The sequence below is a fragment of the Bacillus sp. FJAT-42376 genome (genome assembly GCF_003816055.1).
Taxonomy (GTDB): domain Bacteria; phylum Bacillota; class Bacilli; order Bacillales; family Bacillaceae; genus Metabacillus_B.
Map to the genome: position 1 here is coordinate 3036088 of NZ_CP033906.1, position 57671 is coordinate 3093758.

At 43.0% G+C, this 57671-nt stretch carries 60 protein-coding genes (2 of these 60 only partly in view); 10 read left to right on the forward strand and 50 right to left on the reverse strand.

All coding sequences use genetic code 11. The features are described from left to right. The 6 genes from CEF21_RS15300 to CEF21_RS15325 all read right to left on the reverse strand — a co-directional run. Positions 1 to 111, reverse strand: partial view of a DUF92 domain-containing protein gene (locus CEF21_RS15300; protein ID WP_123917824.1) — the 5' end (the start) only. It extends 681 nt beyond the left edge of the window; the window shows 111 of its 792 coding nt (coding positions 1-111); the start codon lies at positions 109 to 111; its stop codon lies beyond the left edge, outside the window. Next, a complete protein-coding gene (locus CEF21_RS15305) occupies positions 104 to 670 on the reverse strand; it encodes a 5-formyltetrahydrofolate cyclo-ligase (RefSeq protein WP_123917826.1) in 567 nt (188 codons plus the stop codon). Before CEF21_RS15305 ends, CEF21_RS15300 begins: the two co-directional genes overlap by 8 nt. Before the next feature lie 104 nt (positions 671 to 774). Continuing rightward, complete coding sequence (rpmG, locus tag CEF21_RS15310; RefSeq protein ID WP_035403921.1) at positions 775 to 924, reverse strand: 50S ribosomal protein L33; 150 nt, start codon at positions 922 to 924, stop codon at positions 775 to 777. An 86-nt stretch (positions 925 to 1010) separates the two neighbouring features. Further along, positions 1011 to 3221, reverse strand: a complete 2211-nt coding sequence (locus CEF21_RS15315) for a nucleotidyltransferase family protein (protein WP_123917829.1) — start codon at positions 3219 to 3221, stop codon at positions 1011 to 1013. Between the two features lie 13 nt (positions 3222 to 3234). Then, positions 3235 to 4389: a glycosyltransferase family 4 protein gene (locus CEF21_RS15320; protein WP_164462209.1), complete on the reverse strand. Its 1155-nt coding sequence runs from the start codon at positions 4387 to 4389 to the stop codon at positions 3235 to 3237. Between the two features lie 11 nt (positions 4390 to 4400). Continuing rightward, positions 4401 to 4820, reverse strand: coding sequence for a hypothetical protein (locus CEF21_RS15325; protein WP_123917833.1), 420 nt, complete (start codon positions 4818 to 4820; stop codon positions 4401 to 4403). A 183-nt stretch (positions 4821 to 5003) separates the two neighbouring features. Between CEF21_RS15325 and CEF21_RS15330 the strand changes: the two genes are divergently transcribed. Both CEF21_RS15330 and CEF21_RS15335 read left to right on the forward strand, forming a co-directional pair. Further along, on the forward strand, positions 5004 to 5354 hold the full coding sequence (locus tag CEF21_RS15330; protein ID WP_123917835.1) for a helix-turn-helix domain containing protein: 351 nt from the start codon (positions 5004 to 5006) through the stop codon (positions 5352 to 5354). Continuing rightward, entirely contained in the window at positions 5351 to 5827 is a 477-nt protein-coding gene (locus CEF21_RS15335; RefSeq protein WP_123917837.1) for a hypothetical protein, read from the forward strand. The genes CEF21_RS15330 and CEF21_RS15335 overlap by 4 nt, the downstream gene beginning before the upstream one ends. Before the next feature lie 30 nt (positions 5828 to 5857). Here the strand turns inward: CEF21_RS15335 and phoU are convergent, their stop codons facing one another. The 13 genes from phoU to CEF21_RS15400 all read right to left on the reverse strand — a co-directional run bounded on the left by phoU (position 5858) and on the right by CEF21_RS15400 (position 21577). After that, on the reverse strand, positions 5858 to 6517 hold the full coding sequence (gene phoU, locus CEF21_RS15340) for a phosphate signaling complex protein PhoU (RefSeq protein WP_123917839.1): 660 nt from the start codon (positions 6515 to 6517) through the stop codon (positions 5858 to 5860). A gap of 247 nt (positions 6518 to 6764) precedes the next feature. Next, positions 6765 to 7586: a phosphate ABC transporter ATP-binding protein PstB gene (gene pstB, locus CEF21_RS15345; RefSeq protein ID WP_123917841.1), complete on the reverse strand. Its 822-nt coding sequence runs from the start codon at positions 7584 to 7586 to the stop codon at positions 6765 to 6767. Between the two features lie 140 nt (positions 7587 to 7726). Continuing rightward, positions 7727 to 9589 carry a methyl-accepting chemotaxis protein gene (locus CEF21_RS15350; protein ID WP_123917843.1) on the reverse strand — a complete coding sequence of 621 codons (1863 nt, stop codon included), beginning with the start codon at positions 9587 to 9589 and terminating at the stop codon, positions 7727 to 7729. Positions 9590 to 10020: 431 nt separating this feature from the next. Next, the gene (pstB, locus tag CEF21_RS15355; RefSeq protein WP_123917845.1) at positions 10021 to 10800 is read right to left on the reverse strand and encodes a phosphate ABC transporter ATP-binding protein PstB; all 780 of its coding nucleotides are present in this window, start codon (positions 10798 to 10800) and stop codon (positions 10021 to 10023) included. A 5-nt stretch (positions 10801 to 10805) separates the two neighbouring features. Further along, positions 10806 to 11618 carry a phosphate ABC transporter ATP-binding protein PstB gene (gene pstB, locus CEF21_RS15360; RefSeq protein ID WP_123920297.1) on the reverse strand — a complete coding sequence of 271 codons (813 nt, stop codon included), beginning with the start codon at positions 11616 to 11618 and terminating at the stop codon, positions 10806 to 10808. A 30-nt stretch (positions 11619 to 11648) separates the two neighbouring features. Next, a complete protein-coding gene (gene pstA, locus CEF21_RS15365) occupies positions 11649 to 12536 on the reverse strand; it encodes a phosphate ABC transporter permease PstA (protein WP_123917847.1) in 888 nt (295 codons plus the stop codon). Next, entirely contained in the window at positions 12536 to 13456 is a 921-nt protein-coding gene (gene pstC / locus CEF21_RS15370; protein WP_123917849.1) for a phosphate ABC transporter permease subunit PstC, read from the reverse strand. Before pstC ends, pstA begins: the two co-directional genes overlap by 1 nt. A gap of 86 nt (positions 13457 to 13542) precedes the next feature. Then, positions 13543 to 14460, reverse strand: a complete 918-nt coding sequence (locus CEF21_RS15375; RefSeq protein ID WP_123917852.1) for a phosphate ABC transporter substrate-binding protein — start codon at positions 14458 to 14460, stop codon at positions 13543 to 13545. 207 nt (positions 14461 to 14667) lie between these two features. Beyond that, positions 14668 to 16803, reverse strand: coding sequence for a peptidoglycan D,D-transpeptidase FtsI family protein (locus CEF21_RS15380; protein ID WP_123917854.1), 2136 nt, complete (start codon positions 16801 to 16803; stop codon positions 14668 to 14670). A 365-nt stretch (positions 16804 to 17168) separates the two neighbouring features. Then, the gene (locus CEF21_RS15385) at positions 17169 to 18461 is read right to left on the reverse strand and encodes an MFS transporter (protein WP_123917856.1); all 1293 of its coding nucleotides are present in this window, start codon (positions 18459 to 18461) and stop codon (positions 17169 to 17171) included. 157 nt (positions 18462 to 18618) lie between these two features. Beyond that, a complete protein-coding gene (locus CEF21_RS15390; RefSeq protein ID WP_123917858.1) occupies positions 18619 to 19227 on the reverse strand; it encodes a superoxide dismutase in 609 nt (202 codons plus the stop codon). 154 nt (positions 19228 to 19381) lie between these two features. Continuing rightward, on the reverse strand, positions 19382 to 19864 hold the full coding sequence (locus tag CEF21_RS15395) for a DUF456 domain-containing protein (protein WP_123917860.1): 483 nt from the start codon (positions 19862 to 19864) through the stop codon (positions 19382 to 19384). Between the two features lie 81 nt (positions 19865 to 19945). Continuing rightward, positions 19946 to 21577 carry a Na/Pi cotransporter family protein gene (locus CEF21_RS15400; protein WP_123917862.1) on the reverse strand — a complete coding sequence of 544 codons (1632 nt, stop codon included), beginning with the start codon at positions 21575 to 21577 and terminating at the stop codon, positions 19946 to 19948. Positions 21578 to 21778: 201 nt separating this feature from the next. Here CEF21_RS15400 and CEF21_RS15405 point away from each other — a divergent pair, with 201 nt between their 5' ends. The 4 genes from CEF21_RS15405 to ispG all read left to right on the forward strand — a co-directional run bounded on the left by CEF21_RS15405 (position 21779) and on the right by ispG (position 25343). Continuing rightward, entirely contained in the window at positions 21779 to 22561 is a 783-nt protein-coding gene (locus CEF21_RS15405) for a DUF1189 domain-containing protein (protein WP_123917864.1), read from the forward strand. A gap of 133 nt (positions 22562 to 22694) precedes the next feature. Next, positions 22695 to 23387: a phosphatase PAP2 family protein gene (locus CEF21_RS15410; RefSeq protein WP_123917866.1), complete on the forward strand. Its 693-nt coding sequence runs from the start codon at positions 22695 to 22697 to the stop codon at positions 23385 to 23387. A 421-nt stretch (positions 23388 to 23808) separates the two neighbouring features. After that, a complete protein-coding gene (locus CEF21_RS15415) occupies positions 23809 to 24123 on the forward strand; it encodes a hypothetical protein (protein ID WP_123917868.1) in 315 nt (104 codons plus the stop codon). Between the two features lie 107 nt (positions 24124 to 24230). Next, a complete protein-coding gene (gene ispG / locus CEF21_RS15420) occupies positions 24231 to 25343 on the forward strand; it encodes a flavodoxin-dependent (E)-4-hydroxy-3-methylbut-2-enyl-diphosphate synthase (RefSeq protein WP_123917870.1) in 1113 nt (370 codons plus the stop codon). A 42-nt stretch (positions 25344 to 25385) separates the two neighbouring features. Here the strand turns inward: ispG and CEF21_RS15425 are convergent, their stop codons facing one another. Next, the gene (locus CEF21_RS15425; protein WP_241156879.1) at positions 25386 to 25706 is read right to left on the reverse strand and encodes a DUF308 domain-containing protein; all 321 of its coding nucleotides are present in this window, start codon (positions 25704 to 25706) and stop codon (positions 25386 to 25388) included. 218 nt (positions 25707 to 25924) lie between these two features. Between CEF21_RS15425 and CEF21_RS15430 the strand changes: the two genes are divergently transcribed. Next, a complete protein-coding gene (locus CEF21_RS15430; protein ID WP_123917874.1) occupies positions 25925 to 26494 on the forward strand; it encodes a hypothetical protein in 570 nt (189 codons plus the stop codon). A gap of 353 nt (positions 26495 to 26847) precedes the next feature. Here CEF21_RS15430 and zur read toward each other — a convergent pair whose 3' ends face one another. From zur to CEF21_RS15450, 4 genes are all read right to left on the reverse strand, one after another. After that, complete coding sequence (zur, locus tag CEF21_RS15435; protein WP_123917876.1) at positions 26848 to 27261, reverse strand: zinc uptake transcriptional repressor Zur; 414 nt, start codon at positions 27259 to 27261, stop codon at positions 26848 to 26850. Then, entirely contained in the window at positions 27258 to 28100 is an 843-nt protein-coding gene (locus CEF21_RS15440; protein WP_123917878.1) for a metal ABC transporter permease, read from the reverse strand. Before CEF21_RS15440 ends, zur begins: the two co-directional genes overlap by 4 nt. Further along, on the reverse strand, positions 28093 to 28872 hold the full coding sequence (locus tag CEF21_RS15445) for a metal ABC transporter ATP-binding protein (RefSeq protein WP_123917880.1): 780 nt from the start codon (positions 28870 to 28872) through the stop codon (positions 28093 to 28095). Before CEF21_RS15445 ends, CEF21_RS15440 begins: the two co-directional genes overlap by 8 nt. A 231-nt stretch (positions 28873 to 29103) precedes the next feature. Next, positions 29104 to 29985, reverse strand: coding sequence for a YitT family protein (locus tag CEF21_RS15450; RefSeq protein WP_123917882.1), 882 nt, complete (start codon positions 29983 to 29985; stop codon positions 29104 to 29106). Positions 29986 to 30286: 301 nt separating this feature from the next. On the opposite strand from CEF21_RS15450, the gene CEF21_RS15455 reads away from it, so the two are divergent. After that, the gene (locus tag CEF21_RS15455; RefSeq protein ID WP_123917884.1) at positions 30287 to 30541 is read left to right on the forward strand and encodes a DUF2624 domain-containing protein; all 255 of its coding nucleotides are present in this window, start codon (positions 30287 to 30289) and stop codon (positions 30539 to 30541) included. Positions 30542 to 30628: 87 nt separating this feature from the next. Here the strand turns inward: CEF21_RS15455 and CEF21_RS15460 are convergent, their stop codons facing one another. Further along, positions 30629 to 31522, reverse strand: a complete 894-nt coding sequence (locus tag CEF21_RS15460) for a deoxyribonuclease IV (protein ID WP_123917886.1) — start codon at positions 31520 to 31522, stop codon at positions 30629 to 30631. Between the two features lie 11 nt (positions 31523 to 31533). Next, on the reverse strand, positions 31534 to 32838 hold the full coding sequence (locus CEF21_RS15465) for a DEAD/DEAH box helicase (protein ID WP_123917888.1): 1305 nt from the start codon (positions 32836 to 32838) through the stop codon (positions 31534 to 31536). A gap of 199 nt (positions 32839 to 33037) precedes the next feature. Here CEF21_RS15465 and CEF21_RS15470 point away from each other — a divergent pair, with 199 nt between their 5' ends. Then, positions 33038 to 33721: a YqfQ family protein gene (locus tag CEF21_RS15470; protein ID WP_241156688.1), complete on the forward strand. Its 684-nt coding sequence runs from the start codon at positions 33038 to 33040 to the stop codon at positions 33719 to 33721. A 112-nt stretch (positions 33722 to 33833) separates the two neighbouring features. Beyond that, positions 33834 to 34778: a 4-hydroxy-3-methylbut-2-enyl diphosphate reductase gene (locus tag CEF21_RS15475; RefSeq protein WP_123917890.1), complete on the forward strand. Its 945-nt coding sequence runs from the start codon at positions 33834 to 33836 to the stop codon at positions 34776 to 34778. A gap of 184 nt (positions 34779 to 34962) precedes the next feature. Here the strand turns inward: CEF21_RS15475 and CEF21_RS15480 are convergent, their stop codons facing one another. The 24 genes from CEF21_RS15480 to floA form a co-directional block, all read right to left on the reverse strand. After that, positions 34963 to 36084, reverse strand: coding sequence for a Nif3-like dinuclear metal center hexameric protein (locus tag CEF21_RS15480; RefSeq protein ID WP_123917892.1), 1122 nt, complete (start codon positions 36082 to 36084; stop codon positions 34963 to 34965). Next, positions 36081 to 36791, reverse strand: a complete 711-nt coding sequence (locus CEF21_RS15485; protein WP_123917894.1) for a tRNA (adenine(22)-N(1))-methyltransferase — start codon at positions 36789 to 36791, stop codon at positions 36081 to 36083. Before CEF21_RS15485 ends, CEF21_RS15480 begins: the two co-directional genes overlap by 4 nt. A gap of 105 nt (positions 36792 to 36896) precedes the next feature. Next, entirely contained in the window at positions 36897 to 37256 is a 360-nt protein-coding gene (cccA, locus tag CEF21_RS15490; RefSeq protein WP_123917896.1) for a cytochrome c550, read from the reverse strand. Between the two features lie 126 nt (positions 37257 to 37382). After that, positions 37383 to 38522, reverse strand: a complete 1140-nt coding sequence (locus CEF21_RS15495) for an acyl-CoA dehydrogenase family protein (RefSeq protein WP_123917898.1) — start codon at positions 38520 to 38522, stop codon at positions 37383 to 37385. 119 nt (positions 38523 to 38641) lie between these two features. Further along, the gene (locus CEF21_RS15500; protein ID WP_123917900.1) at positions 38642 to 39160 is read right to left on the reverse strand and encodes a hypothetical protein; all 519 of its coding nucleotides are present in this window, start codon (positions 39158 to 39160) and stop codon (positions 38642 to 38644) included. 189 nt (positions 39161 to 39349) lie between these two features. Further along, positions 39350 to 40462 (reverse strand): RNA polymerase sigma factor RpoD, encoded by a 1113-nt coding sequence (gene rpoD, locus CEF21_RS15505; protein WP_123917902.1) that lies wholly within the window; start codon positions 40460 to 40462, stop codon positions 39350 to 39352. A 125-nt stretch (positions 40463 to 40587) separates the two neighbouring features. Continuing rightward, on the reverse strand, positions 40588 to 42414 hold the full coding sequence (gene dnaG, locus CEF21_RS15510) for a DNA primase (protein ID WP_123917904.1): 1827 nt from the start codon (positions 42412 to 42414) through the stop codon (positions 40588 to 40590). 32 nt (positions 42415 to 42446) lie between these two features. Further along, on the reverse strand, positions 42447 to 42899 hold the full coding sequence (locus CEF21_RS15515; protein ID WP_241156689.1) for a YaiI/YqxD family protein: 453 nt from the start codon (positions 42897 to 42899) through the stop codon (positions 42447 to 42449). A gap of 422 nt (positions 42900 to 43321) precedes the next feature. Beyond that, positions 43322 to 44128 (reverse strand): pyruvate, water dikinase regulatory protein, encoded by an 807-nt coding sequence (locus CEF21_RS15520; protein WP_123917908.1) that lies wholly within the window; start codon positions 44126 to 44128, stop codon positions 43322 to 43324. A gap of 22 nt (positions 44129 to 44150) precedes the next feature. Further along, entirely contained in the window at positions 44151 to 44789 is a 639-nt protein-coding gene (gene ccpN / locus CEF21_RS15525; protein ID WP_123920301.1) for a transcriptional regulator CcpN, read from the reverse strand. Positions 44790 to 44957: 168 nt separating this feature from the next. After that, entirely contained in the window at positions 44958 to 47027 is a 2070-nt protein-coding gene (glyS, locus tag CEF21_RS15530; protein WP_123917910.1) for a glycine--tRNA ligase subunit beta, read from the reverse strand. After that, positions 47020 to 47910 carry a glycine--tRNA ligase subunit alpha gene (gene glyQ, locus CEF21_RS15535; protein ID WP_123917912.1) on the reverse strand — a complete coding sequence of 297 codons (891 nt, stop codon included), beginning with the start codon at positions 47908 to 47910 and terminating at the stop codon, positions 47020 to 47022. Before glyQ ends, glyS begins: the two co-directional genes overlap by 8 nt. Before the next feature lie 312 nt (positions 47911 to 48222). Next, positions 48223 to 48975: a DNA repair protein RecO gene (gene recO / locus CEF21_RS15540; RefSeq protein ID WP_123917914.1), complete on the reverse strand. Its 753-nt coding sequence runs from the start codon at positions 48973 to 48975 to the stop codon at positions 48223 to 48225. A 31-nt stretch (positions 48976 to 49006) separates the two neighbouring features. Then, positions 49007 to 49150, reverse strand: coding sequence for a YqzL family protein (locus CEF21_RS15545; protein WP_123917916.1), 144 nt, complete (start codon positions 49148 to 49150; stop codon positions 49007 to 49009). Between the two features lie 235 nt (positions 49151 to 49385). After that, the gene (gene era, locus CEF21_RS15550) at positions 49386 to 50294 is read right to left on the reverse strand and encodes a GTPase Era (RefSeq protein WP_123917918.1); all 909 of its coding nucleotides are present in this window, start codon (positions 50292 to 50294) and stop codon (positions 49386 to 49388) included. Next, the gene (locus tag CEF21_RS15555) at positions 50287 to 50721 is read right to left on the reverse strand and encodes a cytidine deaminase (protein WP_277423908.1); all 435 of its coding nucleotides are present in this window, start codon (positions 50719 to 50721) and stop codon (positions 50287 to 50289) included. The genes era and CEF21_RS15555 overlap by 8 nt, the downstream gene beginning before the upstream one ends. Before the next feature lie 80 nt (positions 50722 to 50801). Continuing rightward, positions 50802 to 51188: a diacylglycerol kinase family protein gene (locus CEF21_RS15560; protein WP_123917922.1), complete on the reverse strand. Its 387-nt coding sequence runs from the start codon at positions 51186 to 51188 to the stop codon at positions 50802 to 50804. Further along, the gene (ybeY, locus tag CEF21_RS15565) at positions 51160 to 51648 is read right to left on the reverse strand and encodes an rRNA maturation RNase YbeY (RefSeq protein ID WP_123917924.1); all 489 of its coding nucleotides are present in this window, start codon (positions 51646 to 51648) and stop codon (positions 51160 to 51162) included. Before ybeY ends, CEF21_RS15560 begins: the two co-directional genes overlap by 29 nt. Beyond that, positions 51645 to 53828, reverse strand: coding sequence for an HD family phosphohydrolase (locus tag CEF21_RS15570; RefSeq protein WP_123917926.1), 2184 nt, complete (start codon positions 53826 to 53828; stop codon positions 51645 to 51647). The genes ybeY and CEF21_RS15570 overlap by 4 nt, the downstream gene beginning before the upstream one ends. 82 nt (positions 53829 to 53910) lie before the next feature. Next, positions 53911 to 54873, reverse strand: coding sequence for a PhoH family protein (locus tag CEF21_RS15575; RefSeq protein WP_123917928.1), 963 nt, complete (start codon positions 54871 to 54873; stop codon positions 53911 to 53913). Positions 54874 to 54876: 3 nt separating this feature from the next. Continuing rightward, a complete protein-coding gene (gene yqfD / locus CEF21_RS15580; RefSeq protein ID WP_123917930.1) occupies positions 54877 to 56052 on the reverse strand; it encodes a sporulation protein YqfD in 1176 nt (391 codons plus the stop codon). A 19-nt stretch (positions 56053 to 56071) separates the two neighbouring features. Continuing rightward, the gene (yqfC, locus tag CEF21_RS15585) at positions 56072 to 56356 is read right to left on the reverse strand and encodes a sporulation protein YqfC (RefSeq protein WP_123917932.1); all 285 of its coding nucleotides are present in this window, start codon (positions 56354 to 56356) and stop codon (positions 56072 to 56074) included. Positions 56357 to 56416: 60 nt separating this feature from the next. Next, positions 56417 to 56824 carry a hypothetical protein gene (locus tag CEF21_RS15590; RefSeq protein ID WP_123917934.1) on the reverse strand — a complete coding sequence of 136 codons (408 nt, stop codon included), beginning with the start codon at positions 56822 to 56824 and terminating at the stop codon, positions 56417 to 56419. 17 nt (positions 56825 to 56841) lie between these two features. Then, positions 56842 to 57671: the 3' portion of a flotillin-like protein FloA gene (gene floA, locus CEF21_RS15595; protein WP_123917936.1), read on the reverse strand. It continues 151 nt past the right edge of the window; only the last 830 of its 981 coding nucleotides appear in the window; its start codon lies off the right edge, out of view — the gene reads right to left on this strand; it ends in the stop codon at positions 56842 to 56844.

Sequence of the window (57671 nt, forward strand, 5' to 3'; positions counted from 1 at the left end):
TGTTATAAAAGCAGCAGCCGCACCGCTCCCAGTCAAAGATCGTATTCTCCACCCTGCAATTGATATACATGCGATGATTAGCAGTCCTAAAATATGTATGGGATTACTCACGGCAATGAAGCACCTCTTTTTCAGTTAGAATTCTTTGAACAGGCACATCAAAGATTTCAGAAGGAATAAAAGGAAGTACTTGAAAGGAAAAAGCTAAAGACACGGTTTTGCCCGGGTAATCTTTTAAATACCGATCATAGTATCCTCCCCCATACCCTATTCTGTATCCTCTGGGATCAAAACCAATGCCAGGGACAGCCATTACGTCTATTTCATTTTTTTCCACTCGTTCCGTCTGATTTGGAATCGGCTCCTTCAGTCCGTAATAAACGGTTTCGAGCTGCTCAAAAGAAGTAATGATTCTGAATTCCATCTCTTTTCGGTCAGGAAAACATTTGGGTACCGCCATCCGCTTCCCTTTCTCCCAGCCTTTCTCGATGATGTTCCTTGTATCTGCTTCCCTGTTTTGAGAGATCGTTAACCCGATTGTGTGCGAATTTTTCCATAGTGAGGACTGAAAAAACTTTTCTTCAATGGCTGCCGAATACTCCGTATATTGCTTCCGGCTCATTTGATTGAGGAGAATTTTCATGTTCTCCCTGATCATGGTTTTATTCATTTTAATCACCGCTTTTATCTGTACTATTTCCATTATATAGGCAAGCCTTTTAATTCTCAGTAAAAATGCATAAAAAAAAACAGCGGGAATGAATTCCCTGCTGCTTACTTCGTTTCGCGGTGCACTGTCATTTTTTTCTCTCTGGAGCAATATTTTTTAAGCTCCATACGATCCGGGTTATTACGTTTATTCTTTTTAGAGATATAGTTACGCTCACCACAGTCAGTGCAAGCAAGTGTAATATTCACACGCATGATTATCCCTCCAAACTATTCAATCATTAAATCTAATCAGACTTTAACATCATACCATTGATGCATGGAAAATTCCACTCTATTTTTCATTTTTGAAAGTGTTTTATTTTATTGGTATATACTTCGTTTGTCTTTAATGCTTCTTCTGGCCTTGAATTCATCGTAATGACTGTTAATCCTGCATCATTCTGGACAGCCGTTATCCGTGTCCAGCTGTCTTCTCCATGAAGAATATTGACGCCATCTGACAAACGGACCCGCTCTAAATCCTCCTCCGATATCAAGCGGCTCAGCACCTGGTTTTCCTGACCCGTCTTACACGAGACATGTTGGCATGCAGCTTTTGAATATAAATCAAGCTTGGTTTTAACGCATTGATTGTCCCTCATTCCCTCTATAAGAGCAGCAAGCAGATGGATAGGGGTTTCAGCTTCCGGCCATTTAAGATCTTGCTGAAACAGTTCATGAAGGATAGCAGAATTAAGCGGGAGATTCCCATGCTCCCCCTTCAGACTAAGAGTTTGCTTTTGTTCATCGAGAAAGAATATTAATTTCAGTCCTCTGAAATGCTGCTTGGCTGCAGGAGATAAGACCGTTAATAAGCAGGAGCCCTCCAGTAAATCACGGTAAAAACGGAATGATAATGGATCCATTTCAAGTCCATACTCAGGAGGATACACCGGTGAACCAGTCATCATGAAGACGGACTCAAGTTCTTTTGCCAGTCCGGCTATCCTCGTTTTCGTTCCTGCCACGTTATTTTTTACGGGCGTTGCTTTGGAATAATGCAGTTCTATTGATTTTTCCATTTCAGCTGAAAGAATTTGGCCTGTGCTGTCAAAAAAAAGCAGTGTGCAGCTCTCATTGACGGAAACAGCATATACCCCCAAACGCCGCAGTGTATGACAGCCATTCCTCAGAGCTGAAGGGGGAATGGGATCCTCTTCAAAGTAGATGTGGCACCCAAACGACCTTAAAGATTCAGTGAAAAGGTTCATGAATAAACCGGATAAAGCGGTCCCGTCATTGCCGGCAATAACCCCGCGGTTTTTCCCATATGCGGCTGTAAGGGCCTGGGCAAGCTTAGCGGCTTTTACCGGGCCGCCTTCCGCAAGGGATAAATCCACCCTTCCTTTAATTGTGAATACACTGCTGTTAAAATATCTCCCGGTAAACGTATCATCGATCTGTGCCCCCTTTGCAATAATGTGCTTCGGCCAGATCATCACATGCTCTTTCACCACATTCCCCCCTTCGAGAACGACACGCTCCCCTAGAACTGAACCGTTTTTCAATTCACTGGAACCTTTAATCTCGCAGCTGTTTGCCAGTACTGACCCCGTTATCTTTGTACCGGGATGAATCTTCTGACGGCTCCAGCAAATTGTATGCTGTATAGAAGAACCCTCTCTCACACGAGTACCCTCTCCTAAAATCACATAGGGGCCAATCTGACAGCCCTTCTCAACAACAGCCCCCTCCCCGATCAGGACAGGACCTATACATACAGCACCATACTCAGAAACTCCGCCCTTCTCTATGTAAACGCTATCATTTTTACGTTTCCCATCAGCCATCCACTGCGGAGTAAGACCTTCTACACCATTCAGCAAATCGAACTGTGCTGTCCTGTATTCTGAATGAGTCCCTATATCCGACCAATAACCATCGGCTTCATGCATATGGATTCCTTCAGCGAGCATCATTGGCAGAATATCCTTACTGATATCCTGTGGGACGCCCTCTGGAATGCGCTCAAGAACACTGGGTTCAAAGATATACATCCCCGCATTAATAAATTCACTGTAAACTTCTGTTTTATATGGCTTTTCCATAAAGCGGAGAACCCTGCCCGTTTTATCTGCAATGATGCTCCCATATTCTCCTGTCTGACTTTTCCTCACGGCAAAAACAGTCCCCTTACAGCTTGAGCGGGTATGTGAAATGAGACCATCCTTTACATTAAAGTTACATATCGTATCCCCGCTCACCACTAAAAACGTGTCGTTCAGAAATGGGGCAGCCCTTTTCAGACAGCCCGCAGTGCCGAGCGGACTTTTTTCCATTATATATGAAATGCGGACTCCAAAACGCGATCCGTTCTCAAAATATCGTTCTATGACATCACTTTTCCAGCAAAGAGCCATAATGATCTCTTTAATTCCATTATCCTTCAAGTGCTTAATTACATATTCCAGAACAGGCCTGTTGAGCAGAGGGACCATGGGCTTAGGCAAACTGGACGTAAGGGGCTGTAGACGTGTTCCCATCCCGCCTGCCATGATAACTGCTTTCATCTAAATACCCCTTTCACATTTGCTGCAGCGCAATTTTATAAACGCTTAAGGTATGGTGTGCCATTTTGGACCAGCTGTATTTACCAGACTCTTTTTTCGCGTTTTCCCCCAGCATACGGGCTTTCTGAGGATCATCCAATAAGTCCATCATGGATTTGTATAGGCAATCAATCCGGCTGCTCTCGCAGACAATTCCTGTCCGATTGTGACTAATCAGCTCTGAAAGCCCTCCTGCGCCGGATCCAATCAGCGGTTTCCCAGCTGACATGAGTTCCAGCGCGGCAAGTCCAAAAGGTTCATAATGGCTTGGTATACAAGCAAGAGAAGCATATTGTATATAGTTATTCAGAAGCTCCCCCTTAATAAATCCGGGAAAAATGACGTCTTCTTGAATTCCTAAGTTTTCCGTAAGCAAGTCATACGTTTTTTTGCCGGGCCCTTCCCCGGCTATAACCAGCTTTAATGAAGAGTAAGCGGCCTTTACTTCTGCAAATGCATGTATTAACTCCTCAAAGCCTTTCTCAGGTACAAAACGACCCATTGTAAACACATACGGATGCAGCAAGGGCGGATTGGATTCCTGTGCTTCAAATGGTGCGGCACCGTTTGGTATAACGGATATTTTGCTCTCTTCTGCCCCTGCAAGGATAAGTTCATTTTTCATAAAACGGCTGCAGGCAATCAAGTGATCGGCAGACCTGATTAACTTCATTTCTGTTTCGTGAATACGTTTTTCAGAAGCTGTTCTTAATTCTTTTTTCCTGCCGCACTCCAGGGAATGAATGGTTGCAATGAGCGGTTTATTGTACATATTTTTGGCGAAAATAGCTGCTCCGGCAGTCATCCAGTCATGAGCATGAATAAGGTCAAAAGGGGGTTGAAGGATATTCAATGACTGAATCCACATGTAGTTCATGTTCATGATCCACTCATACACGTTTTCATGCGTTTCCGTGCTCTTTCCAGGGCGAACGATGGTGAAGGAATGATTCCCTTCAAATTCCGCTTCCGGCAAATCAGAGGGCATGGTAAAAAGAAGCCCTTTTATGTTCTTTCGGGATAATTCTTCCGCTAAATGACGAACATGCGTACCAAGTCCGCCCCATATATGAGGCGGGTATTCGGATGAAAAAAGAAGGACGGAAGGGAAATCAGTGTTTGGCTTCATCTTGTTTACTCTCATTCTCCATATTCAGTATAGGCGGAAAAGATCAGGCAGCCGGGGTAAGAAGGATTGATCGCCATTTGTGAAGGATCAATCGGTACATCAGGTGTCTTCGCTATGATCAGCTTTAGATTTGAGGAATTATAAAACAGCAGTTTCAATTGAAAAGCCTGAAAGGGAAATTTAACAGGAATCTGCATCTTTCCGGCTGAGTTGCGGATTGGATAATCATATATAACAGGCTCTTCAAAGCGTTTAGAATAAATGGATAGCCTTATCGTCTTGTATAGGCTGTCGTACTCTTCTTGCATGAGTGAGGCAGATACTTTTTCTGTAAATGCCGATATACTCCATTCAATCAAAAGAAGCGAAGATAACTGCTTCACCTTGATCCAGTCGGTGTCTGAATGGTTCGAAGACTGCTCTACATCCAATCGTGTGTTTCCTCATTTCATTATTTTTCTCTACTATAATTCAAATTTTCCCATTGGACAACTCCAAGACGGAAATCAAGTGAAATTAAGTGTTTTGCTAGGATTTACATGAAAAACCATTAAAAAATTCGACAAACTGTGATATAAAGAATAAGTGAAAACTTTAATAGAAGGTGAAGAGAAATGGAAATTGTCATTGTGGTTCTGCTCATAGCGGCCATCGCTATGCTGATTTATTCTTTCATAAAAAAGGATAAGGTTCAGGAAATTGAAAAAGATTTGGACCAGCTTCAGCTTTCAGCTATGCAGGAAATATATAAGCTAAAGAAAAAAGTCAAAGTTCTGGAAGAGGAAATTCTGCAGGATGACATACAGTCTATGTCCCAGGAAGAACAGCTGGACTATCATATTGAGAAAAAGGTTGTGGCAAAGTATAAGCATGGTATGACAATTGACGCCATTGCAAAATCTGAGAATATCTCAGAAAAACAAGTACAATCGATTATTAAGCGGAATGAGAGGGTCTTAACATGAGCAGAAAAAGCATTCAAGCTTTCTCCGCTGGGATCATTACCGCAACGGCTATCCTTTCCATCTCCTACTATCTGATTCCGAAAGAAGAGGCCGGCCCAAAGCAGGTAACCGAAAAAGAAGTCGCCTCTTACCTGGCTAATGAAGGAGAAGTCTCTGTATCAAGAGAAAAGTATGAAGACCTTGTAAAGGCTAAAGAAGCCGCTGTTTCTCCAGAAAAGGAACAGCCAGCCGAAAAAGCCCCTGCTGCTGAACCAGCACCTAAGAAAGAAACATACCGTTTGTTTATTTATGAAGGAACCACCACATCTGAAATAGCCGAGAAACTGGAAAAAGGGAAAGTAGTTAAATCGGCAAATGATTTTGCTGAATATCTAATTAAGACCGATTTGCACACAAAGGTCCGTCAGGGCGGATATAAACTTCCTACCGGTTTAAGCAATGAGGAAGCAGCAAAACTTCTTATCAAACAATAAAAAAATCCGCTGGCAGTCAGCGGATTTTTTTTAGTTATTCAAATCGTAATGTCTGCCTTTTACAAGATAGAAAATGTTTTCGGATATATTTGTTGCATGGTCCGCGAAACGCTCTAAATACCGGCTTACAAATAAAAGCTGCGTAATTTGCGGCATCGATTCGCGGCTGTCCTGTGTAATTTCCAGCAGTTCTCTAATGGTTTGACCATATAAATTATCCACTTCATCATCCATATCTGCCACTTCTTTTGCCAAAACGATATCTTCTTCATTAAATGCCTTAATGGACAGGGAAAGCATCTTGCTTGCAATAGAGTGCATTTGTTTAACGGTCTCGATTGGCTTGATCAGAGGGTCATCGCCAATACGAATAGCAGACTTCGCTATATTTACGGCAAAATCGGCCATACGCTCCATTTCATTCGAAATTTTAATCGCGACCATAATTCTGCGCAGATCTGTCGCTACAGGCTGCTGTTTAGCAATAAGCAGAATGGAAAGATCATTGATTTCCTCATCAAGATTATCCACTGCTTCATCCTCTTCCATAATTTCCAGTGCCAATTCGATGTTCTGATTCTCAAGAGCGTCGATTGATTTCTCTAAAGCAATCTCTGTTAACCTTCCCATTTCCATTAACTTTTCCCTAAGTGTATTCATGTCAAAATCAAATTTTCCCCTAACCGCCATTTCAGGTCCTCCTCTATGATTATGCTTATCTCTACTATCCTTTACCCAAACGCCTTTGTAAATGCATCTTTCTGGGCACTTTTCCATAGTAAGAATCTCTTTCCCGTCAGCTGTCCGGATGTCCATTTTCTAAAGGGAAATGGGGAGCCGCATCGTCTGGAATCTTGCGCCTCCCATTACCATTCATTTTACCTCATCCTATGGACTGACAGCTAATAAGAATTTGAATTTGCTTTTTATTGGCAGTTTAGCCGAATCGGCCGGTAATATAATCCTCTGTTCGTTTATCGGAGGGAGCAGAGAAAAGTTTATTCGTTTTTGAATATTCAACGACTTCACCGTTTAAAAAGAAAGCTGTACGATCAGATATCCGTGCCGCCTGCTGCATATTGTGGGTCACAATAATGATGCTGTAGTTTTGTTTCAACTCCTGAATAAGCTCTTCTACCTTAAGGGTAGAAATCGGATCCAGAGCAGAAGTAGGCTCATCCATAAGGATAACATCCGGTTCAATAGCAAGGCATCTTGCAATACAAAGCCGCTGCTGCTGGCCCCCAGACAGCCCGTATGCGTTCTCCTTCAAACGGTCTTTCACTTCATCCCAAATGGCTGCGCTTTTTAAGCTTTGTTCAACAATTTGGTCCAGCACTTTTTTATCCCGGATTCCGTGAATCCTTGGACCGTATGCTACATTATCATAGATGGATTTAGGAAATGGATAAGGCTTTTGAAAAACCATGCCTACGCGTGTTTTCAGTTCTTCTGCCCGGAAGGATTTATCAAAAATATTTTCTCCCCGGTACATAATCCTGCCGGAGGTTTTAACGATCGGGACAAGTTCAACCATACGGTTTAGCGTTTTAATATAAGTTGATTTACCGCAGCCGGAAGGCCCGATAATCGCTGTAACCTCATTTTCAAACACATCAAGATTGATATTTTTCAAAGCATGGTTTTTTCCATACCACAGATCCAGATTCTCCGTTTTATACACAATCGCGCCATTCATTTCAAATGTCCCTTCATTCAAATCAGGCGTGTGTTCTCTAACCATTGTTTTCAATTCCATCTAATTTTCCTCCCTAAATTTTCAAAGAAATTATGACTTATTTTAAAATAAACAGGTTCATAGATGCCGAGAACCATATTTTCCTCTCTATTCCCCGAAAGAGACTTTGCAGGTATTATTGATTCTCTCTTGAATTTATTTTATCCGCTGAATGCCCTTGCCTCCCCCTCCTCTTCTGGCAGAACAAACCTTTCCACACTTTTTACCAGCTTGTCTGCGTGAGAGTTCAGATGATAAATCCGCTGAAGCATCGTACTGATTTCTTCATCCTGATTTTGAATGGAGACAGAGGTCTGAAGTGTGCCGGCTGAAAATTCCTGAGAGATTGCTGCACTATTTTGAAACCACATTTTGATGGACTCACTTTTGTTTTGCAAATCTTTTAAAATGATGGAAATATCCTGAATATTGTCTGTAATCCCTTCCACTTCATCATTGATGGCTTGAAACTTTTCGCCGGACGCTGTAATTTGACTCAACCCGGTCTGAACTTCTTTAAATCCTTTTTCCAGGGTGTTCGTTACCTCTTTTGCACCGTTCTGGATCCCTTTCGAAATACCGGTTATTTCTTCTATAGATAGTTGAACCTGGTTAGCGAGCTTTCTGACTTCCTCCGCAACGACTGCAAACCCATTTCCGGCTTCCCCTGCTCTTGCCGCCTCAATCGCCGCATTTAAAGCCAGGAGATTGGTTCTCTCTGCAATAGCCTGAATGACTGTTACAAGCTTCGTGATTTTTTTAACATCCTGGCCCAGAGTAAGGACCTGATTATATGAATGCTTAATAATTGTATAGGTTCCTTCCATTTGCTTAACGGAAGACCTCATCGATTGATGTCCGTCTTTTGTAATCATGAGCACCTCATTGGAAGAGGCAGAAAGACTTTCACCGTTTGCTGCTGCTGCTTGAATATCCCGGTTGAAGTTTTCAACTGAATCAAGAGCTGTCACAAGATCCGATGACTGTTTATCGGAGCTGGCAGAGAGATTAGACATCGTTTCTGAAACATCATGGCTCGTCTGCTTGATTTCATTGGAAGAATGGAGCAGATTTGAGGATTGCCCTTTTAAACCCACAGATACCTCATTAATTCCTTTTACAATCTTTCTGAGATTTTTAGCCATTAAATTAACCGAATTGATTAAAGCGCCAATTTCGTCCTTCGTTTTCGAATCTTCCATCTCATATTCCAAATGGCCTTCAGATACCCTCCTTGCCAGCTTTACAAGCCTGTTTAGGTTCATCTTAATGGACCGGATGACCAACAATAAGATGATGAGACTGCCGATCGCTGACAGCACAATAGAGGCAATCAAGGTAAACGCTGATTTGTTTATATCCTTCATAACGGCGGACTGGGAAAGGGATCGTTCATTATTTACAATCTTCAGGCACTTGCTAAGCTCTGATATGTTTGAATCTCTAAGCATTGAAATTTCCCCGCGCGCTTTTGTATAAATGGCCGTATCAAGCCTGACTACTGAAGGAGCAATCTCCTTTATAAACAGCTCATCAATTTTCTTGTTGTTGGCTTCTATATTTGTAATGGACTTTTTCATCGTGCCAGATAGAGAATGGTCTTTATTAATTTGTTTAACAAGCTCGTTCAGTTCATTTCTCGCTGATCGGTAATCCTTAATATCTTTATCCTTTTGAAATGTAATATAGTCCGCAATTTTTATATCCTTAGCCCGGATGAGAGATTCCATTTCCGTGAGCAAGACAGCACTTTCCCCTTTGATATTTAACGTATTTGTATCTCTTGCCGCATTCATCAGAAGGCTTAAAACTATCCCTGTTGAAATGGTTATAAAAAATAGCATAAGGATAAACGGTGTATACAGTTTTTTACTGAAAGAGACATAACTCCATTTTCTCAGCATTTTCCGTTCCAGAAGTGATTTTAACGTTTTATCCATTTTAATGAGAGCGGTCCCTGTCTTGTTGTGTTTCATGATCATAACCCTCGCCTGCAATTCTGATTTAGTAATTTTTTCATTCATATCATAATTTATTTAGGGTAAAAAGTCTCAGATAAACGGCAAAATTTACACATCTTTTACAATCTTTCCATAAAAATAAAAAAAGAGGTCGTGACAAAAGGTTTCGGGTTAATAAAAAAGCTCTTTTAAACTTGGCTGTTGATTGCAGCTGGCGGGCGGTGAGCCTCCTCGCCGCTTTGCGCCTGCGGGGTCTCACCTGTCCCGCTACTCTAAGCAGAGTCTCACGCCTTCCGCTTCAATCAACAGGGTTTAAAAAAGTAACAACATGCTGTAATATAGCGAATAAAAAACCGAACGATTATTTGAAACTCTAAAATAGAGCTTCGTAATCGTTCGGTTTTATTTTTTTTATGTTTTTTTCAAAAGAAATATTCGGCTTAAGGACAACAATTTTAGTTATGTCCCAGCCTCTTTTTGATCGTAATTTTACATTATCCGAATCGTCCGGAGATGTAATCTTCTGTTTTTTGATTTGCCGGTTTAGAGAACAGAACATCGGTGTCACTGATTTCAACAAGTTCTCCCATAAGGAAAAATGCTGTTTTATCAGAAACACGGGCTGCCTGCTGCATGTTATGGGTCACGATCACAATCGTGTATTTCTTTTTTAATTCGAGGATAAGTTCCTCAATTTTCAGCGTGGAGATTGGGTCCAATGCAGATGTCGGTTCATCCATCAGCAATACATTAGGAGTTGTAGCAAGTGCACGGGCAATGCATAATCTCTGCTGCTGCCCGCCGGATAATCCTAAAGCCCCTGAATGAAGCCGGTCTTTTACTTCGTCCCATAGTGCTACATCTTTTAAGGATTTTTCAACAAGCTCATCCAGTTTCTTTTTATTGCGGATTCCATGAATACGGGGGCCATATGCCACATTATCATAGATCGACTGAGGAAACGGATTTCCTTTTTGAAAGACCATCCCCACATTCTTCCTGAGATCTACCAAATCTATTTTTGAAGTAAGAATGTTTTTATGACCATAATTGATTTCTCCAGACATCCTGACACCCGGAACCATATTGATCATTAGATTCAGCGTTTTAATAAAAGTGGATTTTCCGCAGCCTGATGGTCCGATAATAGCCGTTACTTCATTCTCCAGTATGGAGAAATTAATGTTTTTGAGGGCTTGATTTTCCCCATACCATAAGTTTAGATCTTTCATTTGAAATACTTCTTTAACTTGCGCTGCCGTTGCCATGATAATCCCCCTTATCCAAACCTTCCGGTGATGTATTCTTCTGTTTTCTTTTGCGAAGGATTGGTAAAGATTTTTTCAGTCAAATCATACTCCACTAAATCCCCGTTTAAGAAAAACGCCGTTTTGTCGGAGATTCGTGATGCCTGCTGCATATTATGTGTGACGATTACGATGGAGAACTCTTTTTTTAAATCGATAATCAAATCTTCAACTTTTGCATTTGAAATAGGATCTAGGGCTGAAGCCGGCTCATCTAAGAGAAGTACAGTCGGCTTCATTGCGATGGTTCTTGCAATGCAGAGACGCTGTGCCTGTCCGCCTGAAAGAGCCAGGGCAGATGTATGGAGGCGGTCCTTTACTTCGTCCCATAGAGCTGCCTTTTTAAGGCTTTCTTCTACCGCCTGGTCCAAGTCTTTTTTGCTTGTCATCCCGTTGAATTTTAAAGCGTGTGTAATGTTGTTGTAAATCGATTTTGGAAATGGATTTGGCTTTTGGAAAACCATTCCGATTTCTTTTCTGAGTGCAACCGTGTTGATTGCAGGATCGAGTAAATTCACATCTTCATATAAAATGCTGCCTTCACTTCTGGAACCCGGGATTAAATCATTCATGCGGTTTATGCTTCTGAGAAAGGTCGATTTACCGCAGCCGGAAGGCCCTATCAGTGCCGTGACGGCATTTTTATTAATATCAAAGCTTACATTGTTTACTGCCCGTTTTTCACCATAATATATATTTAAATCGGTCACTTTCAGTACCGTTTCCTGTGCGGAAAATGACGTTTCCCGATCTTTATTTTCTTTTAGCGCCTTTACAGCAGAAATCTGTGCCACGATTAAATCACCCCGTACTTATTATTTTGTTGCTGTCAGCCTCTTATGGATAAAGCTTCCGAGCCATCTGGCACCCAGGTTAAATACAAGAACAGCAATAATAAGGATCGCCGAAGCCCCGTTCGCAATATCCTCCATATCAGGTATGATCCCCTGGGTTAGAACTGCATAGATATGAACGGCCAGCGTTTCTGCAGGTCTCATCACATTGAGAGGTGATGTGTCTGAAAATGGATTCCAATTGGCATAGTCCAGTCTTGGTGTTGTCAAACCTGCAGTAAATAACAGAGCTGCTGCTTCACCAAATACACGGCCTGAGGCCAAAATGGCACCAGTCAGAATAGATGGGAAAGCGGAAGGAATTAAAACGGTTTTAATCGTATGCCACTTTGTCACTCCAAGAGCCAGGCTTGCTTCCTTCTGATCACGGGGAACGGATCGCATCGCATCTTCTGTTACACGTACCATGACAGGAAGATTAAAGACGGTAAGGGCAAGAGCTCCCCCTATAATCGTATATCCCCAGCCGGTTAAGTTTACAAACATAAGCAAACCAAACATCCCGATTACGATAGATGGAAGGGATGCAAGTACTTCGATACATGTACGGATAAAATCCGTTAAACGGCCTGGACGGGCATATTCAGCCATGTAAATTCCGCCGCCTACTCCAAGAGGAACAGTAAAAATCATTGTAATCAGCAAGATGTAAAAAGAGTTGAAGAGCTGATCTCTGACGCCTCCGCCTTCACGAAAAGAACTTGAAATAGTCGTTATGAAATCAAGGCTCAACTTGCTGAAGCCGTTAAAAATAATGTATGAAAATAATCCAACAAGAAGGAGAACAATAATTGACGCAATGGCGACAAAAACACCAGTAGCTATTCGGTCTGCAACTTTGCTATTCATTAAATCTTCCTCCTAGATGACAGGTAACGAATTAGAATGATAAACAGGAATGACATGACAAGAAGAATCAGTCCCATTGACCATAATGCATTGTTATCAACACTTCCGTTTGTTGTATGACCCATGTTAAGGGTAATGATCGTCGTTAAAGTAGCGGAAGCATCAAGCAGGCTGTCTGGAAGTGCTCTCACATTCCCGATCACCATTTGAACGGCCAATGCTTCACCGAATGCACGGGCCATTCCCAAAACTACAGCTGTAAGAAGGGTAGGAAGAGCTGCCGGAATCAATACTTTTCTAATGGTTTGCCATCTTGTGGCACCAAGCGCGTAGGAACCTTCACGCAAATTTTTAGGCAGTGAACTCATTGCATCTGTTGCAATAGTCGTAATCGTAGGGAGAATCATAACAGACAGAACGATCGTCCCCGCCAATAAGCTATTTCCTGTTCCTCCAAATGTGTTTCTGATAAAAGGTACAAGCACTGTAAGTCCTATGAATCCATAAACAACCGATGGAATACCTACCAGAAGTTCAACTACAGGCTGTAAAAATTTTCTTCCCCAGGAAGGAGCGATTTCAGTCATGAAAATAGCACTTCCTATACCAAGAGGAGCAGCAATTAAGGCTGAAAGAATGGTTACAGCGAATGATCCGAAGATAAATGGCAGAGCGCCATATTTCTCTTCAGACGGATTCCAGTCAGAGCTGGTTAAGAACTCAATGAGACTTACACCATTGCTTGTAAACGACTGAATCCCCTTCGTGCCAAGGAAAATTGTGATTGCGATTGTCGCAGTAATCATAATCAGAGCACAAATCGTAACAAGGAGCCTTCCTCGAACTTCATCCTTTTTTCTGTTTTTACTTGAACTAATTAATCTCTCTCTAGCTGACATTTCAATCTTTTTTTCCATCATTTACACTCCTAATAACGTCATAATAGGGTAAATGCCTGTACGGCACTTACCCTAACTTTATAAAAGCTACGTTACTTAGATTTAAATTATAGGTCTTTAATTTTTCCTTCTGCGTCGCGTTCTACTTTCATATCTGTAACAGGGATGTATCCTTGTTCAGGAAGTAGTTTTGTTTGAACTTCTTCGCTCATCATGTAATCGATGAATGTTTTAGCAAGTCCAGTGGCTTCGCCTTTTGTATAAGAATGCTCATAAGCCCAGATTGGGAATTCGCCAGTTGTTACTTTTTCGTCAGTAGCTTCTACACCATCGATAGACATTGGAGTTACTTTATCGTCAGTGAAGTAAGAGAATGCAAGGTATCCTACAGCACCTGGAGTTTCGCTGATGATTTTCTTAACTGTGTTAGAAGAGTCTTCAGTGATTCCTTCAGCCGTTTTACCATTGTCAAGAGCGTATTTAGTGAATGTAGCACGAGTACCTGAAGAATCAGGACGGTTTACAAGAGTGATTTTCTGGTCTTTTCCGCCAAGATCTTTCCAGTTAGTGATTTCGCCGGCAAATACTTTTTTAAGATCATCTTTGCTGATATCTTTTACGCCAGCATCTGGGTTAACAGCAGCTGTCATACCTACTACAGCAATTTTATGGTCAACAAGGTCTTTAAATTTTTCTTTGTCTTTTTCTTCAGCAAAAACATCAGAGTTACCGATTTGAACAGCGCCTTCAGCTACTTGAGAAAGTCCTGTACCAGAACCTCCGGCTTGAACTTGAACGTCAGCCTTTGTGTTTTCTGCCATGAACTGTTCTGCCGCTGCTGCAACTAGAGGCTGCATAGCAGATGAACCGGATGCTACTAGGCTTCCTTCAGCTTCTGCTGCTTCTTCTTTTTTAGTATCTCCGCCGTTCGTACCTTCTTTTGAAGTGTTTCCTCCGCAGGCTGCTGCGAAAACAACTAAAGCAGACATGATAAGGAATAGAGCTAAGTGTTTAGCTTTCTTCATTTGCTAGTTCCCCCTAATATTTTTGTGGTGTTTTTGTCCTACGTGAATAAGAATACCGTTCCACTGTTAACTTAGTTTTAACCAAATGTTAAGGTTTTGTAAATTTGTGATGCTATTTGTCGGTTTTTAGGATGTGAAGGCCCATTTTTTCTCAAAAAAAGAGCACTCTTGATTGAGTGCTTTTATTATGGCAATAGGACTTGAAAATTATTCAATCTCTTCACTGACTGCCCTTTGCTGAATTTTTTCCATATTCTTTTGATCCAAATGCTCTTCCTCATGCTTCGATTTTAGTTCATAATACTTATCCATTATTCTCCTGCTGATCGTCTTGTTGATCGGATGGGAATTGGAGCTCTTATCATATGCCCACGGAACTACGACCGCAAAGGCAATTTCAGGGTTATTGCTCGGTGCGTACCCTACCATTGTCAGGTTATAGACAGGAGAGAGAAACTTACTTTTTACAGGACCGTCATAAAAGGCCTGGGCCGTCCCTGTTTTTCCGGCTGGCTGATAATCTGCCCCCATAAAGTAAGGATAGCCGGTTCCCCCTTTTTCCTGCATGACCTGCCGGAAGCCTTCCTGAACTCTTTGAATCTGGCTTGGCTTCATTTCCAGCTTGTTCAGAATTTCAGGTTTTGCTGATTGGACGACAGGACCTAATCCTTCGCCGGGAGCAGGTTCCCTGATTTCTCTTACCATCTGCGGCTTCATCCGATAGCCTCCATTGGCAATCGTTGAGACGTACTGGGCCATTTGCAGAGGTGTATAGGTGTCATATTGTCCGATTGATAAATCGAGCAGCAGCCCGGGTGTCACGCTGGATCCTTTAAATCCGGATGCTTCGTTCGGCAGATCAATACCGGTTGGAACCCCTAAACCGAACTGGCTATAATAATTCCGGAGAACGTTAAATGTTCCGGTATCAAGCGGGAGCGAGCCATTTTTCTTATATTTGCCTCCGGCCATTTCGATGGCCGTTTTAAACATATACACGTTGGAAGATCGTTTCAATGCTTCAAGATCATTGATCATGCCCATCGTTTCGTGTGATTTTTTTGGAGGCGACCCTTTTATGTAAAGTGGTTCATCGTTAAACATCTGTCCTGGTTTAATAGCACCGGACTGATAGCCTGAGAGCACGGTGGCGCCTTTAACGGCAGATCCCATTGTATAGGAAGAAGTCATAGCGCCAAGCGAGAAATCCTTCATTTTCTGCACGCCGCTTTTATCCTTCACAATTTGCTTACCGGCCATTGAGAGAACTTCACCGTTTCTTGGGTCAATCATTACGGCAAATGCGCGGTCTAAAAGCTCCGTTCCCTTTTCTTTTTTAGCTGTCTGAAGCTCTTCTTCGATAATTTTTTCCACTTCCTGCTGCAGTTCGATATCCAAAGTCAAAATCAGGTCTTTACCGCTTTTTCCTTCCGAAACAATTTGGGTATTCAGGATATTCCCTTCTGCATCGGTGATATTTTTAGCTCTCGCTTTTTCACCCTGGAGAACATCCTCGTATTCCATTTCGAGATAGCTCGTCCCTACACGGTCATTCAGGCTGTACCCTTTTGCCAGAAACGTATCCCTCTGTTCTTTTGGTATGCCCTGTTCCGGGGATGAAATGCTGCCGATCATGGTTCTGAGCATAGATCCATATGGATATTTCCTTTCCCAGTCAGCCGTAATATTGACTCCGGGAAGATCCTGAAGATGTTCACTTACCGTAGCTACTTCTTTTGGAGTGACATCTTTATTTTTGATAATCTGAGGCGTCATCGAGTACCCTGCATCCATCTGTCTCTTTATAGCGAGAATTTCAAGCTCTTGTTTAGAGATTTCAGCGAGGTCCTTCTTTGTAATCCGGTCAAGCTGGAGATCATACAGCTGTTCTTCCGGAATCTCCCCGTTTTCTGCCTTTTGTTTATCCTTACCGGTTATTTTCTTCTTTGCCTCATCAGGCCGGGTCATAATCCAATAATCTTTTAAGTCCCTCTCTGTTACCTTATCTGTTTTCTGTTCAATCATTCGCGCAAGGGATTTTGCAACAGCAAGCCGTTCATCTTGGCTCGTGCCGGGAGATCTCGTATATGTAATCGCATTCAGCGGCTCATTGTCCACGATTGCAGAGTAGTTGCGATCGTACATTTTTCCTCTCGGAACCGTTGAACTGACATCTGCTTCCTCTTTCCTGTCCAGATCTTTTTGGTAATCCTGACCATATACAATCTGAACAATTCCCAGTCTGAGAACGATTCCGCAAAAAATAAGAAAGACCACCAGGAAAAGAACATTTAACCGGCCCGGCAAAAACCTTCGTCTTCTGCTTTTTTTATCTCTCGTCATTTGGCACCGCCTTTACTCTTTTTCTTAAATGAAGAAAGAAGGGGCTGTCCGTAAAGTAACTTTTAGATGTTCCGCTTGCGACGAAACCCAAATTAATTTGCGCTGATTTCCGCTGCAGGATTCCCTCATCCAGAAGCAGCCGCTGAGCCTTCTCAAGTTCAGAGTCTAACCCTGCCAGAGGAGTGTCCCCCTTCAGCTTCAGTCAGCCAGTCACACATTTCAAACGAAAACAGGGAAACGCCGGGAATGCGTCGCCCTGTTTTAAGTGAATGAGACTTTTTAGACAGCTCCATAATTATTGTATTCTTTTTTTACTGTCATTTCTATAATGGTGTCCGTTTGTTACAAAATTGTAAGGAATCCGATTAAGTTCCGTTTTCTCCATCCATCAGGTTCGATTCTGCAGCAAGAAGTTCCCCATCTTCCTTATTAATGGAAACGGACGGTTCAGGGAGATGAATTTTTCGCACAAATAAATAAATGAACGCATGCCCTGCCCCTATAACCGCAAGAAAAACAGGAAGGGCGGTCTTAACATTCAATTGGCTCACTACTATAATGAAACCCAGTAAAGAGACTACTCTTCCGGCATTCAGAAATATTTCCCTTACTACAATATATTCGACCCTTGCCACTGCAGCATTCCATGCTCTTCCTATTACATCATAGGTAATGGATACATACGGAACGAGAAGCATGGGATACGCAATTGCGATACAAACCGCATAAATCAGAAGGTTCAGATAGGACATCTTAAAAAGGATAATGAATATAGAGGAGTAAAGCAAAAGACCGCCGAGTAAAATAGCCTTCTTCCGGACTCTTTTTGTAATAATCCGGGATGCGGCGTAATAAGCAAGAAAAGCTACCGCGGAGTTAATCATCCCAAATGTGCCTAAAGCAAGTTCGCTGCCGGTGGTGATAAAGACGAAGACACCAATAACAAATATAAACGTTCCTTCACGGAGTCCCTGAAAGAAATGGGCTCCTGTAATCAGCTTCCAGTTCGGATCATTTTTCCTCTCCTGAAAAACCTTTTTGATGACATATTGTCCATGAGAAGGTCTTCTCTTCAGCAAAAAACTCATCCCCACAGCACAGGCAAATAGGACAAGTGAAATAGCGAAAATAACATTATAGCCTTTGTTTCCCGCAAAAAAGGAGATAACAAGCCCTGCTGCAATAGGGCCAATCATGCCGGCCGAGGATGTTAAGATCCCTAAAAACCCATTAAAAAAATCTCTCGTTTCAGGCTCTGTAATTTCGAACGTTAATACATTAAAAGCCAGCCAGTAAAAACCGTAGCCGATCCCAAGCATTGCCCCCATCAGAACAATAAACTGATTGGCATGGCTTCCGATAATCAGGACGAGGATATAAAATACGGACAGGAACAGGACTCCAAGACGAAGAACGATGACACGGTCAATTTTTTTCGCCCATCTTCCCGCCAGAATAAAGGTAAGTGGCTGCATAACGACAATGGATAGATTGTAAACACCGAGATCAGCCAGTTTACCGGTCTGTTTCCAGAGGTACACATTCACAAAGGAGTTCGATAATGCAATACTGAGGGAATAGAGCCCCCCTATTGTAAGAAGCAGGAGCAAATCTTTATTAATTTCTATGTTCCCGATGAGTTTTTGCAGTTTAGCCATAGCAAAACTTCCTTTCTGTCTCGTACTAGTTTGGCACGAAGGAAAGGAGTTATGTATTTAAAAACAAATCGGTTTTTGCTGTGCATTAATGAATAGACCTGCTGCCTCCGGCAGACAAAAAAAGAAGCGGGGAAATTTCCCGCTTCTTTTATGCTTCTTATTTGGCTGCTTCGTAGCGTTTAGAAACCTCATCCCAGTTTACAACATTCCAGAAGGAATTGATGTAATCAGGACGGCGGTTTTGATAATTCAAGTAGTAGGCATGCTCCCAAACATCAAGACCAAGAACCGGAGTTTTGCCCTCCATAAGAGGTGAATCCTGGTTAGGTGTGCTTGTCACTTCCAATTCGCCGTTGTTCACAACAAGCCAAGCCCATCCTGAACCGAAACGGGTTGTTGCCGCTTTTGCGAATTCTTCTTTGAAAGCGTCAAATCCGCCAAACTTGCTGCTGATTGCATCTGCAAGAGCGCCTGAAGGTTGTCCTCCGCCATTTGGAGAAAGGATTTGCCAGAAGAAAGAGTGGTTAGAGTGACCGCCGCCGTTGTTGCGGACAGCTGTTCTTTTTTCTTCAGGAATTGCATCCAGATTGGAGATTAGCTCGTCAATGCTCTTACCTGAAAGGTCTTCATGTCCTTCAAGTGCAGCATTCACATTTGTTACATACGTATTGTGATGTTTCGTGTGGTGAATGTTCATTGTTTCCTTATCGATATGAGGCTCAAGTGCATCATAAGCATAAGGCAGTTGCGGAAGTTCGTAAGCCATTTAAATCTCCTCCTTGAAATAGTATGTATTGCCAAGCTAGGGATAAAACCTTTAGCTTTCTGGAATCAGCGTACCAAATTTAATGAAATGTTTCAATGAATTTGATTGGGTGATGATACCGCTGCCACCATCATTATGCAGCCCGCCATTCTCATCAGAAAATCACGAATAAAAAGTAGCCGATCATTATCAGCTGAATGATGCTTTTGGCAAATACCCCCGAAATGAAACCAATCAGTGACCCAAGACCGACCTTTACCGAAGTTGTAAAGTCTTTCCGGTGCACAATCATTTCTGCGATTACCGCTCCAAGGAACGGACCGATCAGAATGCCGGCAATAGGAATCGCGACCGGACCGACGAGGAGACCGATTGTACTGCCCCAAATCGCAGCCCTGCTTCCCCCTACTCTTTTCACACCGATTAAATTCGTTACATAATCAGCTGCAAAAAGCACGGCAACAAAAATCCCCTCAATCATCCAGAATGTGTAGCCGAATTGATCAAAGCCGTAAAACCAGCCGTATAATAAAAATCCGCCTACAATAAAAATGACACTTGGAATAATCGGATAAACAAGCCCTGCAAAGGCAATAACAAATGCGGCAATAATGAGAATCCAGTAAAAAATGTCCATTTTGTACCTCCACAGCAGAATAAAAGCGCGTCCGCTTCCATGCCTATAATTTCATTATATCTTAAATTTAAGATATTACTCTTATTTACGGTATCCAAGTACCGCTTCTGCAATGTTTACACAATGGTCCCCTATTCTCTCCAGATTGCTTACGATATCTACAAATACCATACCCGCCTGTGCTGAACAATCACCATTATTCATACGAAGAATATGTTTCTTCCTCAAAGTTCGCTCCATCCTGTCAATCCGGTCTTCTGCTTCCAGAACCCGATTCGCAAGCCCTGTGTCCCGGTCATCAAGTGATTGAACGGCGTTTTCCAGAGTTTTCACCGTCAGCTCAAACATTTCATTTAAATCAGACATGGCTTCATCTGTTATTTTCACTTTATTTGAAAGCTTATAATCCACTAATTCCACAATATTTTCAAAATGATCACCTACCCGTTCTATATCCCTTACCGTATCGATCAGCACGGAATGTTCCTCAGACTCATGTTCATTCATTTCATTACGGGAAATAAGGATGAGGTAATCAGTAATTTTCCTGTCAAGATTATTTATCGCTTCTTCGATCTGAAGAGCGGAGTGTGCGTGTTTTTGCTGGTTTACCGTCAAGTAATCATTCGTTTCTTTTAATCCTTTGACAGAAAACCGCCCCATTCTTAATACTTCTTCTTTTGCTTGTCCAAGTGCAATGGAAGATGACTGTTCAATAAACAACGGATCTAAGTGCTTCGTCCGGTATTCAATGGACGGATCTTCACCAGGTATCATTTTTTCGGCAGCCCAAGCAAGCGCACCGATGAATGGAAGCTGAATAAGAGCATTAGTTATATTAAATGTGCCATGGGCAAAAGCAATGGCCATCGCCGGACTTAAGCTCAAATTGGTTTCCAAAGATTGAATAAAAACCGTGTATAAAGGCAATACAACGAGAAAAATAGAGGTCCCGGCAACATTAAATATGACATGCGCCATCGCAGCCCTTCTGGCAGCAATGGAGGCACCTATCGACGCCAATACTGCTGTAATCGTTGTACCGATATTGTCCCCGAACATTACGGGAAGCGCTGCATGCAAATCAACAAGATTCTGGCCATATAACTCCTGCAATATTCCGATTGTGGCACTGGAGCTTTGCACTACACCTGTAAGAATGGTTCCGGCGAGCACCCCAAGCAGAGGGTTTGAGCTTAACGTTAATGTCAAGTCCTCGAAAAAAGCAAGATTTCCAAGAGGGCGCAATCCGCTGCCCATCAATTCCAGCCCGAAGAATAGAGCGCCGAATCCAAATACAACCTGCCCTGCATGATGGGCTTTTTTATTTTTAATAAAATACAAGAGGATGGAACCGGCAGCTAGTACAGGAAGAGCATAATCCGTTACGTTAATACCAATAATGAATGCTGTAACCGTCGTCCCGATATTTGCGCCCATGATTACACCGATTGCCTGCCTTAGTTTCATAAAACCTGCACTGACAAGACCTACGGCTATAACCGTTGTTCCGCTGCTGGATTGAATAAGAACAGTTACAGCGATACCGGCGATTACTGCCATTACCGAATTGGAAGTGTATCGGTCGAGCATATCCCGAAGTCTGTTTCCAGCTGCGCGCTGCAATCCTTCCCCCATGTACTTAATTCCAAATAAAAAAATCCCCAAGCCCCCTAAAAACTCAAAAATAACCCGTTGGAGATCAAATTCCATCCGTGTTTCCCTCCAGATGTCTCTCTTTAGTCCATTAATCAAGTCAATTATTAAGCAATTGTGTATTTATTGTAAAGTATTTTTAGGAAAACAGCATTTATTTTTAATAATGGCCCTCTGCTCCCGTCCTCTCTATGCACTTGTTTATGATCCTTCCGGAAGGTAAAATGAGAAATGATTGATTGAAAAGGAAGTGACCGAGTGAACATATTTAAACAAATGGCAAAAAGCCTTTACTCTCCGAAAGATATTGCCGTTTTCAGATTCCAGGGAATTGGAAAAACTATTCTCTACATTTTTTTCCTGACTTTAATCTCCATCCTGCCTGCCTCTGTCTTCCTGGGGCTTACAATCGGAAGCAGTATTACAGCTATACAGAATACAGTGAACAGCAGCCTTCCCGATTTTGAGATTAAAGATGGTACATTAACCGCACAAACAGATAAACCTGTTGAAATTAAACAGGGTGAGATCATTATTGTTCTGGATCCTACCGGGACATATACCGCAAAAGAAATGGAGCAGAAGAACAATTCAGTTGGTATTCTAAAAAATGAATTCGTTCTTGTATCCAACGGTTCTCCACAGGTGATTTCGTATACAAGTGCAGGGAATTTTACAATCACGAAAGCCCAAATTGCTGATTTTGCCAAACAGACAGGACAATTAAAACCGGTTATTATAGCTGCTGTTTTAATCCTGCTTTACCTCGTATCCTCTTTTTCAAAATTTATAGAAGTTACGATCCTCGCTTTACTCGGACTGGTTATTCGGAACATGCTTAAGAAAAAGGTGAACTTCAAACAGTCATGGGTGATGTCTGCCTACGCTGTGACACTTGCCACCCTTTTCTTCACGATCATGACGAGCTTGCAGGCAGCTGTTCCGAGCCAGGGACTTGTCCAATGGTTTGTTCATATCGTTATGCTATACCTGGCCGTTAAAGAAATTCCTTCCAAAACAGAACCGGCAGCCATCACTTAATGACTGCATAAAAACAGAGCGAAAATACCCGCTCTGTTTTTTTATGGTTCCGTATTACCAGCCTAAGAGATGATTATTCTTGAGGAATTAGGGTATTTGTCAGGATAAATCATGAATACTGGGAGTATGAATAATGATCGGTGAAAAAATGCAGCAATACTTGAGCAAAGCGTTTTTACTAAGTCTGGTTTTTGCCGTTTTATTTGGATTAACAGCCTATTTTGTCCATAAAGATTTAGTGATTTCGTTTGATCAGCATGTGATTTCCTTTGTCCAGACTTTTGAATCCCCGCCAGTGACGGACATCATGAAATTTTTGTCCTGGGCCGGGTCCGGTACCATCGTTTTCATACTGGCGGTATTATCTCTGCTGATATTCAGAAAAATACTGATGCATCGAAGCGAGGTCCTTCTCTATGTCACCGTCGTCCTTGGTTCAGCAATGCTGAATCAGATTTTAAAACTTCTTTTTCATCGGCCAAGACCTGATTTCCACAGACTTTCCTCTGCGCAGGGCTTTAGCTTTCCAAGCGGCCATTCAATGGAAGCAGTGGCCTTTTACGGTATTCTTGCTTTCATTCTGTGGAAGCATCTGAAAAGCCGCAGGGGCAAAAACTTGCTGGTGCTGTTCAGCATTCTCATGATTGCCGGCATCGGACTCAGCAGAATATACTTGGGTGTTCATTATCCAAGTGATGTATTAGGCGGCTATTTATGCAGCATTTGCTGGCTTACCCTATCGATTTGGCATTATCAGCAGGGAAAAGACCGGGCCATCAAACAAAGACAAAGACACTCAGATTTCTCCCGCTTCAATGGGAATTAAACCTGAATTTATCTGCAAAAAAGCACGCGGCATTTTAGATTACCTCGTCCAATTTATGGCTAAAAGAATACAAAATCAAAATAGCTTTTTACAGAGGAGTGTAAAAAAATCACACATTAGAGAAAATATTGGAGTGGAATCCCCCCGGTAAGCATTCCGGGGGTTTTCTTAGTGAAAGTCCGTTGGTTTTAAAGGAAGGTTCAGTCTGATTAAAGGCTGTCCGTCAGAAGAAGGTTCATCGCCCGTCAAAGAAAAAGCAGGCTGCCAAAACATACGAAAAGGAAATGGGACAAGGATTTTGAAACGGACTACCGGACTGCACCACATTCTTTCTTGTAAGGCTAAATAAATGTTTATGCGGCATGTTTTAAATGGGACAAGCATATGCTGTATCATTCCAGGCATAAAGGGTGATTTGTCAGTGAAAAGGCTCATTTTGCTTTGTTCCATCGCACTGCTCGCGTATATTATTTATTATGATTTAAGAATTGGAACCATCCCTGCAAACGAAACAGACACCCTGATCGTTTCTGCACAGCCTGCCGGAAAAGAAAGCTTTAAAAAACTGAATGTCCGCAAAGGCGAATCCGTTCTAATCATGATCAACAAAGTGAATGGAAACTCGATTCCAGTCCCTCTGGAAACGGCAGTCAAAGATTTTGAAAAGCTGAATCCAGGCACGAAAGCCAATCGGATTCTTACAGGACACTCCTACAAATTCCCTGTGTATGAGTAGCCGATTTGTCTATTTCCTTGTCAATACATCCAAATCACTGATACAATATGGGAGGAAAAGATATCATTCTGGTTACCAAACCTATATGAATAAGGAGCGATCCACACGTGGGTGAAATCACACATCGTACAAAGACTCGTCCCGTCAAAGTCGGCAATCTAACGATTGGCGGAAATAATGAGTTAATTATACAAAGCATGACTACCACTAAAACACATGACGTCGAAGCAACGGTTGCGGAAATTAACCGGCTTGAAGAAGCAGGCTGCCAGGTCGTCCGGGTTGCATGCCCTGATGAACGTGCTGCTGATGCGATTGCGGAAATTAAAAAGCGAATCAACATACCTCTTGTTGTTGATATCCACTTTGACTATAAACTTGCTCTTAAAGCCATTGAAGGCGGAGCAGATAAAATACGGATCAACCCTGGGAACATCGGGCGCAGGGAAAAAGTAGAAGCCGTGGTAAATGCGGCTAAAGCAAAAGGGATTCCGATTCGCATTGGCGTAAATGCCGGTTCTCTTGAGAAACGCATCCTTGAAAAATATGGATATCCTACAGCGGATGGAATGGTCGAAAGCGCCCTGCACCATATTAAAATCCTGGAAGACCTTGACTTTCATGATATCATCGTCTCCATGAAGGCTTCTGATGTCAACCTGGCGATTGAAGCGTATGAGAAAGCTTCCAGAGCCTTTGATTATCCATTGCACCTCGGGATTACAGAATCCGGGACGCTTTTTGCGGGTACGGTCAAAAGCGCGGCCGGCCTTGGAGCGATCTTGAGAATGGGAATTGGAAACACTCTCCGCATCTCTCTAAGCGCGGACCCAGTTGAAGAAATTAAGGTAGCCCGTGAGCTTCTTAAATCCTTTGGGCTTGCTTCCAATGCTGCGACATTGATTTCATGTCCAACCTGCGGACGGATTGAAATTGACCTAATCAGCATTGCAAACGAGGTTGAAGAGTATATTTCCAGCATTAAGGCCCCAATTAAAGTCGCAGTTCTTGGCTGCGCGGTGAACGGTCCCGGTGAAGCAAGAGAGGCGGACATTGGAATCGCAGGAGCACGCGGTGAAGGTCTCTTATTTATGAAAGGCCAGATTGTAAGGAAAGTTCCGGAAGAAACAATGGTTGAGGAATTGAAAAAAGAAATCGATAAACTCGCTGAAGAGCATTATGCAAAGCAGGCTGCTGAAAAAGCAGAAGTTAATTCCTAAAATAAGATGGGCACTCCCAAACGGGAGTGCCCATCTTCATTATTAAAAGAATGGAGTAACAAACAATCCGAGAATCAGGGAAACTGCACCAATTCCAATTGCCCAGGCCCCTAATGTGCTGGCACCTTTTCTTCTGGCCACAAATCCTACGATGATTCCCGCAGCTCCGAGAATAACGGGAAGCAAAAACAGGGAAATAATGGAGAGTGCGATGGCGATGTATCCGGTTGTTCTTCCTTCAGCCGCCCCATCACGGTCATGATTATCATCTGCATACTGTTCCTCTTTACGGTAAGAACCAATCGGAGGAGCAACCTCTGCAGCAGTTTCTTCCTTATATTCACGGTGCTTGTCCATTTCCATTAATTCATCACGGTTATTCAAACCATTCACCTGATCTGAGTTCGTCATGCCGCCGTGATCTTCAAAGTGTCTTTCATCTGCCATTCCTTTCCCCTCACTTTCAGATATAAGGAGCATTCCTTAGTATGCAGAAGGACGGTTTCTTTTATGCCTCTTTCCATACTTTTTCCCTCTCCCTTTGTGGTACACTGGGAAAAGATAAAAAAAGGAGTGTCTTTATGCTGCGTTTAGGAATTGACATTGACGGAACCGTTACACCGCCTGAAACCTTTGTCCCTTATTTAAATAAATCATTCAAGAAACAAATTACTCTGGATGATATAAAGGATTATGATTTAACGAAAGCGCTTGAAGTCAGCTATGAAGAATTGGACCAGTGGATGGATGAATTTGAGCCGATCATTTACGGGGAAGCACCTGTTTCAAAGGGAGCTAAAGCTGTCCTTAAAAAATGGAAAGAAAAATATAAATTGGTTTTCATCAGTGCACGTGGTCTTCATCTTTATGATACGACACTAAAATGGTTTGAACAAAATGATCTATCCTATCACAACATTGATTTAGTCGGCACTCATGATAAACTGGAGGCCGTAAAAAAACATAAAATTGATGTATTTTTTGAGGATAAGCATGATAATGCCTGTATGATCAGCGAAACATTCAGCATCCCTGTTATTCTTTTCAATACCCCTTATAATCAAGATCCTGTTCCAAGTCAGGTTATCAGAGTCAACAGCTGGTATGAAGCGGAAAAATGGGTGAACCGGATCGAAAAGCAGGCGAAATAGAGACCTCCCATTAAGGAAGGTACAGCCTGCCTCCGCAAGATTGCGCTGCTTAGTAAAACTCTCTGGAAAGTCCTAAAGAGAGGAAATAATTGCACCAAAACCTTAACCAAAACCAAAACCCCCTGAATGCTTATAAGCATTCAGGGGGTTTGTTTTTATTGAAAAGCTTGGTATTGCTGATTGGAGCGGAAGCTTGCTGACTTTTGCTGAGAGCAGCAGGAAAGGTGAGGCAGCGCAAAACGCTCAAAATGTTCAACCGCCGCCCGGCAGCCAGTAGCGGAAATCATCCAAAACAGACGCAAGGTAAAAGAGCGGGAAGCTTTAATCGGCCTTACAGAACAGCCCTCTTCTTTTTACTGCACACAGTCCGGGCACGTACCATAAATTTCAAACTTATGTCCGCTTACATCGTACCCTTCCAAATCGTCTTTCAGCTTATCCATCGGACACGATTGAAGTTCTTTTGTTTTTCCGCAATCCATACAAATAAAATGGTGGTGATGGTGAGCATGATTGCATGTAAACCTGAACTGTTTTTCTCCGGATAGCTCTGTTGTTTCCAGAATACCCAATTCCGCGAACAGGGATAAATTACGGTAAATCGTATCGAAACTCAATCCCGGATAATTCGGTTTCATGCTTTCCAGAACATCTCTGGCTGTTTGATATTTATTGCAGTCAGCAAAGAAAGATAGCATCTCTTCACGCTTGCTTGTATATTTGTAACCCGAATCCTTAAGCATCTGCAGAGCTTGCTCAATATTCATTGGACATGTCCCCTTTTTAGCTTGCTTGCTAAGATGGAAAGCACCAAAATCAAGACATTCAATACCACAATCGTACCGCCAGGGGCTAAATCCAGCTGATAGGCAAGAATGAGCCCTGCCATAACAGACAATTCGCCGAAAATGACAGATAAGATCATAGCCTGCTTAAACCCTTTAGCCAATCGGATACTTGCAGCGACAGGCAGCGTCATTAAAGAGGATACGAGCAGGATGCCGACAATTCTCATTGAAGCCGCAATGACCAGGGCAACCGTCAGAATGAAAATGAAGTGAATCCATTTTGCCTGTATACCCGATGCGGCTGCATGCTCCTCATCAAAAGAAAGAACAAACAGCTCTTTATATAACAGTGCGATGATCAGCAGGACGAAAATGGCAATGCCTGTTACAATCATTAAATCCGAGCGGGTAACAGCCGAGACGCTGCCAAATAAATAATTCAGAAGATCTTTATTGAAGCCGTCTGCAAGTGAAATAAAAATGGCTCCAATCCCAATTCCGCCGGATAAAATAATCGGAATTGCCAGTTCCTGATAATGTTTATAAAGGCTGCGCAGCTTCTCAATCATTAATGAGCCTGTAACTGAAAACGCCATCCCCATATAAATAGGGTTCAGTCCCGAAAAAATCCCCCATTTCTTTTCCAGAAAAAGACTGGCCGCAATTCCCGCAAGTGTAACATGGCTTAGAGCATCTGCAATCAGGGAGAGACGTCTTACAACAATGTAAACCCCAAGCATTGGAGCAATCAGCCCAATGAGAAGGCCGGAAAAAAATGCATTTTGCAAGAATTCATATTCGAAAAACGGACTAATCATGCTGATGTCCCTCCCCATGATGGTCATGAGTTAAAACATGTACCGGGTGACCGTAATAATCCGACAGAGACTGCCCATTCACTTCATCAAATTCCTGAGGGGACCCATGGAAGTGCAGCGTTTTATTTAAACACGCAACCTGTGTTACTTTATCCGAAATGGTTCCGACATCGTGTGTGACGAGTATTAGCGTAATTCCAAGTCTTTTGTTTAAATCTTTAAGCATACTGTAAAAATTTTGGACGGATGCTGAATCCACTCCTACTGTCGGTTCATCTAAAATAAGAAGTCTGGGATTGCTGACCAGCGCCCTGGCAATAAAGGTTCTCTGCTGCTGTCCTCCTGAAAGCTCTCCAATGTTTCTTTTCGAAAACTCTTTAAGTCCGACTGCATCAATCGCCTCACTGACTTTTTGCCGGTCTGCAGCATTCATGTACCTGAACAATCCAAGCTTGCTTGTCAGTCCGCTCGCTACCACTTCAAAAACAGAAGCGGGAAATCCGGTATTAAAACTATTGGCTTTTTGTGAAACAAACCCGATCTCATGCCAATTTTTAAATTTACGCATTTCTTCTCCAAACAGCCGGATGCTCCCTTTTTGCGGTTTCAGCAAACCAAGAAGGCATTTCAAGAGAGTGGTCTTGCCGGAGCCATTCGGTCCGACCAGACCGATAAAAGCTCCCTCAACTACTGTCAGGTTAATATCGTCGAGCACTTTATTCCGGTCATATGTATAAGACAAATGACTGATTTCAATAACAGGATGTGTCATCCCTTTCACCTCTTGCACAATAAAATAAGGCTGTCTTCACAGCATTCATGCGTATGTGCACAGCAAACTTCTGCGCAGAACGCACAGCTGCCATTGATGAAACAGCTGCTTTAACGAAAGTAAGAACGATTACGATTTAGACGCCAAAAGAAAAAGGCCGCTTATTAGGCAAGCCATTTTATATAACCATGAAATTATACATCCCATTGCTGACTTTGTAAAGCAGGAGTATTAATGAATAGCAGATTTAAATCGGGCACCATGTGTTTCCTGAGTATTCATAATCGTGAGAAAGGCATTATCGTCGATTTCATAAATGATGGACTTTAATTTGGTCACTTCAAGTCTTGTAACGACGGCATATATCACTTCCGTGTCTTCATCTGAATAGCCGCCTTTTCCTTTCAACTTGGTTGTTCCGCGCCCAAGCCGGTGCAAAATCGCATCTGAAACTTCCTCATACTGCTCTGTCACTATGATGACGGCTTTTGTCTCATCCAATCCCTGAATAACCGTATCAATTGTCTTAAAGGCGATATAATACGTCATCACCGAATACATTGCCTGCTCAGGACCAAAAACGAAAGCAGCCCAGGCAAAAATGAAGATATTAATAAACATGACGAATTCCCCAACGGATACCGGAAGGCGCTTCGTCATCAGGATTCCAAGGATTTCAGTTCCATCCAGGGATCCTCCATTCCGGATAACCAGCCCCACTCCCAATCCTAATATGAGTCCGCCAAATACCGTTGCAAGAATCGGTTCTGAAGTGAATGGCTTGAGATGGTGAAGGGACTCTTCGATTACAGCGAGAGCAATGACACCAAAAATAGAAGAAATCATAAAGGTTTTCCCAATATGTTTGTATCCTGAATACATAAATGGAAGGTTCAGTACAACAACAAGCGTACCAAAGCTGATAAAAGACCATTGCGCGGGGGTTATATGATCTAGGATCAAGGATATACCAATAATTCCTCCGTCAATAATATTGTTTGGAACAAGAAAGAGTTCAAGGGCAATGGCCGCAAGCGAAGCTCCAATAATAATCATAATAAATCGGTAAACGGTTCTCCCAAACTTTTCTTTACGATGCTGTCTTTTTTCCATTGTTCTCTCCTTTTTCATTTTATTTACAGGCTGTTTTCTCGCTTCTTTAAATGATTAACAGTCATGAATCTGCGGGACGTGCGGCTTCTTCCCCTGCCGCTTCATTTCCTTTTAACACCCAGGGTAAAAGAGATAAAAACCGCATTCTTTTAGAGACCAGCCTATTTTTATTCATGAAAACTTTATAAGCCCATATGTATATGGTATCCTTCGTCAACTCAGGAGGAGAAGCGGTCTAGCCTCATTATTCCGCACATATTAGGCACCAACCCATATATTGTGGTGAGAGGAGGGTTCATTCTTGATCCTATTTCAAAAAATCATTAACCAGAAAGTCAATTCCATTACTGCAGATGAGCTGCTTCAGCTGGCTAAACAAAATCAGCTTTCCATCAGTCCGGCCCAGGCAGCGCAAATTGTTAAAGTAATCAAAGGGAAAAATGTAAACATTTTTGATGAGAACGAAAGAAGAAAACTGCTTGCCACGATCTCGGCCATAACGTCACCCGCTACGGCACAGCAGGTGGATCAGCTTTTTAAGCAGTTTGTTAAATAGGATATGTAAAACTAAACTCCGCTATTACGGCTTTTCCGCAAAGAAAAGCACAAAAAGGCTGTCTGGTTCAGACAGCCTTTTCCCTATTCATTGACTGACTATTTTGCTCAATACATCTTTATCAAATTTCTTTGAGCGGATCATCTCAATTTCAAATTTATATGGCGGTTTTTTATTTTTCTTATCCTCTCCTACATAAGGAGTTTCAAGAATTTTCGGTACATCTGAAAGCTTCGGATGATGGACAATATGAAGAAGCGCATCAAAGCCGATATGGCCAAAGCCGAAATTTTCATGGCGGTCTTTTCTGGCGCCGATTGGGTTTTTGCTGTCATTTACATGCAGAACCTTTAAACGTTCGAGACCGATAATCCGGTCAAACTCATCCAGCACACCGTCAAAATTATTGATCAGGTCATAGCCTGCGTCATGTGTATGGCATGTATCAAAGCATACGGATAAGTGCTCATTATAATGAACGCCTTCCATAATTTTTGCAAGTTCTTCAAAGCTGGAACCAATTTCGGATCCTTTGCCTGCCATTGTCTCAAGAGCAATCTGAACGGTCTGATCCTTTACAATCACTTCATTCAGTCCCTCAATGATTTTCTTTATTCCCTCTTCGGCACCGGCTCCGACATGTGCACCTGGATGGAGGACAATCTGCTTAGCGCCAAGCGCTGCGGTCCGCTCAATCTCGGACCGCAGAAAATCCACTCCAAGCTCAAAGGTATTCGGATTTACGGAGTTTCCTATGTTAATAATATAAGGGGCATGGACAATGATCTGATCCATTCCATGATCTCTCATATGAGCCTGTCCGGCTTCAATGTTTAAATCCTCAATCTTTTTCCTTCTTGTGTTTTGAGGGGCCCCTGTATAAATCATAAAAGTGTTCGCTCCATAGGATGCTGCTTCCTGGCTCGCGGCCAAGAGCATATGTTTCCCGCTCATTGAAACATGAGAGCCGATTCTAAGCATACTGTCCCCTCCTACTTCTCTCTTCTTTTGAGTCTGCGCTGTTTCTTCTTAACTTTATCCATTTCCCACTTCATCGCTCTTTTATATCCCGGTTTTACTTTTTTAGGCTTCCTGATTCCGTGTTTTGCCCGTTCATCTATTTCCCGGTCGGTTTTCGGGCGATTCTTTCTGCGGTGGCGGTCATCTGCCACTTTCCAGTCAGATCCGTCCAAATCCTTATATTCAAAGACAATGCCCATTTTTTCAAGCTTAGCCAGGGCGTCCTCATCAGACGTTTCGTAGATTGTAGCTGCAAGGCCTGAGTATCCTGCACGGGCTGTCCGGCCTACCCGGTGAATATAAAAATCCAAATCCTGAGGCAGCTCGAAATTTATAATGTGGCTGACGCCCTCAATATCGATTCCCCTGGCTGCAAGATCGGTTGCCACAACGTATTGAAATTCAAGATCATTTACTTGTTTCATTACTTTTTTCCGTTCGCGCGGCGGAAGTCCTCCGTGAATGCGGCCCACTTTAAGTCCCTTGGCTGCCAGTTCATCCGCTACCGCATCCGCCATCTTTTTCGTATTGGTAAAAACAATGGCCAAATACGGATTATACGCTTGCAGCATGTCGAATACGAGCTTTGTTTTATTCCGGTGTCTAAGCGGGACAAGCACATGCTCAATTTTTTCTGCTGCTGCCTGCTTAGGTGCTACATGTGTAAATTTCGGATTCGCCATATATTTTTTTAAGAACGGCTTTAGTTTTTCAGGTATAGTGGCGGAGAAAACAAGCATTTGAAGCTGCTCAGGCATACCTCCTGCAATACGGTCGACATCTTCAAGAAAGCCCATATCCAGGATCATATCTGCTTCATCGACAACAAAAGATTTCGCATTGTTAACATGAAGGGCATTCACTTTTAATAAATCATGGATCCTGCCGGGTGTCCCAATGACAATTTGCGGCTGCTGTTTTAATTTTTCAATGGAACGCTGCTTATCTGTTCCTCCGGTAAAGCATCTTGCCTGAATCTCCTGATCATGGTGACTGATCAGTTTAAGAACTTCTTTGTAAATCTGATTCGCCAGTTCTCTGGTCGGCGATGTAATAACGACCTGTACAGTTTGGGAATTAGGATCCAAGTTATTTAATAGGGGAAGCAAATAGGCGTGGGTTTTTCCGGTCCCTGTTTGAGACTGGCCAATAACACTTTCTCCTTTTAAAATTGAAGGAATGATTCTTTCCTGTATTTCAGTAGGATTTTTAAACCCTAATTCTTTCACTGCGTCTATTAGAAACGGCTTTAGCTGTAAACGTTCAAATCTCTCCATAGTTTCAATAACTCCCTTAATAATCTGCCATCCTGTCTGCAGATGTTCCGAATCCGGACAGGTTTAACCATTTTCACATTATAAACGATAAATGGACAAAACACCAACCTTCCCCAAAGTCTTTTCTATTGAAAAGAAAAACATTTTTTCCGCTGATGCATATTCTGTAATAGGTAACAGGAGAGAAAGGAGTACGATTATGTTTCCACAGAGACCTATGCCGCCAGGCGGCGTTCAGGGAAGAGGATTCATGCCGGGTCCGTTTTCAGGAGGCGGACCGTTTCCGGGCAGCGGAGGACCCCCTTTCTCCGGAAGGCAGCCGTTTAACGGTCAGCTCCCGGGTGGAAGAGGGCTTCTTCAAGGAGGAAATTTCGGACGACTCGGAGGGCAAAGCGGTTTAGGAGGGCCCCAGGGGTTTGGAGGAATCAATGGATTCAATGGCGGGCAGATTCCGGGAGCTCAGCAGGCAGCCGGGGGCGGCATAAGAGGTTTGCTTTCCAGATTTATGCCTTCAGCCGGCGGGGCGGGAAATATTGCAGGAGCTGCCCAGCAGGGAATTACAGGGCTTGCAAATCCATCCAATATCACAGGAATGCTCGGGAATGTCCAAAAGGTTCTTGGAATGGCCCAGCAGGTTACACCAATGGTGCAGCAGTACGGCCCGCTCGTAAGAAATCTTCCAGCTATGATTAAGATGTTCAGCCAATTGAACAGCGATGACGGAGATGAGGGCAGTACGTCTGAAGAGAAACCTCAGCCCAGTCAAAAGGCTGTGAGCCCCAAAAACACGGAGGAAGCTTCTGAAAGCATCGTGCCCGAAGAAGAATACTCTGACCGGCCTGTAACAGACCCAGGTACATCAAAACCTAGACTTTATGTATAAGAGTTTTGTATTCTTCCCTCCATTTCGATATAATAATGGCAGGTAATGAGAAAAAGCCGGTAACCGGCTTTTTTCCGTTTCATTGCCTGATCATCCTTTAGGAGGAAGATACATGGATGTCATTAAAATTGCCCCGCGCGGATATTGCTATGGCGTTGTTGATGCGATGGTCATTGCGAAGAACGCTGCGATGGATAAAACACTGCCAAGACCGATCTACATTTTAGGTATGATCGTTCATAATAAACACGTAACGGATGCATTTGAGGAAGAAGGAATTATTACCCTGGACGGGACGAACCGTCTTGAAATTATGGAGAAGGTAGATAAAGGCACGGTTATTTTCACGGCACACGGTGTTTCACCTGAAGTCCGCCGTATTGCTGAAGAAAAAGGCCTTGTCAGCATTGATGCTACTTGCCCTGATGTAACAAGGACGCACGACTTAATCAGAGATGTTAAGGAGAAGGGCTATGAGGTCATCTACATTGGGAAAAAGGGCCACCCGGAACCCGAAGGTGCTGTCGGAGTCGCTCCTGAGATTGTTCATTTAATCGAAAGCGTGGAAGATGCAGAAGCTCTTGACATACAATCCGAAAAAATCATAGTGACGAATCAGACAACGATGAGCCAATGGGATGTCTACGATATCATGGAAAAAGTAAAAGAGAAATATCCTCACGTAGAATTTCACCAGGAAATATGCCTTGCCACACAGGTTCGCCAGGAAGCTGTAGCCGAACAGGCAAAAGAAGCCGATTTAACCATTGTTGTCGGTGATCCGAAGAGCAACAATTCAAACCGGCTTGCCCAGGTTTCCGAACAAATTGCCGGAACACCTGCCTACCGGATTTCCAATTTATCCGAGTTAAAACTGGAATGGCTGAAAGGCGTTAAAAAGGTTGCCATCACAGCCGGAGCTTCAACTCCGACCCCTATTACAAAAGAGGTCATTGCGTTTCTCGAGCAATATGAAGAAGATGAAAACAAGGTTTGGGAAGTGGTGCACTCTGTGCCGCTCAGTAAAATCCTTCCGAAAGTACGCACGAAAAAGTAAAGAAGAAGGTTCTGATCTAGTTTCTTTCCCCTTTTTGCTTCATGAGTCCGGCTCCGGTATGCATGAAGCGGTGAGCCGGACACCATACCAGGATTATTTAAAATGCAAGCAGAAAAACAAAACCCTCTGGATGCTCACAGATGCTTGAGCGCTCAGGGGGTTTTGTTTTTTTGAAGGATTTTCCTTACACAAATTTAAAAGGGTCGGTATGGACTTCTGAGGGCAGAATGCTGACTTCATATTTTTTTTCTTCACAAAGGGATAGCATCAAGTCCGTGACACCCTGCTTCATTACCTTTTCTACATTATGCCCCGGGTCAATCACGTTCAGGCCCATCATCATGGCATCGTGTGCAGTATGGTAATAAAGGTCCCCAGTTACATAAACATCCGCACCGCTGTACTTGGCATCGTGCAAATATTTATTTCCGTCGCCTCCAAGCACCGCGCATTTTTTCACCTTTGCATTTAAATCTCCCACAACCCGGACAGTTTCCACATCCAGTGCCTTTTTCACAAACTCGGCAAACTCTCCAAGCGTCATTTCCTTTTCGAGTTTTCCAACCCTGCCCAGTCCCAAATCGAGACCCTTTTGATCCAGTGTATGGATGTCAAAAGCTGCTTCTTCGTATGGGTGTGCTTTCAGCATGGCAGAAAGGAGTTTCTTTTCCAGTGTCGAAGGATAGATTGTTTCGATCCGCACTTCTTCTGCTTCCTCCAATTTTCCAGCCTCTCCGATAAACGGTGAAGAACCTTCCAGCGGGAGGAAAGTACCCGTTCCGTTTGCTGAAAACGAGCAATGACTATAGTTGCCGATATTCCCTGCCCCGGCATCCCCCATCGCTTTTCTAACCGCTTCTGCATGAGTAGAAGGAACAAAAACCGTCATTTTCTTAAGTTTTTCTTCTGCTGTCGGGGATAGAACTTTTGTATCCTGCAAATGTAAGGCCTGAGCAAGCATATCATTTACTCCGCCATCTGCTACATCAAGATTTGTATGGGCCGCATAAACGGCAATGTCGTGTTTGATGCACTTTTCCAGCAGCTTACCGGCAGGCTGATCCGTTCTTACATGTTTAAGAGGTCTGAATATCGGGGGATGGTGGGCAATGATTAATTCACAGTTCTGTTCGATTGCTTCATCCACCACTTCATCGAGAACATCCAGTGCAATCAGGATTTTTTTTACCGGTTTATGGAGGGTTCCAATTTGAAGGCCGATTTTATCGCCTTCCACCGCATAGCGCTTCGGAGAAAAACTCTCAAACAATTCAATGATTTCATACCCGTTTGGAATCTTACTCATGTCAGTACCTCCTCAGCCATTTTAATAAGCTCTTCCATATCCTGTCGTCTCTTGATTGATTCTTCCGTACTTTTCCCTTTCTCAATCTGGGAAATGACGGATGTCCAATGTGCTTTTTCCCGAGTCCATTTTTTTAGAAATACTTCATTTTTCTCCTGCATGAGAAAGGGACCATATAAAATAGCTGCCGCTTCATTCTTGTGTTCATATGGCTTCATCGGGTTCCCTTTCTCAGCCACAAGGATTTCATAGATCTTTTGATCTTCTTCCAGAATCGATTCAGCGATGAGCTCCCAGCCATTGGCGATCAGCCAGGTCCGAACATGATTGGCATGCACATTTGGCTGCAGGACGAGTCTTTCGGCCCGCTCCAGTTTGTTTTTGCCATCTTCAAGAATTTTGGCGATTAACCCGCCGCCCATTCCTGCAATCGTGATGCACGTTGCTTCGGATGGTTTCAAAACAGCAAGCCCGTCTCCTTTGCGGACATCAATCTGATTACTCAAACCGGTCTTTTCTACCTGCTTAACCGCAGATTGATAAGGGCCTTCAACGACCTCTCCGGCAATTGCTTTTTGGATTTTCCCATTCATGACAGCATAGCTGGGAAGATAAGCATGATCGGAGCCGATATCTGCAAGGATCGCTCCTTCAGGGATAAAGTCCGCTACGGCACTAAGTCTTTTTGATAATTTCATTTCATTCATGATGTCACCTTTTGTCCATATAATATGTAGATCCTCTCTTATTTTAGGTGATGTGCTCCGCTATGTCCAACAGGCAAAACAAAAACCCCTTCAAGAGGGGTTCAATTATTTCAGTTCGGATACCCATTTTGCCATTTCGGCTAGTTTCTTATCATCCGGTACGAGATTGGCCGGCATTCCGCCGCCTCCGTTTTTAATGCGGTTTTTGATTTCATCAACACTTAAATCATTGCCTGCAAGCTTCGGTCCAACCCCGCCCTCATAGTTCTCTCCATGGCAGGATATACATTTTCCCTTGTAAATTTCTTCGGGGGACATATTGGCGATATCTTCTGTTTTCGGCTTCTCTTTTTCTCCGCCGGCCATTTCCTTCCCGTCACCGATTCCTTTGACTGAAAACAAGAGCATGAGTCCAATACCGAAAATAGCAATTAAAGCAAAAGGAATTAGCGGATTCCGTTTCATGATTTCTCCTCCCAGACTTCGTCTCATATGTAAAAACAGACGTAAACTTCCTTCATTTTACTTTATATTGGAGGGAAGGAAAAGAGAATTAACCTAATTTAATCCAATAAAACCACCTTTTATCATTCAGCAGCCAATCTGTCTGGCGATGACCATTCGCTGGACTTCACTCGTTCCTTCTCCAATTTCAAGAAGTTTCGCATCTCTTAAATATCTTTCAACGTGATAGTCTTTCATGTAGCCATATCCGCCGTGAATCTGAATGGCCTGATTGGTTACCTCAGAACAGATTTCAGATGCATACAGTTTGCACATGGACGCTTCTTTCGTAAAAGCTTTTCCCTGATCCTTCATCCAGGCCGCTTTGTAGACCATAGTCCTCGCCAGCTCAATCTTCATCGCCATATCCGCAAGCTTAAACTGGGTTGCCTGGAAAGAAGACAAACTTCTGCCGAACTGCTTTCTTTCTTTTGCATAGTTCAGCGCTTTCTCATAGGCTGCCTGGGCTATACCGACCGCCATTGCCCCAATGCCTATCCGGCCGCCATCAAGTGTAATAAGGAACTGCTTGAATCCCCTGCCCTTTTCCCCAAGCAGGTTTTCCGCTGGAACTTCCACATCATCAAGCACCAATTCAGTCGTATTTGATGCATTCAGTCCCATCTTTTCGTAATTATCGATGACAGAAAATCCTTTCGCATCCGTCGGAACGATAATAGCGCTGATTTCCTTCTGGCCTCCATCTCTCCCGGTGATGGCGGTCAATGCCAGAAATTTTGCATATGAAGCATTCGTGATAAAACACTTGCTTCCATTGATAACAAATTTATCATCTTGAACAACTGCCTCTGTAGCTGTTCCACCTGCATCTGAGCCCGCATTTGGCTCTGTCAGACCGAATGCGCCAAGTGACTCTCCAGTACAAATTTTAGAAAGATACTCCCTCTTCTGCTCATGCGTTCCAAATAAGCTGATCGGCGCTCCGCCCAATGAAATATGAGCGGAGTAAGTAATCCCTGTAGATGCACAGGCTCTGCTCAGTTCCTCTGTGACAATAGCAAAGCTGACTGTATCCGCCCCTGCCCCGCCGAATTCTTCAGCAAAAGGCAAACCGAGCATCCCCATTTCCCCAAGCTTTTTGAAAATCTCTTTTGGAAATTCTTTCGTTTTGTCTCTTTCTTCCGCACCAGGTGCAACCTCAGCCTCGGAAAACTCCCTTATTGTTCTTTGGACCATTCTCTGTTCGGCCGTTAACTCAAAATTCATCCAATCCCCCCTGAATAATGAACACGCTTACATTAATAGTATAAAAGGAAAGGATTGTTTTCACAACTTTTTAAAAATTTAATCTTCTATATGTGTAAAAAAGCCTTTGCATGCGCGGCTTAAAAGAAGAAGGAAGCAGAGGAAAACAGCAGTCCGGCAATGCCGGCTGCGAGAAAAGAACGGATTTTAAAGCGGAAAGAGGAAACTACCCAGACGGCACTATGAAGCATAATGACCCCTGCATAAGCAGCCGCTTTCGGGAAAGGTAAAAAGTCCGCTCCCAGCAAAGACATGAGCATAAGCAGCAAAAATAAGACTCCTAAATAATAGTGGAAAGCTCCCTGTTTCCTGCTTTTTTTCAATACCGGCAGCAGGAAAATGGTGAATAAGGATAACAGAGCAATTTGCAAAGAATGATTCATTTCAGTAAAATAGATAAAAAGTGATGCAGGAAGAACAAGCAGGATGAAGCAAGGAATCAAATAACCAAACTTTTTTTTCTGTTTCCCAATGTTCCCGTTCCCGCCTGTGTATAATGCGAGCAGAAAATCACAATATGTCTCAGGAAGCAGCCTGCTGCTCTTCCAATGGTTAATCTCATCGATAATAATTTGCTTGCGTTCACTATTTTGCATCATAATCTCCGTCCATCTTTTATGTATACCCTTATTGTAATAATGTTCTGTTATTTCGTAAATACCAAACGAAAAGTAAGCGCTTACCAATCCTGCTCGCCTTTTGCCGCAGCGGGCGGTAAAGCACCCATTTGTATATAAGAAACGTGAAAAAGGCAAAAAAAAAGAAAGACGGCAATCCGCCTTTCCTTTCTATTCCAGGAAATCCTTTAGTCTTTTGCTTCGGCTAGGGTGACGAAGCTTTCTTAATGCTTTGGCTTCAATTTGGCGAATACGCTCTCGCGTAACACCAAACACTTTCCCAACCTCTTCAAGAGTGCGCGTCCGTCCATCGTCAAGGCCGAAACGAAGACGAAGAACGTTTTCTTCTCTGTCCGTCAGTGTGTCGAGAACGTCCTCCAGCTGTTCTTTAAGAAGCTCATAGGCAGCATGTTCAGAAGGAGAAGTTGCATCCTGATCTTCGATAAAATCACCTAAATGAGAATCATCTTCTTCGCCAATCGGCGTTTCAAGAGAGACAGGTTCCTGAGCAATTTTCAGGATTTCTCTTACTTTTTCAGGAGTCAAATCCATATCTTCTGCAATTTCTTCAGGTGAAGGTTCACGTCCAAGGTCCTGAAGCAGCTGTCTTTGAACACGAATCAGCTTATTAATCGTTTCAACCATATGAACGGGAATCCTGATGGTTCTCGCCTGGTCAGCAATCGCCCTTGTTATAGCCTGGCGAATCCACCACGTTGCATACGTACTGAACTTATAGCCTTTTCGATAATCAAATTTTTCAACTGCTTTCATTAATCCCATATTTCCTTCTTGAATCAAATCGAGGAAAAGCATTCCGCGTCCAACATAGCGCTTAGCAATGCTGACGACGAGACGCAGGTTGGCTTCAGCCAGACGGCGTTTAGCTTCTTCGTCTCCTTCTTCAATTCGTTTAGCCAATTCAATCTCTTCATTGGCAGAAAGAAGATCAACCCGGCCTATTTCTTTTAAGTACATGCGTACTGGATCGTTTATTTTCACTCCAGGCGGCACACTCAGATCATTAAGATCGAACTCTTCTTCTTTAGACAGGTCCTGTATGTTAGGGTCTTCTGCTTCACCGTTTTCTCCTTGAAGCTCAACTCCCTGTTCACCAAGAAATTCATAGTACTCATCCATTTGGTCTGATTCCATTTCAAAACTTGACATACGCTCAGCGATTTCCTCATATGTCAATGAACCACGCTTTTTGCCGATCTCCGTTAGCTGATCTTTCACTTGTTCAAGCGTAAGTTCTGTATCATGGGTTTGTTTGTCAGCCATTGGATCCCCTCCTTCCAAACTCTTGCAGCCTTCTCAGGCAGATGAATTTTGCGCTGCCTTCTCATAAGACGGCTAACTTGCTATAGATGAACTCCATTAAAAATGGATGGACATTTTGGTGATCATTACTGCTTGAATGAACGTTTAAGGTGAACGATTTCCATGGCGATTCTAGCCGCTTTGACGAAATCCCTCTCCCTTTCCGCTTCATTTTTTTCCGCTTCCTTCTCTTGCAGATCAAGGATTTTCGGATAATTAAGAATCTGTTTCATGTAATCCTGTATTTCTGCTGAACTCGGCTCATCATTCACTTGAATCATGGCGATATCGGTTACAGCGGACATAAGTTCCTTATTGGGGAGTCTTTGGATAAAGGTACTGATTTTTTCATCGGTGCCTTCTTCATAAAACGCATATAAATAAGTGGCAATTACTCTGTGCTCCTCAATGTTAAACTGCAGGCCAAGTGTATCCAGCACCTTTTGGGCCGCCTCTTTATTCTTAAGCATATGAGCCAAAAGCATACGCTCTGCGTTATGAAACGCCGGCAGCAGCTTTTTTCGCTTGCGGGGAGCCATCGGCTTCTCAGCAGGCGCCTTATTCTGCTCTTTCTTTTCTTTTGGCCTTTCCGCGGTTCTGAGTACCTCGGTCAGTCTTTCCTTCAGAACCTCCAATGAAATGGCAAACTCACCGGAAATCTGCTTAAGGTAAATTTCCTGTTCCAGAGGATTGTGCAGTTCTGCAAACTCTTTTAAAATCTGCTCGATGTATTGAAACCGCTCTGCTTCATTTTGAAGGTTTTTTCCTCTTCGAAAATAATGCATTTTAAACGCCATGACCGACATACTGCCCCCTATTACATCCTGGCGGAACTTTTCAGCTCCATACCGGTTAATGTAGTCATCGGGGTCAAGGCCGTCTGGAATCACTGCGACCTTTACAGACGCTCCAGCCTCACTTAGCGTCCTGGCGGAACGCAATGCTGCGTCAAGACCTGCTTTATCTGAATCGTAGCAAATAATGACTTCAGCACTGTTTCTCTTTAAAATCTTTGCCTGTTCGTCAGTAAGTGCGGTTCCCATCGCTGCTACCGATTGTTCCACACCTGCCTTCGAGGCAGAAATCACATCCGCAAAGCCTTCCAGAAGAACGGATTGCTGATGTTTCCTAATATGTAACCGTGCTTTGTGGAAATTATAAAGCACTTTGCTTTTATTAAATAATTTCGTCTCGGGACTATTCAGGTACTTGGGCTGTTCGTCTGTCAGAACCCTGCCAGAAAAGGCAATCGTGTTCCCATGGTGATCCAGAATCGGAAACATGATCCGGTTTCTGAACCTGTCGAGGAAGTCGGAGCTGTCATTTTTTTTCACGAGTAATCCGGCCTGTTCCATTAGCGGGAGATTAAATCCCCTGTTTGCCAGGAACTTGGAAACAAAGTTCCATGACGGAAGAGCATAGCCAATCTCAAATTGCTCAATTGATTCTTTAGTAAAGCCCCGATTCAGCAGGTAATCCAAAGCATCCTGACCTTCCTTTGTATTTACCAGCAAATGGTGGTAAAATTTCTTTAAGAGGTCATGAGCTTTCAGCATCTCAGCTGTATCCTCATCCCGGTTTTCGCGGCTTGAACCGGCTGCTGACTGAATAGCTTCCTCAGGCAGAGGAATTCCTTCCTTTTCGGAGATCTGCCTTACAGCTTCTACAAACTCATAGCCCTCTATTTGCATAAGGAACGAGAATACATTTCCTCCTGCGCCGCAGCCAAAGCAGTGAAAGATCTGTTTATCGGGTGAAACAGAAAAGGATGGAGTATTTTCACCATGGAATGGACAAAGCCCAAAAAAGTTGCGTCCCTGTTTTTTTAACTGGACATATTCTCCGATTACATCGACGATGTCCACGGATTGCTGAATCTTATGTACAGCATCCTCCGGAATTCTCTGAGCCATTCTAACATCCCCGTGTTTGAAGTATTCGAGACTTAACGATTAATCCCTGCAATATTCGACAGGATTTTTTCCAGAGCGTCTTTAAAATTTTTTCGATCCTCTTCCAGAAATGGTTTTGGACCTTTAGAGTGGATTCCTTCTCTTCTTCCTTTAGCGGAAAGGTAACGGAATTGCAGGGCTGTTTCTATATTATACTCTGTATAGTGTTTACCCCTTGGCGTTAAAACGATAACGTTTTTTTTCAGGAGCAGGCCGGCTAATCCAATATCCTGGCTGATGACCACATCTCCTGATTTGACCCGGTTCACAATGTAGAGGTCTGCTGATTCTTTGTCCGTATCAACATAAACCCATTTTTTCCCTAAATCATTGGATGTCATATGGTTATAGGAAGCGACAAAAACCGTCTCAAGGCCATGTGAATCTCCTATAGAAACAATCTCCTCTTTAACAGGACATGCATCAGCATCAACTAATATTTTCACCTTTTTTTCGGCATTTTTCTCTATTCTCCATCACTCCGTTAAAATCCTTCTTCATGAGCCAAATCCAGCCGGTTAAAACTTCATATACATTGAAGCATTGAAATTTTCATCGCGGTCCGCTGCCGAAAGCCTCTCAGCCAGAACCTTGTCGAAACATTTCAGCTTCAAAACCTTGACAGATACTAGTAAATAGTTTATTCTACCGCTTCAAAGTCTAAACCTAAAAAGTGTAATTTTATCACAATTTTTTATTATAATACAAAGTCCTTAATATATCTATCATTTTAACTTAAATTAGCAAAAGGTTTTTTCTGGTTCCTTCATTAAGTCCATAGGAAAGCCCGGCTGAATAAATCAGCTGGGCTTTCCCTTCCCAAAGCAAAGAAGAAGGACCTATCATCAGCCTGATGCTGCAGGCTTCCTTATTTACTCATAATGGTTTGAATAATGTTAGCTGTTTCCTCAACAGCTTTATTTGAAACGTCAATAACGTCGCATCCTATCCGGTCAACGACTTTATTAAAGTATTCAATCTCTTCGTTGATGCGGTTGATATTGGCATAAATAGCCTGATCATTCAAACCAAGTGATTTAAGCCTCTCACGTCTGATGTTATTTAGCTTTTCCGCACTAATCCTTAGACCTATGCATTTTCTGGCTGGAATCTTGAATAGTTCTTCTGGAGGTTCTACTTCTGGAACGATGGGAACATTCGCTACTTTGAAGCGCTTATGTGCCAAATATTGAGACAAAGGGGTTTTAGAAGTTCTTGAAACACCAATCAGGATGATGTCGGCTTTCAGCAATCCTCTGGGATCCCTTCCATCATCATACTTAACAGCAAACTCAATCGCTTCGACCTTCTTGAAATAATCCTCATCCAGTTTCCTGACCCTCCCAGGCTCATACTTTGCCTGAATTCCGTATGAAGTTTCCATTTTGTCGATCAGAGGCCCGATTATGTCATGCACCGGCACATTTCTAATAGATGCCAGCTGTATTAAATAATTTCTTAACTCCGGTACGACCAGTGTAAAACAAATAATGGCCCCATCCATTTGCGCGTAAGAGACAACTTCTTCAATTGTTGTTTTGTCTTCCACATAAGGAATCCGTTTTATCACTGTATTGGCAGCCGTTCCATTAAACTGGCTGATTGCCGCCTTTACGACCAGCTCGGCCGTTTCTCCCACTGAATCTGACACGACATAAACGACACGGTTGTTCATCCCGTTCCCCCGCTTCCCTATCCTAAATAATATCGTTATCTGCAAGCCTCATTAGAATTTTTGTCATATTGGTTTTGGTAATCCGGCCAGTGACTTCAAATCCTTTATCTGTATCCCGGATAATTGGGAGTGCATCTATTTGCTTTTCAATTAATGATCTGGCTACGTCCATAATGTAATCATCGTTTCTGCAAACGGTAATATTCGGCATCCTCGTCATAATAATATTTACAGGAATTGAAGCCAGTTCTTGCTTGCCGATGCTTGCACGGAGCAAATCTTTCCTGGAAAGCACGCCAACAAGAATGGAATCTTTATCCACAACAAATAGCGTTCCAACATCTTCGAGAAACATCGTGACAATCGCATCATAAACTGACACATTCTCACTCACCACTACTGGAATGGATTGAAAATCTTTCACCTGAAGTTTTTTCAGCTTATCACTTAACAGCTGATTCCCTGTTTTTCCTGTATAAAAATAACCCACTCTCGGTCTTGCTTCTAAATAACCAGACATCGTTAAGATCGCTAAATCCGGTCTTAAGGTAGCTCTCGTCAAGTTCAATTGATCGGCAATATGCTCACCTGTTATAGGACCGTTCTCCTTCACAATCTGAAGGATAATTTCCTGCCGCTTGTTCAGTTCGATTGTACTCACCACCAATTCCGGCATTCTGCGGCTTTATATCGTTTCATCCGCAAAGGATTATGTACATTATTGGTTGAATCTTATTCCCATTATATATGAACCGTGTTAAAAAAATAGTCATGCCTGAACGCTTTTTATATAAGTTTGGATCCTGTCAGACAGGATCCAAAGCTCTTCTTATTTTACGAGAATCGAATTCATTTCTGCAAATGATCGAATCACATCCGCAAGCTGCTTCATTTGCGCCAAGCGGTTTCTTTTTACTTTTTCATCCTCTGCCATAACCATTGTATGGTCAAAGTATGAAGTAATTTCAGGGGTCATACTTTTCAGGGCAGCGAATGCCTCACTGTATTCCGAAGAATCGGCAGCTGCTCTGTATCTCTCGATTGTTTTATCTGCTTTTTCATAAAGCGCCTTCTCGTAATCATTTTCAAACAAATCAGGAGAAACAGCTGCATCATCCTCTGCTTTTCCAGCAATATTGAGAACACGCGAAAAGGCTTCGATTGTCTCCTTGAATCCTTCTGCCCCCGATTCAGATGCAAGCACTTCCGAGCGCTTGATCATCGAAGTGATTTCAAGATTGGATGATTGAAGGATTGCTTCTACAACATCATAGCGGACATTTCTTTCGTCCATTACATACTTCGCCCTCATCTTGAAAAATCCTGTTAAATCTTCGATCAGTTTTTCGGATTCACTCACACCCAGTACCGAGATCGACAGCTGGAACAATTCAGGAAGAGGGATAATCCAGTTGTGAGCGAGCAGAATTTGAACGATTCCGCTTGCCTGTCTTCGAAGTGCGTAAGGATCTTGAGAGCCCGTAGGAAGCATGCCAATAGAGAAAAATGCACAAATTGTATCAAGCTTATCCGCAATCGCTACGGCAGCACCTGCCTCAGATGGCGGAGCGGGATCCTCGGAATGTCTCGGACTGTAATGCTCATTGATGGCAGCAGCAACAGTCTCCTTTTCCCCCAGCAGCTTTGCATACTTCTCTCCCATAATTCCCTGAAGCTCTGGAAATTCATAAACCATATGGGAAACGAGATCAAATTTACTTATGCGGGCTGCACGTGTTGCATCTTCACGAACCGTTTCACTCAGCTCCAGACGTTTCGCTATAGCTTCCGTCAAGGCAGTCACTCTTCTTACTTTATCTGCAAGGGATCCAAGTTCTTCATGGAATACAATTTTTTCAAGTTTTTCTAACGCTTCACCGATTTGAAGCTTATGATCTTCCCGGTAAAAGAACGCTGCGTCAGAAAGTCTTGCTCTTAAAACCTTCTCATTTCCGCGTGCTACGTTTTCAAGGTGAACATCATTGCCATTGCGGACTGTAATAAAGTAAGAAAGGAGAACCCCCTCCTCATTTTTGACAGGGAAATAACGCTGATGCTCTTTCATAGTGGTAACAAGCACTTCTTCAGGAAGCGTCAAATATTCTTCTTCAAACTTGCCATACAGAGCCGTGGGATATTCAACAAGATTATTGACTTCTTCCAGGAGAGTTTCATCAACAGGAATCGTCCAGCTGTTTTTCCTTGCGATATCATCCAGCTGGCTTCGAATCATTTGTTTACGGACCGCCGGGTCTGCTATGACAAACTGTTCTTTGAGAGATTGTTCATATTCTGCTGGTTCCGTGATGGACACTTCCGATTCGCCTAAGAAACGATGTCCGCTTATAACGCTGCCTGTGTGAACGCCAGCCAGCTGAAAAGGGATGACCTCTGAACCGAACAGCGCAACGATGGATTTAATCGGACGGGCGTAACGCATTTCCTGGCTGCCCCATCTCATATTTTTAGGAAAAGTCATGCTTGAGATCACTTTATCAAGACTTTTGAGAAGTTCCATCGTAAATTGGCCTTTGACATGTTTTTGCACATGCACATATTCGACCCCGTTAATTTCTTTAAAATAGATGTCTTCTTCAGAAGCTCCCTGCCCCCTGCAAAATCCTGCAGCTGCTTTACTCCAGTTGCCTTCAGCATCGAGAGCAATTTTTTTAGCAGGTCCTTTTGCTTCTTCTGTTACATCCTCTTGCTTCTCAGCAAGATCCGATACAAAAACGGCAAGACGCCGGGGAGTTGAATAAAGCCGAACCGCCCCAAACGGGATTTTATGATCATTCAGCCATTTCTGCATTTTTTCTCCAAGCTGATTCATCGATTCGGTCACAAACCTTGCCGGCAGTTCTTCAAGGCCGATTTCAAGCAGCAGGTCACGTTTAGCCATGGTTTTCCGCCTCCTGTTCCTTTACCATTGGAAAGCCTAATTTTTCTCTTTCGTCATAAAAAGTTCTTGCCACTTTTCTAGCGAGGTTCCGGACGCGGCCAATATAGCCTGTGCGCTCTGTAACAGAAATGGCGCCTCTCGCATCCAGCAAGTTAAAGGTATGGGAGCACTTCAGCACATAATCATACGCGGGATGAACAAGTCCCTGGTCCATTTGGCGGTGCGCTTCCTTTTCATACACCGTAAATAGTTGAAAGAGCATGTCGGCATCCGATGTTTCAAATGTGTATTTAGAGTGTTCATACTCAGGCATTCCAAAAATATCCCGAACGGTATATCCTTTTGTCCATTCCAGATCAAACACATTTTCTTTATCCTGGATATAGGAGGCAAGACGTTCAATCCCGTATGTAATTTCTACAGAAACAGGCTTGCATTCCAAACCGCCAACCTGCTGGAAGTAGGTAAATTGAGTGATTTCCATGCCATCAAGCCACACTTCCCACCCAAGACCTGCGCAGCCAAGAGAAGGATTTTCCCAGTTATCCTCCACAAAACGGATATCATGCTGCAAAGGATCGATCCCAAGAGCTTTTAAAGAATCCAGGTAAAGTTCTTGAATATTATCAGGGGATGGCTTCATGATCACCTGGAACTGGTGATGCTGGTACAGCCTGTTTGGATTCTCTCCATAGCGCCCGTCTGCTGGACGGCGGGACGGTTCAACATAAGCAACATTCCACGGTTCAGGACCAATCGCTCTCAAAAAAGTATAAGGACTCATCGTACCTGCGCCTTTTTCCGTATCATAAGCCTGCATCAGGATACATCCCTGCTCTGACCAATGCTTCTGCAGCGTTAAAATCATATTTTGAATATTCATTGGATCCCTCCTAAAGGATTACAATTGACATAAGAACATAAAAACTCCCGTCCCTATGCCATCGTGTAATGACATAGGGACGAGAGTTACCCGCGGTTCCACCCTACTTGGGATGATAGAAGATGCAATCTTCCGTAATCCCCTCTTTTAAACGAACATGCTCCGGAATGCCTTTCGCAGCAGTTTGCAGCCCGGCTCTCACCATCCCGGACTCGCTTTCATACAAACGATTGCTGTTACTTCTTTCCTTCTTCGCACAATTGAATTATATACGAATCATAATGAAAAAAAGCCGTCATGTCAACATGCTCTCTACAATTGATTGCGCAATGTGTCCATTTGATCAAGAAAGCGTTTTGATTTTAAGAAGAGTCCCGAATATTCCTGGTAATAGCTGGTTAATACAAGCTTCAGCTCATTTTTGGTTTCTGTTTTGACAGAGATTTCACCGAGCCGGTTTAAATCAAAAAAATAAAGGAGCCTTAAAATTCTTACAGTCCCCTGTGAGATTACAAGACGGTATGGATCTTTTTCAAAGCAGCGGTGGCACAAAAAACCGGCTTCCCTTATAGAAAAATGAAACGTTCCTTCTGTGCTGCCGCAATTGACACAGCCATTTAAATGAGGTGTAATCCCCAGAACAGGAAGCATCTTCAGTTCGAACATCCGCAATAGAATTTCTGCATCGCGGCCTTCATCCATATTCTGAAACATTTGCAGAAGAAGTTCAAAAAGGAAGGGATTCCTTTGCATATTTTCTGTCGACTTATCCAAAAGCTCAGCCAGATAGGAGGCATAGGCAGTCAAAAATAAATCTTCTCTTATAGAGCGCATAGAAGCTATGGTTTCCGCCTGCTGAAGGCTTCCCAGTCCGGAGGATTTCTGAAATAAAAAGGTTCCGTACGTAAAAAGCTGAGTCATTGCTGAAAGCCGGCTATTCGGTTTTTTCGCCCCTCTAGCCATCACTCCAACTTTGCCCAGCTCTCTCGTATAAATCGTAACGATTTTATTGTTTTCCCCATAGTTGGAGGACCTTATGATAATTCCTTCACATTTTTGGAGCACCTTTTCCCTCCCCATCCGGAAGGATCAGTAATCAAATCAGCGGAAAATCGGGATGGATCAGCTCATCTTCCTGTGTTTCGGGCCCATCAGCATGCTCCTTTTCCATTTCTTTAAAAAGAAGATACGTGTCAATGTTACCTGTCTGATAAAATACCTTCCAGGTAAAATCCTTCATGAATACCCCCACCTTTCGTCTATAAGACCAGAAAAGCTATTCCAAATTCCTTACTGATAGGATGACCCTGACTCCTTCTATTCATGTTAAACAATATTTGCTAAATTTGTGCAATAAAACTCTGTTAAACTTGGCAGTTTATTTCTTCCAGACATACAGACACAGCAGTCCTATTCCATGCTGCTGCACCTGTACCCCTACCTTCCAGCACCTTTAACATGAACGCAGCCTGAAATTAATATTCGTCTTCTCTGAATCCGTAATCTCTAAGCTGGTTCATTTTGTTTCTCCAGTCTTTCTGAACTTTCACCCACAGTTCCAAAAACACCTTAGAACCAAGCAGTGCCTCAATATCTACACGTGCACGCTGCCCGACTTCCTTCAGCATTTTCCCCTGTTTTCCAATGACAATTCCTTTTTGGGAATCCCGTTCAACAATAACGGTTGCCGCTACATAGACAGAGGCGTTTTCTTCTCTTCGTTCAATTGCATCAATCACCACAGCAACTGAATGCGGGATTTCTTCGCGTGTTAGATGAAGCACTTTTTCCCGGATCAGTTCAGAAATAATAAACCGTTCCGGATGGTCCGTTACCTGATCCGCGGGATAATATTGCGGACCTTCAGGCAGATAGGACTTAATCTGATCAAGAAGTGTCTCCACATTGTTTCCCTGTAAAGCCGAAATCGGCACAACTTCTTTAAATGGGTATAGGGCTTTGTACTTTTCAATCAGCGGAAACAGCTGATCGGGATGCAGCTGATCAATTTTGTTAATGACCAGGAATACAGGCGTTTTAACTTCTTTCAGTTTCTCTATGATGAATTCATCGCCTCTGCCATAGCCTTCTTCAGCATTGATCATAAACATAATCAAATCGACTTCGCGAAGGGTATTCTGTGCGACCTTCATCATAAAGTCCCCTAGCTTATGTTTTGGTTTATGGATGCCTGGAGTGTCAATAAAGATTGTTTGGGAATCATCTGTCGTGAGAACTCCCTGTATTTTGTTCCGGGTTGTTTGAGGTTTATCACTCATGATCGCAATTTTCTGTCCGATCACCCGATTTAAAAACGTTGATTTGCCCACGTTTGGACGGCCTATAATAGAAACAAAACCTGATTTAAAACCATTGTTAGTCATTCAAATCCTCCGCTGAAAATGCTCCCGGCAATAAATCTCCCGCTGTAAGCTGTTCGATATCACCGTTCATGTTCGTTAATATTACTTTCATATCCTTGCTGCAAAGCTCCGAAATCACCTGACGGCAAGCACCGCATGGCGGTACCGGTCTTTTTGTATCTGCTACAACAGCAATCGCTTCGAAGTCGTGATCTCCTTCAGAGTATGCTTTAAATAGTGCTGTTCGTTCGGCACAATTACACATGCTGTATGCGGCATTTTCGATGTTGCATCCGCCGTAAATCTTGCCGGATTTGGTCAAAAGCGCAGCGCCTACTTTAAATTTGGAGTAAGGCACATAAGCTCTTTCCCTTGCTGCTTTAGCTTCTATGATTAATTGATCTGTGGTCATGCCGCATGTCATCCTCTCGTTTTCATTCAGCTGCATCTGCTTTTATTTTACCCGAAATTGCCTTCATTTTCACTCATTCTTAAGAATTAAAGAATAAATAATGTGAATATTCTAAATTATATAAAATTTATAAGCTTCGGTACAAAGATAAGCAGCCCCAAAATCAAAGCTGCAAGGGCTGCAATGAATACAGCTCCTGCAGCCGCATCCTTTGCAGCTTTCGCCAGCGGGTGGTATTCGCTTACCGCTAAATCAACTGTGCGCTCAATTGCGGTATTCATGAGCTCCAGTGAAAGCACCGCTCCAATGGAGCCAATAATTAAATACCACTCACTTACTGTTATTTGCAAAATAAAACCGGCTGCAGCAGCCAATACCATCGCAAAACAATGAATTTGAAAATTTCTTTCGCGGCGGTATACATCTTTAATCCCTGCCCAGGCGAATGCGAAGCTTTTCAATAATCGTTTTAACTCAGAGGTCTTCTGATCTCTTAAGCCCATAGGAATCTAGAATCCCTTTCTGCTTAGTAAACATTTCCTTTTCTTCTTCTTCGCTCATATGATCATATCCGAGCAGATGCAAAAAACCGTGGACTGCCAGAAACCCAAGCTCGCGCTGAAAGCTGTGCCCATAGTCTTCAGCCTGTTCCCTTGTTCTTTGGACAGATATAATGATGTCTCCAAGGACTGCCGGTAGATCAGCACCTATGATCTCAATCTCATCTTCTCCCTGCTCTTCCATCGCGAAAGAAATAACATCAGTGGGCTGATCTTTCCCTCTGTATTCCCGATTGATTTCCTGAATCCGGCTGTTATCTGTAAAAGTGACCGAAATCTCAGCCCCTCCGTTTATTTGCTCTTCCTCTGCAGCATATTGCAGCAATTCTTCCACCATCTTTATTTCCTTCGATGACAGCTCGCCTGTTTCATCTGCCAAATCAATCATCAGTCTCTCATTCATGCTTGTTTCACCTTCTGTTTCGTTACTTCCGGATATTCAATTCGCGAATGAAAAATCCCTTTTAAAGATTCGCAAAAGGACTTCGCCACGATATCCAGTTCTTTTAATGTTAAATCACATTCATTAAGCTGTCCATCCTGCAGGCGGTCAGCGATGATCCCTCTTACCAGTTTCTGTATGCGCTCAGGCGTTGGACTCGACATGGAGCGGACAGCTGCTTCCACACTGTCTGCAATGGAAATGACAGCAATTTCTCTCGTTTGAGGCTTTGGTCCGGGGTAGCGGAATTCTTCCTCCAGAATCTCGTCTCCCCGTTCCTTTGCCTTGTAATAAAAATACTTAAGCAGACTCGTACCATGATGCTGTTCAGCTATATCAACAAATTCTTTCGGCATTTTATGCTTTCTCAGCATTTCCGCACCATCAGAAGCATGGGCAATAATGACATTCTTACTAAGCTGAGGTGAAAGCTTATCATGGGGATTATCCATTTTCATCTGATTTTCAATAAAATACTGCGGACGCTTTGTCTTTCCAATGTCATGATAGTATGCACCCACTCTCGCAAGAAGCCCGTTGGCTCCAATAGCTTCACAGGCACTCTCGGATAAATTCGCCACCATCACACTATGATGATACGTTCCGGGTGTTTCAGTAAGAATTTTCCTTAGGAGCGGATGGTTAGGGTTAGACAGTTCAATGAGACGCATGGTTGAAAGCAGTCCGAATCCCGTTTCAAAAAAAGGCTGAAAACCCATAACAAGGACTGAAGCTGCAAGTCCTGAAACTGCAGCCATAATGACATAGCTTCCAAATTCGAGATTTGAGTAGTTGCCATTTTGGATCATCGTTAAAGCTGAAATCATTAAGATGTTGATCAAAGCCACGAATAGTCCGGCCTGCAGGATTCTCGAACGAAGATTATGCTTATTTAAGAAAAGGACGCCTGCCAGACACCCAGCCAGGTAGTAGATCCCCATATTAAAATTAAAAGTACCGGTAATCCCCTCATTGAATACAATGCTGCCGCAAACAGAGAGAATGATACTGGATAGTATAGCCTGTCTTTCACTAATCAGCAATTTTATGAGCATTGGCCCCATTGCCGCAGGTACAATCAATCCTATGTATGCAATATCAAGCTGCTGGAACAGGCTGATGGCCTTCATAAAAAGGAGAGAAATGATGAACACCAGCACAAAGAGCAGCAAAGAGAGATTCTTTTTTTCAGACGCATTCCGCTGATTTTCAAAATAATATATTAAAACGGAAACGGTTAAAAGAACAAATACGGAGAGACCAAGAAACGGCTTGAAGGATTGTTTATTGTTAATCAGCCCCGCAATTTCCAGTTTATGATACACATCAGGAGTTATAGGCTGACCTTCAGATACAATGATTTGCCCTTGCTTGATCAGACTTTCTTTTACGCTGTCCGCTGCCTGCTGGCGCTTTTCTTTTGTAGCTTTGTCATCATAAATATAGTTGGGAATCACAGCATATTGACCAATCCTGATTGCCGACTGAAGCATTTCAGAGGTAAGGGGCGTGTATTGAAGCTCTTTTTCAACCTGCTGTTTTGCTTCGCCAAGCTTGTCCGTTGTAATTTCCTTACCCATCACTTTATTCACTGTTGTAACAACAGACTCTTTTGCCAGCTTCAGTTCCTCAGGAGAAGCTCCAAGCAGTGGCAGAAGTGTATCTTTAGAAATCTTTTGCTTCAGACCGTCGGAGAGTTTATCTTCCAGGAGGCTGGATTTTTCACTCTCGGTAAGCGGTTTCACTTCTGAGGCCTTTTCTTCCTCACCTTTTGGCGCCGTTTCGTCATTCTCTTTCAATATTGGCCCCTGGTTTACCTCTATGGCTGAATTAAAGATGAAATTGACGATTTCGACTCTGCTTTCAGAATACTCCTCTACCAGTCTGTACTGATCAGGGACTTCCTGATAAGCCTCTCTTTTTTTCCTTTCTGTTTCCTGCATATCTGTTACAGAAATCGGGGAGTACAAGGTCTGCTTGGATATATCAAGCAATTTAATATCTAAGTTCTGGGGCTTAACGTTTCCGTAAAGAGCAGCAAACAAAATAATCCCGAACAGCACATATAAAATATAGTGAAGGAAGCGATATTGATTAATAAGATCGATTTGTTTTTTCAGGCCTGTCCTCTTTTTTGTCATATAAGGCACCTCCTGCCGTTTAGAAATCCAGTCAAATGTCCCATGATAGATAGACAGATGACCCATAGCGGGTCATCTGCCGTTAGTTCTCATTTTTTTCATAAGCTTCAATGATTTTTCCAACAAGAGGATGTCTGACTACATCTGTCTGCTGAAGTTCAATAAATGAAATGCCAGGTACATGCTGAAGCATGCTTCGTGTTATGGCAAGACCCGATTTTACTCCTTTTGGAAGATCTACCTGTGTGATATCGCCTGTCACTACCATTTTCGATCCGAATCCAAGTCTTGTTAAAAACATTTTCATCTGGGCATGGGTTGTATTTTGGGATTCGTCCAGGATCACGAACGCATCATCCAGTGTACGGCCCCTCATGTAAGCAAGAGGAGCGATTTCAATCGTTCCCCGCTCAATGAGCCGTTCTGTATGCTCCAGCCCGAGAACGTCGTGCAGGGCGTCGTATAAAGGCCTTAAATAAGGATCTACCTTCTCTTTTAAATCTCCAGGCAGAAATCCAAGGCTTTCGCCTGCTTCAACGGCAGGCCTTGTCAGCACAATCCGCTTGACTGTTCCGTTCTTGAGGGCATTTACTGCCATCACTACTGCCAGATACGTTTTTCCTGTACCCGCCGGACCAATGCCGAACACAAGATCTGATTGTCTGATCGCAGAAATATAATGCCTTTGTCCAAGCGTTTTAATTCTGATCGGCTTGCCTTTTGCGCTTTTTGCAATTTCTTCCGTAAACAGAGCCTGGAACTCCTCCAGCTTCTGTTTCTTTGCCAAACTTACCGCATAGATCACGTCTCTTTCTGAAATAACGATTCCTTTGCGGATGACACTAAGCAAAGCCTGCAGGATATCGTCAGTCAGCTGGACATTTAGTGATTCCCCGGAAACATATACGGCCTCGCCGCGGGTAACGATTGTGACATTAAGCTCTTCTTCAAGCCTTTTTAAATGGATATCCTGATTTCCGAACAGCATAAGAGCTTCATTCGGATTTTCTAATTTTTGATTCATTGACACTAAGTCTTCTGGCATTCTTTAGTCTCCCTGAACAATTGGCGTAGTTTTCACAATATCTTCAATAACCTGGTAAAGTATTTTCAATTTTACTTTACCATTCTCATTCTCTTGGTGCAAAACTTTTTCGCCTGATATGCGGCCGCTTTCTCCGATTTTTTGCATAAGTTCTTCTTTTCCCATTTCCACTCCGGCTTTAACTGCCTCCTTCACCGTATAACTCCTGCTTACTTCTTCCTTTTCCCTTTTTATTTCTTTTATATACGAAAAAGGAGTCTTCCATCCTAAAAATTGCAGCTCCCTTTTATCTTCTTCTGTAACATAAACGTCGGGCTCTTCCTGTCTGAAGCCCCAAATTTGCATATTCCAGCCGTTTATTGAGATATAGTGTTTGTTTGACTGATTGCCGCTGAAAACTCTGAAATTCGTTTTAAGCGGAACTTCAACCGAAGACTCATACCAGGTCTCTCCATATATTTCTGCCTTTGCGGGAATTCCTTTGCTCCCGATCATTCCCGAAACGAGAAGCTGTCCTTTCTCTACATGGTCATTGACCATCGCTGCAGGCTGGCCCTGTTCCACATACATTCTCATGATCACGGCTTTTTTCTTCGCTACAATATTGCGCGGGCCCGCGTATTCCTTCTGCTCAGGAGTATTTTTCTCGACAACTTTCAAATGATAGGATGTACCATTCAATTCCACCCCAACCCACGTTAATGCAGGCACTTTTTCCGTCAAGATCTTCTGTATATCATCTGCATCATGGGTAAGGAACTGAACAGCGCCTGCTTTAACTCCGATCCTGTCGAGTTCCTTCATGATTAAGTGTTCCGTCTCTGGCTTTGCTCCATATACTTCTACAGACCAAATCATATTGGAAAGCATAAATAAAGCGGCCAGAAAAAGAAGAATTCCCAAGACAAATCCGCTATTCTTAAAAGAACGCCTTATTACAAATGGAAATCCCTCTCTTTTCGTAAAAACGCATCGGCATTCATGCTGTCTGCGCACCGCCCTGAAGGCATGTACATCTTTTAGGCGAATAAAAAAGGAAATCGAATGATCCCCTTCCCTCGCTGCCCTCCATACAGCAATTCCGTTCCGCAGACAGTCGTTAATCAGCCTCTCGAGCCCTTTACCCTCTGCTCGTATTTGAACATATCCTATCCAAAAATTTGTCCAGCCGTTTTTCAAAGCATTTCTCCTCCATTCGCTATTGCTCGAGGTACTGAACTTGCTCTATTTTTCCTTCCAGCATAATTTCTTCAGGTAATATGGTCCGGATGACAAAATTGTGTCCTTTTATAAGAAGCTGCCCCTGCTTTAGAAGAAGCCGGATTTCCTGATCTGAGAACGTAAGAAGTCCCCGGTGGTTTTCAATATAAATATGGATTTGGCCAACCATTGTGATTCGCGGCAAATCCATCATGACATCAGGCGGGAGTTCGATTGTTTTCGTTATCCAGTTTGCAATGCGGCTGCTCCATTTTTTCGCCATAAAAAAGAACCCCCCTTCATCTCATATGTATGAGGGAAGGAGGGTTCTAATACATGATTATTACGGTCTTATTTTTCTTTGCCTTGTATGATGAGGATTCAGCGAACGGGGTTTCCCTATAATTTCTGCCCATATCATCCCCTGAATAACAGGATTCCGGACTGTTTGGGTCCCGGCCGCAGATTTTTTCAATTTAACGACAGCCAGTTCCTGTTCACTGCCGGAGAAATCATTTGTGAAGGACCGCTCTTTCGCCTTTTGATATACCTCCTGCATGGAGGCGTGTACCTGCGTTTTTTTCAAGGCGGAGGAATCCTGTGCCCGCTTCTTTTTTTCAGGCTTTTTTTCAGGCTCTTTTACCCGCTCTTTAAACAGGAAAGATACCAGCAGCCCGCCTATCCAGATTACTGCTCCGGAAAGCACTGGATTATTCGTAACCGCATCAATCAATGAACTGATTGCATTCAATCATAAGACCTCCTCATTCAGTTGTCTTCCTGATCATTCAGCTTTCCTATTGACCCTCTCATATCCGTGTCTGCCGAGAGGTTCTGGATATTCAAGTAATCCATGACCCCCATATTGCCTTGTTTCAGGGCATCCGCCATAGCGAGCGGCACAGTCGCTTCCGCTTCCACCACTTTTGCCCTCATTTCTTCTACTTTTGCCCTCATTTCCTGTTCCTGTGCTACGGCCATCGCTCTGCGTTCTTCAGCTTTAGCCTGTGCAATTTTCTTATCAGCTTCTGCCTGGTCTGTTTGAAGAATCGCTCCAATGTTTTTGCCGATATCTACATCCGCTATATCGATAGAGAGTATTTCAAAAGCCGTACCGGAATCAAGCCCTTTATTCAGAACCGTTTGGGAAATCATATCAGGATTTTCGAGTACTTTTTTATGGTTGTCCGAGCTTCCGATTGTGCTGACAATCCCTTCGCCAACTCTGGCAATAATCGTTTCTTCTCCTGCTCCTCCGACGAGCCGGTCAATATTTGCTCTTACAGTAATTCTTGCTTTTGCTTTCATTTCGATTCCATCCATCGCCACCCCGGCAATAAAAGGAGTTTCGATGACTTTAGGGTTAACACTCATCTGTACAGCTTCCAGCACATCTCTCCCTGCAAGATCAATCGCTGCACAGCGTTCAAAGCTTAGCTCTATGTTCGCCCGCTCTGCCGCAATCAGTGCATTCACAACCCGGTCGACATTTCCTCCTGCGAGATAATGACTTTCCAGCTGATTTGTCGTAACTCCAAGCCCCGCTTTATGGGCTTTTATCAGGGGATTGATTACCCTGCTTGGCGTAACCCTTCTTA

What these genes read in the sequence shown, in the direction of transcription:
- CEF21_RS15305 (WP_123917826.1), bottom strand. Translation starts at nt 670, where the DNA reads ATGAATAAAACCATGATCAGGGAGAACATGAAAATTCTCCTCAATCAA.
- rpmG (WP_035403921.1), bottom strand. Translation starts at nt 924, where the DNA reads ATGCGTGTGAATATTACACTTGCTTGCACTGACTGTGGTGAGCGTAAC.
- CEF21_RS15315 (WP_123917829.1), bottom strand. Translation starts at nt 3,221, where the DNA reads ATGAAAGCAGTTATCATGGCAGGCGGGATGGGAACACGTCTACAGCCC.
- CEF21_RS15320 (WP_164462209.1), bottom strand. Translation starts at nt 4,389, where the DNA reads ATGAAGCCAAACACTGATTTCCCTTCCGTCCTTCTTTTTTCATCCGAA.
- CEF21_RS15330 (WP_123917835.1), top strand. Translation starts at nt 5,004, where the DNA reads ATGGAAATTGTCATTGTGGTTCTGCTCATAGCGGCCATCGCTATGCTG.
- CEF21_RS15335 (WP_123917837.1), top strand. Translation starts at nt 5,351, where the DNA reads ATGAGCAGAAAAAGCATTCAAGCTTTCTCCGCTGGGATCATTACCGCA.
- phoU (WP_123917839.1), bottom strand. Translation starts at nt 6,517, where the DNA reads ATGGCGGTTAGGGGAAAATTTGATTTTGACATGAATACACTTAGGGAA.
- pstB (WP_123917841.1), bottom strand. Translation starts at nt 7,586, where the DNA reads ATGGAATTGAAAACAATGGTTAGAGAACACACGCCTGATTTGAATGAA.
- CEF21_RS15350 (WP_123917843.1), bottom strand. Translation starts at nt 9,589, where the DNA reads ATGAATGAAAAAATTACTAAATCAGAATTGCAGGCGAGGGTTATGATC.
- pstA (WP_123917847.1), bottom strand. Translation starts at nt 12,536, where the DNA reads ATGAATAGCAAAGTTGCAGACCGAATAGCTACTGGTGTTTTTGTCGCC.
- pstC (WP_123917849.1), bottom strand. Translation starts at nt 13,456, where the DNA reads ATGATGGAAAAAAAGATTGAAATGTCAGCTAGAGAGAGATTAATTAGT.
- CEF21_RS15375 (WP_123917852.1), bottom strand. Translation starts at nt 14,460, where the DNA reads ATGAAGAAAGCTAAACACTTAGCTCTATTCCTTATCATGTCTGCTTTA.
- CEF21_RS15380 (WP_123917854.1), bottom strand. Translation starts at nt 16,803, where the DNA reads ATGACGAGAGATAAAAAAAGCAGAAGACGAAGGTTTTTGCCGGGCCGG.
- CEF21_RS15385 (WP_123917856.1), bottom strand. Translation starts at nt 18,461, where the DNA reads ATGGCTAAACTGCAAAAACTCATCGGGAACATAGAAATTAATAAAGAT.
- CEF21_RS15390 (WP_123917858.1), bottom strand. Translation starts at nt 19,227, where the DNA reads ATGGCTTACGAACTTCCGCAACTGCCTTATGCTTATGATGCACTTGAG.
- CEF21_RS15395 (WP_123917860.1), bottom strand. Translation starts at nt 19,864, where the DNA reads ATGGACATTTTTTACTGGATTCTCATTATTGCCGCATTTGTTATTGCC.
- CEF21_RS15400 (WP_123917862.1), bottom strand. Translation starts at nt 21,577, where the DNA reads ATGGAATTTGATCTCCAACGGGTTATTTTTGAGTTTTTAGGGGGCTTG.
- CEF21_RS15410 (WP_123917866.1), top strand. Translation starts at nt 22,695, where the DNA reads ATGATCGGTGAAAAAATGCAGCAATACTTGAGCAAAGCGTTTTTACTA.
- CEF21_RS15425 (WP_241156879.1), bottom strand. Translation starts at nt 25,706, where the DNA reads ATGGAAATGGACAAGCACCGTGAATATAAGGAAGAAACTGCTGCAGAG.
- CEF21_RS15430 (WP_123917874.1), top strand. Translation starts at nt 25,925, where the DNA reads ATGCTGCGTTTAGGAATTGACATTGACGGAACCGTTACACCGCCTGAA.
- zur (WP_123917876.1), bottom strand. Translation starts at nt 27,261, where the DNA reads ATGAATATTGAGCAAGCTCTGCAGATGCTTAAGGATTCGGGTTACAAA.
- CEF21_RS15440 (WP_123917878.1), bottom strand. Translation starts at nt 28,100, where the DNA reads ATGATTAGTCCGTTTTTCGAATATGAATTCTTGCAAAATGCATTTTTT.
- CEF21_RS15445 (WP_123917880.1), bottom strand. Translation starts at nt 28,872, where the DNA reads ATGACACATCCTGTTATTGAAATCAGTCATTTGTCTTATACATATGAC.
- CEF21_RS15450 (WP_123917882.1), bottom strand. Translation starts at nt 29,985, where the DNA reads ATGGAAAAAAGACAGCATCGTAAAGAAAAGTTTGGGAGAACCGTTTAC.
- CEF21_RS15460 (WP_123917886.1), bottom strand. Translation starts at nt 31,522, where the DNA reads ATGCTTAGAATCGGCTCTCATGTTTCAATGAGCGGGAAACATATGCTC.
- CEF21_RS15465 (WP_123917888.1), bottom strand. Translation starts at nt 32,838, where the DNA reads ATGGAGAGATTTGAACGTTTACAGCTAAAGCCGTTTCTAATAGACGCA.
- CEF21_RS15470 (WP_241156688.1), top strand. Translation starts at nt 33,038, where the DNA reads ATGTTTCCACAGAGACCTATGCCGCCAGGCGGCGTTCAGGGAAGAGGA.
- CEF21_RS15475 (WP_123917890.1), top strand. Translation starts at nt 33,834, where the DNA reads ATGGATGTCATTAAAATTGCCCCGCGCGGATATTGCTATGGCGTTGTT.
- CEF21_RS15480 (WP_123917892.1), bottom strand. Translation starts at nt 36,084, where the DNA reads ATGAGTAAGATTCCAAACGGGTATGAAATCATTGAATTGTTTGAGAGT.
- CEF21_RS15485 (WP_123917894.1), bottom strand. Translation starts at nt 36,791, where the DNA reads ATGAATGAAATGAAATTATCAAAAAGACTTAGTGCCGTAGCGGACTTT.
- cccA (WP_123917896.1), bottom strand. Translation starts at nt 37,256, where the DNA reads ATGAAACGGAATCCGCTAATTCCTTTTGCTTTAATTGCTATTTTCGGT.
- CEF21_RS15495 (WP_123917898.1), bottom strand. Translation starts at nt 38,522, where the DNA reads ATGAATTTTGAGTTAACGGCCGAACAGAGAATGGTCCAAAGAACAATA.
- CEF21_RS15500 (WP_123917900.1), bottom strand. Translation starts at nt 39,160, where the DNA reads ATGATGCAAAATAGTGAACGCAAGCAAATTATTATCGATGAGATTAAC.
- rpoD (WP_123917902.1), bottom strand. Translation starts at nt 40,462, where the DNA reads ATGGCTGACAAACAAACCCATGATACAGAACTTACGCTTGAACAAGTG.
- dnaG (WP_123917904.1), bottom strand. Translation starts at nt 42,414, where the DNA reads ATGGCTCAGAGAATTCCGGAGGATGCTGTACATAAGATTCAGCAATCC.
- CEF21_RS15520 (WP_123917908.1), bottom strand. Translation starts at nt 44,128, where the DNA reads ATGAACAACCGTGTCGTTTATGTCGTGTCAGATTCAGTGGGAGAAACG.
- glyS (WP_123917910.1), bottom strand. Translation starts at nt 47,027, where the DNA reads ATGGCTAAACGTGACCTGCTGCTTGAAATCGGCCTTGAAGAACTGCCG.
- glyQ (WP_123917912.1), bottom strand. Translation starts at nt 47,910, where the DNA reads ATGAATATTCAAAATATGATTTTAACGCTGCAGAAGCATTGGTCAGAG.
- CEF21_RS15545 (WP_123917916.1), bottom strand. Translation starts at nt 49,150, where the DNA reads ATGAAGGATTTTACCTGGAAGGTATTTTATCAGACAGGTAACATTGAC.
- era (WP_123917918.1), bottom strand. Translation starts at nt 50,294, where the DNA reads ATGACTAACAATGGTTTTAAATCAGGTTTTGTTTCTATTATAGGCCGT.
- CEF21_RS15555 (WP_277423908.1), bottom strand. Translation starts at nt 50,721, where the DNA reads ATGCAGCTGAATGAAAACGAGAGGATGACATGCGGCATGACCACAGAT.
- CEF21_RS15560 (WP_123917922.1), bottom strand. Translation starts at nt 51,188, where the DNA reads ATGGGCTTAAGAGATCAGAAGACCTCTGAGTTAAAACGATTATTGAAA.
- ybeY (WP_123917924.1), bottom strand. Translation starts at nt 51,648, where the DNA reads ATGAATGAGAGACTGATGATTGATTTGGCAGATGAAACAGGCGAGCTG.
- CEF21_RS15570 (WP_123917926.1), bottom strand. Translation starts at nt 53,828, where the DNA reads ATGACAAAAAAGAGGACAGGCCTGAAAAAACAAATCGATCTTATTAAT.
- CEF21_RS15575 (WP_123917928.1), bottom strand. Translation starts at nt 54,873, where the DNA reads ATGCCAGAAGACTTAGTGTCAATGAATCAAAAATTAGAAAATCCGAAT.
- yqfC (WP_123917932.1), bottom strand. Translation starts at nt 56,356, where the DNA reads ATGGCGAAAAAATGGAGCAGCCGCATTGCAAACTGGATAACGAAAACA.